This window comes from Duffyella sp. Ts4, from assembly GCF_051851875.1.
Taxonomy (GTDB): Bacteria; Pseudomonadota; Gammaproteobacteria; order Enterobacterales; family Enterobacteriaceae; genus Duffyella; species Duffyella gerundensis.
In genome coordinates, this window is the sequence record NZ_JBLYPN010000021.1 from 1 (window position 1) to 49,599 (window position 49,599).

45 protein-coding genes, 4 tRNA genes and 1 riboswitch are annotated in these 49,599 nt (G+C 51.1%); of the genes, 22 read left to right on the forward strand and 27 right to left on the reverse strand.

All coding sequences use genetic code 11. The features are described from left to right. Positions 1–532: 532 nt before the first annotated feature. The 20 genes from ACJY2L_RS18855 to ACJY2L_RS18950 form a co-directional block, all read right to left on the reverse strand. Complete coding sequence (locus ACJY2L_RS18855; RefSeq protein WP_439214670.1) at positions 533–1,042, reverse strand: hypothetical protein; 510 nt, start codon at positions 1,040–1,042, stop codon at positions 533–535. A gap of 6 nt (positions 1,043–1,048) precedes the next feature. Further along, positions 1,049–1,936 (reverse strand): hypothetical protein, encoded by an 888-nt coding sequence (locus tag ACJY2L_RS18860; RefSeq protein ID WP_439214668.1) that lies wholly within the window; start codon positions 1,934–1,936, stop codon positions 1,049–1,051. A 4-nt stretch (positions 1,937–1,940) separates the two neighbouring features. Next, the gene (locus ACJY2L_RS18865; protein WP_439214666.1) at positions 1,941–2,642 is read right to left on the reverse strand and encodes a hypothetical protein; all 702 of its coding nucleotides are present in this window, start codon (positions 2,640–2,642) and stop codon (positions 1,941–1,943) included. Beyond that, a complete protein-coding gene (locus ACJY2L_RS18870; protein ID WP_439214664.1) occupies positions 2,629–5,079 on the reverse strand; it encodes a TcfC E-set like domain-containing protein in 2,451 nt (816 codons plus the stop codon). Before ACJY2L_RS18870 ends, ACJY2L_RS18865 begins: the two co-directional genes overlap by 14 nt. Before the next feature lie 103 nt (positions 5,080–5,182). Continuing rightward, positions 5,183–5,695, reverse strand: coding sequence for a hypothetical protein (locus ACJY2L_RS18875; RefSeq protein ID WP_187488808.1), 513 nt, complete (start codon positions 5,693–5,695; stop codon positions 5,183–5,185). Positions 5,696–5,743: 48 nt separating this feature from the next. Further along, positions 5,744–6,280: a hypothetical protein gene (locus ACJY2L_RS18880; RefSeq protein WP_439214663.1), complete on the reverse strand. Its 537-nt coding sequence runs from the start codon at positions 6,278–6,280 to the stop codon at positions 5,744–5,746. A 219-nt stretch (positions 6,281–6,499) separates the two neighbouring features. Continuing rightward, a complete protein-coding gene (locus ACJY2L_RS18885; protein WP_439214662.1) occupies positions 6,500–7,747 on the reverse strand; it encodes a TadE/TadG family type IV pilus assembly protein in 1,248 nt (415 codons plus the stop codon). Between the two features lie 106 nt (positions 7,748–7,853). Beyond that, entirely contained in the window at positions 7,854–8,360 is a 507-nt protein-coding gene (gene tadF / locus ACJY2L_RS18890) for a tight adherence pilus pseudopilin TadF (protein WP_439214660.1), read from the reverse strand. 37 nt (positions 8,361–8,397) lie between these two features. Continuing rightward, on the reverse strand, positions 8,398–8,889 hold the full coding sequence (locus ACJY2L_RS18895; protein WP_439214659.1) for a TadE/TadG family type IV pilus assembly protein: 492 nt from the start codon (positions 8,887–8,889) through the stop codon (positions 8,398–8,400). Then, positions 8,889–9,626 carry a tetratricopeptide repeat protein gene (locus tag ACJY2L_RS18900; protein WP_067434462.1) on the reverse strand — a complete coding sequence of 246 codons (738 nt, stop codon included), beginning with the start codon at positions 9,624–9,626 and terminating at the stop codon, positions 8,889–8,891. Before ACJY2L_RS18900 ends, ACJY2L_RS18895 begins: the two co-directional genes overlap by 1 nt. Next, complete coding sequence (locus tag ACJY2L_RS18905; RefSeq protein ID WP_439214658.1) at positions 9,613–10,455, reverse strand: type II secretion system F family protein; 843 nt, start codon at positions 10,453–10,455, stop codon at positions 9,613–9,615. The genes ACJY2L_RS18900 and ACJY2L_RS18905 overlap by 14 nt, the downstream gene beginning before the upstream one ends. Then, entirely contained in the window at positions 10,452–11,324 is an 873-nt protein-coding gene (locus ACJY2L_RS18910; RefSeq protein WP_439214656.1) for a type II secretion system F family protein, read from the reverse strand. Before ACJY2L_RS18910 ends, ACJY2L_RS18905 begins: the two co-directional genes overlap by 4 nt. 3 nt (positions 11,325–11,327) lie before the next feature. Continuing rightward, a complete protein-coding gene (locus ACJY2L_RS18915) occupies positions 11,328–12,608 on the reverse strand; it encodes a CpaF family protein (RefSeq protein ID WP_209501122.1) in 1,281 nt (426 codons plus the stop codon). Continuing rightward, positions 12,605–13,654 (reverse strand): tight adherance operon protein, encoded by a 1,050-nt coding sequence (locus ACJY2L_RS18920; RefSeq protein WP_187488811.1) that lies wholly within the window; start codon positions 13,652–13,654, stop codon positions 12,605–12,607. Before ACJY2L_RS18920 ends, ACJY2L_RS18915 begins: the two co-directional genes overlap by 4 nt. Positions 13,655–13,714: 60 nt before the next feature. Further along, the gene (locus ACJY2L_RS18925) at positions 13,715–14,191 is read right to left on the reverse strand and encodes a hypothetical protein (protein ID WP_439214654.1); all 477 of its coding nucleotides are present in this window, start codon (positions 14,189–14,191) and stop codon (positions 13,715–13,717) included. After that, on the reverse strand, positions 14,188–15,561 hold the full coding sequence (locus ACJY2L_RS18930) for a type II and III secretion system protein family protein (RefSeq protein ID WP_439214673.1): 1,374 nt from the start codon (positions 15,559–15,561) through the stop codon (positions 14,188–14,190). The genes ACJY2L_RS18925 and ACJY2L_RS18930 overlap by 4 nt, the downstream gene beginning before the upstream one ends. A 14-nt stretch (positions 15,562–15,575) precedes the next feature. Continuing rightward, positions 15,576–16,400, reverse strand: a complete 825-nt coding sequence (locus ACJY2L_RS18935) for a pilus assembly protein CpaB (RefSeq protein ID WP_439214652.1) — start codon at positions 16,398–16,400, stop codon at positions 15,576–15,578. 12 nt (positions 16,401–16,412) lie between these two features. Further along, complete coding sequence (locus tag ACJY2L_RS18940; RefSeq protein ID WP_439214650.1) at positions 16,413–16,850, reverse strand: A24 family peptidase; 438 nt, start codon at positions 16,848–16,850, stop codon at positions 16,413–16,415. 100 nt (positions 16,851–16,950) lie between these two features. After that, positions 16,951–17,181: a Flp family type IVb pilin gene (locus ACJY2L_RS18945; protein ID WP_439214649.1), complete on the reverse strand. Its 231-nt coding sequence runs from the start codon at positions 17,179–17,181 to the stop codon at positions 16,951–16,953. Between the two features lie 146 nt (positions 17,182–17,327). Continuing rightward, positions 17,328–17,897, reverse strand: coding sequence for a winged helix-turn-helix domain-containing protein (locus tag ACJY2L_RS18950; protein WP_439214647.1), 570 nt, complete (start codon positions 17,895–17,897; stop codon positions 17,328–17,330). A 690-nt stretch (positions 17,898–18,587) separates the two neighbouring features. Here ACJY2L_RS18950 and murB point away from each other — a divergent pair. Then, on the forward strand, positions 18,588–19,625 hold the full coding sequence (murB, locus tag ACJY2L_RS18955) for a UDP-N-acetylmuramate dehydrogenase (protein ID WP_187487202.1): 1,038 nt from the start codon (positions 18,588–18,590) through the stop codon (positions 19,623–19,625). Further along, a complete protein-coding gene (gene birA / locus ACJY2L_RS18960; RefSeq protein ID WP_439214645.1) occupies positions 19,622–20,581 on the forward strand; it encodes a bifunctional biotin--[acetyl-CoA-carboxylase] ligase/biotin operon repressor BirA in 960 nt (319 codons plus the stop codon). The genes murB and birA overlap by 4 nt, the downstream gene beginning before the upstream one ends. Before the next feature lie 37 nt (positions 20,582–20,618). On the opposite strand, the gene coaA is transcribed toward birA, so the two are convergent. After that, positions 20,619–21,569 (reverse strand): type I pantothenate kinase, encoded by a 951-nt coding sequence (coaA, locus tag ACJY2L_RS18965; protein WP_067434428.1) that lies wholly within the window; start codon positions 21,567–21,569, stop codon positions 20,619–20,621. Between the two features lie 587 nt (positions 21,570–22,156). Between coaA and ACJY2L_RS18970 the strand changes: the two genes are divergently transcribed. The 13 genes from ACJY2L_RS18970 (at position 22,157) to rpoC (ending at position 36,416) form a co-directional block, all read left to right on the forward strand. Continuing rightward, positions 22,157–22,232, forward strand: a tRNA-Thr gene (locus ACJY2L_RS18970). A gap of 10 nt (positions 22,233–22,242) precedes the next feature. Beyond that, positions 22,243–22,327: transfer RNA gene (locus ACJY2L_RS18975), tRNA-Tyr, on the forward strand. A 195-nt stretch (positions 22,328–22,522) separates the two neighbouring features. Continuing rightward, positions 22,523–22,597: transfer RNA gene (locus ACJY2L_RS18980), tRNA-Gly, on the forward strand. Between the two features lie 5 nt (positions 22,598–22,602). Next, positions 22,603–22,678 (forward strand) — tRNA-Thr (locus ACJY2L_RS18985). Positions 22,679–22,789: 111 nt separating this feature from the next. Then, positions 22,790–23,974 carry an elongation factor Tu gene (gene tuf / locus ACJY2L_RS18990; RefSeq protein WP_439351304.1) on the forward strand — a complete coding sequence of 395 codons (1,185 nt, stop codon included), beginning with the start codon at positions 22,790–22,792 and terminating at the stop codon, positions 23,972–23,974. 226 nt (positions 23,975–24,200) lie between these two features. Continuing rightward, positions 24,201–24,584 (forward strand): preprotein translocase subunit SecE, encoded by a 384-nt coding sequence (gene secE / locus ACJY2L_RS18995; protein ID WP_067434422.1) that lies wholly within the window; start codon positions 24,201–24,203, stop codon positions 24,582–24,584. Position 24,585: 1 nt separating this feature from the next. Next, on the forward strand, positions 24,586–25,131 hold the full coding sequence (gene nusG, locus ACJY2L_RS19000; RefSeq protein WP_067434420.1) for a transcription termination/antitermination protein NusG: 546 nt from the start codon (positions 24,586–24,588) through the stop codon (positions 25,129–25,131). A gap of 152 nt (positions 25,132–25,283) precedes the next feature. Next, positions 25,284–25,712 carry a 50S ribosomal protein L11 gene (gene rplK, locus ACJY2L_RS19005; protein WP_034828899.1) on the forward strand — a complete coding sequence of 143 codons (429 nt, stop codon included), beginning with the start codon at positions 25,284–25,286 and terminating at the stop codon, positions 25,710–25,712. A 3-nt stretch (positions 25,713–25,715) separates the two neighbouring features. Then, a complete protein-coding gene (rplA, locus tag ACJY2L_RS19010; RefSeq protein ID WP_439214609.1) occupies positions 25,716–26,420 on the forward strand; it encodes a 50S ribosomal protein L1 in 705 nt (234 codons plus the stop codon). Between the two features lie 386 nt (positions 26,421–26,806). Next, positions 26,807–27,310 carry a 50S ribosomal protein L10 gene (rplJ, locus tag ACJY2L_RS19015; RefSeq protein WP_187487178.1) on the forward strand — a complete coding sequence of 168 codons (504 nt, stop codon included), beginning with the start codon at positions 26,807–26,809 and terminating at the stop codon, positions 27,308–27,310. A 62-nt stretch (positions 27,311–27,372) separates the two neighbouring features. Further along, entirely contained in the window at positions 27,373–27,741 is a 369-nt protein-coding gene (rplL, locus tag ACJY2L_RS19020; RefSeq protein WP_439214608.1) for a 50S ribosomal protein L7/L12, read from the forward strand. A gap of 328 nt (positions 27,742–28,069) precedes the next feature. Continuing rightward, positions 28,070–32,098 (forward strand): DNA-directed RNA polymerase subunit beta, encoded by a 4,029-nt coding sequence (gene rpoB / locus ACJY2L_RS19025; RefSeq protein ID WP_439214607.1) that lies wholly within the window; start codon positions 28,070–28,072, stop codon positions 32,096–32,098. A gap of 97 nt (positions 32,099–32,195) precedes the next feature. Then, positions 32,196–36,416, forward strand: coding sequence for a DNA-directed RNA polymerase subunit beta' (gene rpoC / locus ACJY2L_RS19030; RefSeq protein ID WP_187487179.1), 4,221 nt, complete (start codon positions 32,196–32,198; stop codon positions 36,414–36,416). A 68-nt stretch (positions 36,417–36,484) separates the two neighbouring features. Here rpoC and ACJY2L_RS19035 read toward each other — a convergent pair whose 3' ends face one another. Continuing rightward, positions 36,485–36,673, reverse strand: a complete 189-nt coding sequence (locus ACJY2L_RS19035; protein WP_439214606.1) for a DUF1127 domain-containing protein — start codon at positions 36,671–36,673, stop codon at positions 36,485–36,487. A 166-nt stretch (positions 36,674–36,839) separates the two neighbouring features. Between ACJY2L_RS19035 and ACJY2L_RS19040 the strand changes: the two genes are divergently transcribed. After that, the gene (locus ACJY2L_RS19040; RefSeq protein WP_439214604.1) at positions 36,840–38,291 is read left to right on the forward strand and encodes a PLP-dependent aminotransferase family protein; all 1,452 of its coding nucleotides are present in this window, start codon (positions 36,840–36,842) and stop codon (positions 38,289–38,291) included. 196 nt (positions 38,292–38,487) lie between these two features. On the opposite strand, the gene thiE is transcribed toward ACJY2L_RS19040, so the two are convergent. From thiE to ACJY2L_RS19055, 3 genes are all read right to left on the reverse strand, one after another. Further along, complete coding sequence (gene thiE / locus ACJY2L_RS19045; protein WP_439214610.1) at positions 38,488–39,117, reverse strand: thiamine phosphate synthase; 630 nt, start codon at positions 39,115–39,117, stop codon at positions 38,488–38,490. Further along, the gene (thiC, locus tag ACJY2L_RS19050; RefSeq protein ID WP_439214602.1) at positions 39,117–41,018 is read right to left on the reverse strand and encodes a phosphomethylpyrimidine synthase ThiC; all 1,902 of its coding nucleotides are present in this window, start codon (positions 41,016–41,018) and stop codon (positions 39,117–39,119) included. Before thiC ends, thiE begins: the two co-directional genes overlap by 1 nt. A gap of 92 nt (positions 41,019–41,110) precedes the next feature. Further along, a riboswitch (TPP riboswitch) is annotated at positions 41,111–41,209 on the reverse strand. A 99-nt stretch (positions 41,210–41,308) separates the two neighbouring features. Next, a complete protein-coding gene (locus ACJY2L_RS19055; RefSeq protein ID WP_067434388.1) occupies positions 41,309–41,815 on the reverse strand; it encodes an Rsd/AlgQ family anti-sigma factor in 507 nt (168 codons plus the stop codon). An 88-nt stretch (positions 41,816–41,903) separates the two neighbouring features. Here ACJY2L_RS19055 and nudC point away from each other — a divergent pair, with 88 nt between their 5' ends. The 6 genes from nudC (at position 41,904) to ACJY2L_RS19085 (ending at position 46,315) form a co-directional block, all read left to right on the forward strand. Then, positions 41,904–42,677, forward strand: coding sequence for an NAD(+) diphosphatase (gene nudC, locus ACJY2L_RS19060; RefSeq protein WP_067434385.1), 774 nt, complete (start codon positions 41,904–41,906; stop codon positions 42,675–42,677). Between the two features lie 38 nt (positions 42,678–42,715). Continuing rightward, entirely contained in the window at positions 42,716–43,783 is a 1,068-nt protein-coding gene (gene hemE, locus ACJY2L_RS19065) for a uroporphyrinogen decarboxylase (protein WP_067434382.1), read from the forward strand. 2 nt (positions 43,784–43,785) lie between these two features. Then, the gene (gene nfi, locus ACJY2L_RS19070; RefSeq protein WP_067434379.1) at positions 43,786–44,454 is read left to right on the forward strand and encodes a deoxyribonuclease V; all 669 of its coding nucleotides are present in this window, start codon (positions 43,786–43,788) and stop codon (positions 44,452–44,454) included. Between the two features lie 51 nt (positions 44,455–44,505). Then, positions 44,506–45,096 carry a YjaG family protein gene (locus ACJY2L_RS19075; protein ID WP_067434377.1) on the forward strand — a complete coding sequence of 197 codons (591 nt, stop codon included), beginning with the start codon at positions 44,506–44,508 and terminating at the stop codon, positions 45,094–45,096. Positions 45,097–45,284: 188 nt separating this feature from the next. Next, a complete protein-coding gene (hupA, locus tag ACJY2L_RS19080) occupies positions 45,285–45,557 on the forward strand; it encodes a nucleoid-associated protein HU-alpha (RefSeq protein ID WP_439214600.1) in 273 nt (90 codons plus the stop codon). 110 nt (positions 45,558–45,667) lie between these two features. Next, positions 45,668–46,315, forward strand: a complete 648-nt coding sequence (locus ACJY2L_RS19085) for a DUF1481 domain-containing protein (RefSeq protein WP_439214598.1) — start codon at positions 45,668–45,670, stop codon at positions 46,313–46,315. Between the two features lie 35 nt (positions 46,316–46,350). Here ACJY2L_RS19085 and purD read toward each other — a convergent pair whose 3' ends face one another. Then, on the reverse strand, positions 46,351–47,631 hold the full coding sequence (gene purD / locus ACJY2L_RS19090) for a phosphoribosylamine--glycine ligase (RefSeq protein ID WP_067434367.1): 1,281 nt from the start codon (positions 47,629–47,631) through the stop codon (positions 46,351–46,353). A 19-nt stretch (positions 47,632–47,650) separates the two neighbouring features. Next, positions 47,651–49,240 carry a bifunctional phosphoribosylaminoimidazolecarboxamide formyltransferase/IMP cyclohydrolase gene (gene purH / locus ACJY2L_RS19095; protein ID WP_439214596.1) on the reverse strand — a complete coding sequence of 530 codons (1,590 nt, stop codon included), beginning with the start codon at positions 49,238–49,240 and terminating at the stop codon, positions 47,651–47,653. Positions 49,241–49,599 lie beyond the last annotated feature (359 nt).

Below are 49,599 nucleotides of genomic sequence, written 5' to 3' on the forward strand. Positions count from 1 at the left end.
GGAACTGCCAGGCATCAAACCAGAAGGGCCCCGCGCGAAAGCGCGGGGCCCTTTCCCATGGAAAAAATAAGGCGCTCTCCGGATTGCCGGGGCGACGCCCGCCCGCGGCGGGGTCGGGGGCTTTACCCGCCGGAGCGGCCGGCGATAATGCGGCCGGCCTGCGCGGCCCCGGCGGCGCGATCCCGGGCCCGAACCAGACCCTATCCCCAAATCCACTCTGATATATATAATTTTCCTTCTCCCGCAGCCTGCGATCGGTTTCAGGTTACTTATTGCGCCCATCATACACCCGGATCAGAAGCCCTTCATTCATCTGCAATCTCCTTTACAGGCTGGTTTTAAAGCATCAATTGTAATAATTGTGCTAAATGACGTTGCTGGCATTTAACTGCAAAATGATTTTTATTTGATTATGCAGGCCTATAAAAAAGGGCCCACGCTTTACATAAGGCCCTACTGAACTCTTCACTAAAAAACCTGCACTAAAACGTACGCCAAATATCCTGTAGCAATATTATGATTAGCCATCGCGTTAAACGGATGGCGTAACAAGTACTTCGAACGTGCCGCTATAACGTCCTAAAGGATAGGTTTCGCTGCGTTGTGCAGAAACAAAATTCACCCTTACACCGCGTTGTGGATCCGGTACGTCAGAAAAGTTGGGATAAACTTGCTGATTGTATACGGGAAAGCTGGTCGCTGACTCAGCTCCATCAGGGGTAATCCATGTTGTGTTTATTTTCATACGATCGTTATTTTCTGAGATAAGATCGCTATCATTCAACGCGTTGAACCGCAGGCCAACAGAATTAGCATTACCTATGAAATGAAATGCCGGTGTTCTGGCTGTCATATAACCGCCTTGGTTCTCCAGCACCAGGCTAATTGCACCGTTCGTCACATCTCGCCCATCAACATATATTCTTACGCTGGTACTGATCTCAGCCTGAACATCAATCGATGTTTTCACAGACGTTGCTGCTTGCACCGCGGGCACTGCAGCAAATGCCAGTAAAAATCTTGTAACTATGTTCTTTATCATTTTTTGTTACCCTTCCGGAGTAATGACAGCAGTTAGCCTGTCTGTTAAACGTGTACCGGCAGCCATACCTCGAGTTTGTTTACCTTCAAGTCGAAATTGAATCTCGATCTCTTCACTGGTCACTTCGCCTGCCGGAAGCTGCCCGTAGATCCTGTCGCTGGGCACGATACTCTTACCTGCAATAATAATGTGATAAGGCATACTTTCTTCCCCAGAAGGCGTGCGGAGCTGCCATTGATTATTAGATTGCTGTGTCGATTCAAACCCCAGCCGATAGGGCAATGCATTACTGGTAGCGAGTGCTGTTTTGGTAATGCGCAAACGCGCACTGGCCAGTGCATCACGTGTGTCACCCACTTCACCGAAGCCCAGTGCAGGTTTATCAAAACGTGCAGATAACACTGAAGCATCGGAATCGAGCGCGCTAAGATCCAGATAGATCGGCGACGTTGAAGCAGTATTGCCTACAGTTTGAGCACGAAGATGACCAATTTGCAGTCGTGTTGCTGAAGCCAGCTGCATCAATGCCCGTCTTTCACCTTTAAAGGAAATCTCAGGCTGCAGGTTTATCCAGCGTTGGCGGGAAACACTTTCAAGATGCCATGACGCACCGCACAGCAGTTTTTCGGATGATATTGCATGACGAAATGAGAGCGAAAATGAAGCCACACTAAGCATGCCATTTTCACACTGCGCCGTGCCGTCAGGAAGAAGCTGAATAGCCAGTGGTTTTTCCGCCGCCTGCTGAAATTGCACTATTCCTGCTCCGCCGGTGTTGCCACCCTCCGTCAGCATTTTAAAGCCGCCGCCCGGCTGAACATAAATCACCAGTGCCGTTTCCGCGCTGACATACAGCGGTAACAGCAGCGCACTGCAGAGCAGTAATTTCATCATCTGTTTACTCCCGATGTTGGCATTGCTCATAGACATGCAGTTTGCCATCCATTTCGAATGCCAGGCGTTTGCTGACGCTTAACGTACGTGGGTGCGTGGGATAGATATTGAATGATTTCCGATCTTGTCGACCGTCAATAACCAGGTTGCGCAACTCGCTGCGCACGTTGCCGGTTGCGGTTATTGTCCACGCCTTACCCTTACAATTCAGGCTAATTCCTCTGACATGCTTGCCCTCAGGCAGATACCGTAATAGCACGTCATAACCAACGGCAAAGCGAACCTTGCCTTTATCCAGCTCCTGTTCCGGGTAGCTGGGCCGAATTCGCAGCCGATAAACTGTTTCATGACTCACCGATTTAAGCGGCAGAATCCTGACTTTGCGCTCTTCGCCATAAGGGACAATCAGCTTGCTGGGGCTAAAAAGCAACGTCGGATCCGCTGCACCCAACTCTTTGATACGATTTTCATTGTTGTCACCAGGATTAGTGACTCTGAACAACTCCAGCGTCACAAATTCATAGCGTTCGCTATCAGTGGGCGTGGCGTTATCCTGTGCTCGTAATGCCGAACGTACAGAAATAAAGTTTTCACGAGGCGTATCCTGACGTATCTCTTTCACCACCGGAAAAACCTCAATAGCCTGCACGCTGGTCATCGCTAATACGACACAGAAAGGAAGCGTGTACCATTTATTCAATTTCACAATTCACCTCACGAATTTGCATAACGCCTTGCGTCATTTTGATCTCCTGCTCAATGAGCGGGCACAGGTAAGCCTGGCCATCCTTTTGCACTGAAAGCGCGTTAAGCTGCTGATGACTTTCCAGCTGATAATCACCTACGAACAATCCTTCCTCATCGGTCATGGCATTGGCGCCAACCACGCGGGCATTGGCCAAAGGGTGCCCCGCGAGATAAAGACGGCCGGTGACGGTAAGATTTTGAGTTGCGGCGAGCCTGACGTGATAAACCTGCCCGGGCATAGCCCAGGTGGAAGGACTTGTGGTTTTTAACGTATAAAAGGCATTATTTTTAACGGTGAACAACTGCTCCGCTTTCGGCGCAATCTTTTGATAAGGCGTCATACTCAACGTGGTTTTCTGTCCACCTTTAATGATTACCGGTTCATTACTGCGGTTTCGCACTTCGAATAACTGATCTTTTGGCAGCGTACTGGCATCCACGATTAGCGCCGCAGCATTTTCCATTTTTCCGAAGGCGATCTCGCCGCCACCGACGGCGAATCCGCCGCGTTGTGAAAGATAATGTTGGCGATAATCAGAGGTGCCGAAAGATTGCGAAACACCGACAGACGTCGAACCAAAGCGGTTATCAATGCTTGCACCCGCACCGATGTTGTTGCTGTCATCTGCGCTGCGGTTGACGCTGGCGTTGACAACATACCGGCTGGCGCGATCAAAAGCCGGATTATCCAGATTGAGCGCATAGTCAGCGCCGTAATTATTTTTATGATCGTCGCTCAGACGGGTCCGCACATGTAATGCCTGATAGTGATCAAAACTTCGTTCGCGCATACCGAGCGTTAACTGAGCATAAATACGATCTTCGGTAGTGTTGTTGTAGTTATACCGGCCAACGTATTCATTAATGCCGTGGTGATAGCCCACGTCAACGCGCAGGTTAAGGCTGTCAGCCAGAGAGAAGTCGCGGTTGAGATTAATATCCCAGCTTTTAAACGCTGATTTATTCTCACGTCCATACTGCTGATAAAACGTGTTCAACCCATAGCTCAGGCTCAGGCCGATATTCCCCGGAATAAATGTCGTGGCACCAAATTGCCATGATTCAAAATCCCATGCGGGTACCACGCCAAAACGTCGATAGCCCTCTTCATCACCTTTATACAGATAGTCCCGGTAGCTGAAATTAAGCCCGAGACGGTAGAGATTCTTCATCGCGCCGAGCTGATAGCCGCGGCTTCCCTGGTCGCCGTAAATGCCATCGGCATACAGACGCTCGGCAAACCAGCTGTTTATTGGTATATCCAGACTACTACTGGCAAAAAGACGGTTATCGTCTGTTAACAGGCCGCCGCCGACGGAAAATGCAGTTGGCGACGTCCAGGCAAGTGAAACATTGCTCACCAGATGATTGCTGATGTTATAGCGGCTGTTAATGCCGGCTTTTGTGCGGGCGAGCAGTGCTCCCTGGCGCGGGTCATAGCGGCCAAACTGCAGAATGTATTCAACCTCTCCAGAGTGAAAGGTGCCGTTACGCTTGAAAAATGGCTGGCTCTTCTCCTCTCTGGCACCGTTAATAAGCCTGGATACCAGCAGTACGTCGTAGCCGCCCGCTGGCCAGCTGGCGGTATCAAGATGCTGTAGCCCTGCCGGAAACTGTTGAATATCGATCATTCGCCCCTGGCGATAGACCTCAACGGTTCCCGCCTGGGGCAAATAAATCGTCACTGGTGAAGCCGCACCGGTGCCAGCAGAAAGATAGTTGTCGCCCATGTAACCCAGCGCGATACCATCAAAACTTACGGGGTTAAAAAAACTGTAGGATGCAGAAGGCGTGCCGGTAATAAAGTTGTCGCTAAGGCGCTGCCGGCCCATTTTAAAACGTTGATTCTTATGTTCCAGATAAAGCGCCAATTCCTCAAGACTAAAATCCGTTTCGCGTGCGTAACTCCATGCGCTTCGTAGATAGGTATTTCCGGTAAAATTAAGCATTTCGCTGGCGCTCAGGCTCAGGTTATCGCCATACGAATCAGCGAGATAATTAAGGTTGTGCGCATGGACAAATCCCGGGTTGCTCTGATAAGGAATAAAGCTTTTTTCCTTATCCGGGCGATCGCTACGAAACAAATTTGCTGGCAGAATCACACGTAACGTTGCGTTGCTCTCATCAAGCATGACACCAATATCACTGTCGCCAGCGGCATCTGCAGAAAGCCGCTTCAGAGGTGCCGATAACGCGGACAATAGCGCAGCCTGAGACAGAGTAAGCGAGGTAGCATCGGCCGTAAAAATTTGTTCGGCCACCGCAATCGGTGAGAGCAGCAATACATCCTGACGATCAAAATCAACGCTAAATGTACCCAGAGAAAGATCGCCATACAGCACCTCAAAAATGCCTTGTTGACGAGCATTAAAAATATCTTCAAAACCCTTAGGCACCGGTACCGCAGTTGAGGCGATTAACGATGCCGCGCAGAAAAAACTTATTATTGTAATAAGAGTGTTTTTTATATATGTAAAATTCATTATTTCTGTCTCTTTTTTAAATAACCGGCGTTAATAAAAGAGTGAAAGTATTAGCGTACTGCCCTTTGGTATAATCTCCTGCTAATTTTTCTGATGAAAAATGAATTTTCACACCATTTTGCACATTACTTTGGCCTACGTTGCGAATAACTGGCATTCTTAAATTCTGTAGCGCCTGATAAGATTCGCCACGGAAAATAAAATCGCCGCTGAGATTAATAGAGCTGTTACCGCCAGAAACCTGAGGCAATATGAAATGGGTTTCTGCAAAAACGATATCAGCCTGATCGATATTCCCAACAATATGAAAGAAACCCGATTCCCGTTCAAATTTTTGAGAAATACCATTAACCGGCAGAGTAAAATCAAAATTATCGCCTTCAATGGGTTTGTTCTCATAATAAAGAGAAACTCTGGCTACTGACTCAGCGGAAATATCAAGCAGAAGCTGCGCATCGTTATCCGCTGATGCCGCACTGCCCCACAGTAAAATCGTGGCGGGTAATAAAGTCGCAGAAAAAAAATTCATAGTTTACAGACAGGGGCGGCCAGGCCGACCCTGTTCCTTTAACAGTAATTAAGGTTTAGCTACGACGTTGGCGTAGACGGTACCGCTATAAGAGCCCTGACCAAGCTGGTCATAGTTTCTGTCAGAAACAAAACGGAAAACGACGGGTAATTCACCATGACTGCCATTAGGCAGCAGCGTGTAATCTTTGGTATCGCCTGAGTTGGCAAACTCCTGATTACCATTGGCGCTAATGGTCGTGATATTGTAAGTCAGATCATTCAGTACGTCGCCCTGTGTACTGGTCAGGTTAAAAGCGCCACCGGTAGCAGCATTGCCATCATCAAGCGTTAACGACATCTCCAGCTTGCTGACGTCATTATTCCACAGCCTCAGAGCAGTGGTTTGCGCTTCCATTTTTCCAGATGCCGCCGGCGTTAGTTCTACCAGCATATCGGTGACAGGACGGCCGCCCGGATCGGTAATCATTGCACTGTCAGGCACGTTGGCCGTTACGTTAAACTTGGTGTCATATTTACCGGGTGTTGCTGCTGTTACAGCTAGCGGTAATAAGAGTGTGGCGATTGCAGCTAATTTAAATCTCATTTTGATTATCCTTTATCAAATAATATTTGGCCTTTTGATATCTCTGCATATCTTTTAAAAGGCATGCTTATAATGCTATGCAGCCGTTTTATTAAAAATTGCGGCACAGATTACGCTTTTATAATGCAGTGAGAGAAGGGGTTTAATCTTTATCGCTTTTTTATTTACTCTTAAAATTCACCACCCTGGTGTTGTTTATTTCTTATGGAATCTTATATTTTATTGATCCTTTAAAATGTTATGGCCAACTTCCTCAAATACGGCGCGATGCAGACTTTCTTCAAGTTCTTTAACCGTGCCCGGCAGGTAAAAGTTTTTATCTCCGACGCACTTTTTCCAGTCGGCGGTAGGACGATAATTGATCCCAATAAAAGCAATTTTTCCGGTCGACTGGGTAGTGGAAATGGCCTGGCGAATACGATTGCACATACCCGCGTTGATTAACGCTGGCGTCAGGGTGATATCTTTGGGGTCGTCAGTACCATCGGAGACAATGATCAACACCTTGCGGGAAGCCGTGCCAGTGGCAAGGGCAGACGTACCGCGTAAGACACCACTGCTCACCAGCGTGCCTCCGTAGGCTGTCATACTCTGAAGTTGATTGATTCGGGTATAATCGGTCGTCAACGGCACTTTCCAGCTCGAGCTGCTTTTCAGGCAGTTACTTGGTAACACCGCAGAAAGTGGAATATTGATACTGTTCACAGGAGTAGGAATGGCAGCTACCGTGGCGGCGACATTGATGTTGTTTTGAAATTGCAGGGTTGGATTTTTGGCCAGTATGTCCGGCGGCATCGGCCTGTAGGGAACAAAAGGAAAGTCGCAGCGACTGCCCTCTTTTGTTCCCCAGCCAAATGGCACCAGGCCCACCTTATTGCCGACATCATATTGGTATAGCTCGCGTGCCAACTGCAACACAATGCGTTTTAATTCGCTGAGTTTGGTGCCGCGGGTACCAAAAGGCTCATTCATTGACCCTGAAAAATCGACCACAAACATCACATCCACGCTGGAGCGAAACTTACGCGCAGCGCCATTGCCACCTATCAACACATCTTTGTCAAAAGTGGGGAAAAAAGTTGAGGAGAACCAGGAGGTCTGTTGAGTTTGGCCACTTACCCGGTATTCGACATAGGAAAGGTTGCCGGGGCTAACGCCATTTCTCACCACCACGGTTGGACGCAGCACTGCTTTTTCCCGCGGCATGTACGCAGCGAAATAGGCCTGTGCCAGCGTGTAGTTACGTTGGGCGCCAGCGCCATTATTTTCAGCGGTAAGCGCCAGCGCAGCCTGTTCCATCGCATCAGACAAGCGGGCGCGCTCGGCAATATAGCGCGATCCCTCAAGACCTAATATTGAAATACTAAACAGGAAGCCGGACAGTATGACAAAACCAATGGCAAAGGCGCCTCGCCGATCGTCCCGGAAATCACGCAATAATCGTAATGGCGTATTAAGCATGTTCATGATGGTTCCTTGTGATATCAGAAGAACGGCCCGTCCTTCTTTTTCCTGTGATGCGCACATCAAGCAGGCTGCAGTCAGTACGACATCGACGCGATGTGAACCCTTTTCAGCGCGCCATGACAATAGCGAAAGAGGACAGCACCGGATGCTCCTCTTCTGACGTTAACCGTGTGTACATGCTCTGCGTCGGCAAACAGACCGTGACCTGGTAAAGCGGTACCCAGCGGCCATAGCTGCCTCGCGGTGACAAATCGATCAACTTATCCAGCGGCACCTTTGGCATACAAGCTTCACCCGCAGGCCATTTGCGATAGAGTCGAACGGTTTTACGATTATCATTTTGCCCGGTGGGATCGACGAAATGTACTTCCTCGACATACAGCGATAACCGGGAGAGGTCCGCTGACGTTTGCATATCCAACAGCATGCGTCGCGCCAGCGCCTTAATTTTAATCACGTCGTTCTGCTGTAGTTCTTCTCTTCCTGCAAAGAGTTGAATGCGTTCTCGCAGAACGCCAGCAACGGAATAAGAGGTGCGGTCAAGTTTGCCGGTCATTGCCTGGCGCACCATTAAATCGGCAAAAAACACCAGAAAAACGATCAGGAACAGCATGATAAAAACAAACTCAACGGCTATCGCACCGCGTCGATCAGTGCATAAACTGGGAGCGTTCATATTCTTGTACAAAGATCACCTCACGATTCAATAAGCTGTCGGCCCAAAACCCCGGGAAAAGGAAAAACATCGGTTCATAGCGATATTTAACCTGATAGCGTGCAATGGGTTGGTTACGGTAATTGCCGCTACTGCCGCCGCTGTTATTCATCTCATCAATGCTGCTGGCATAACCCATGGAGATATCCACCGCGTCCGAATTGGTCAGAAAGCGCCAGAGCGCGCCCGTTTGACGAAGCATGCGATCTTCAAAGCGCGTACGGTAATCACCGCTGGTGCTTGAGGGCACATTCTTGGCATCTTTGGCCGCTTCTGAAACCGCCAGATCGATAACCGACGAGACATAGGCCAGACGGCCTACTTCAGCGATAAAGAAGACGGTAAAAACAAAAAAGATAATCGTAAGGGCGAATTCAATCGATGCGGTTGCCGTGCGATCTTTAATAAATGAATAAACGCTTCGCATTAGCCAAATCCTCTGCCGGAAGGGGGAGATATTTGTGCCAGAGCGTTAATTAATGCCTCTGGCTGCGGCGAAAGATTCTCGTCGCGAATAATTTCTCGTGCATAACGTCTGTCACCGACTTTGACCAGCGCCAGCACCAGGTTGCGCATCAGCCGATCGTGTTTGCGCCCACGTAAATATTGCGGCAATAGCAGGTTGACGGCATCCTGGTAGCGACCATCGATCATGGCGAGCATGGCCAAATTATTCAGCGCAATATCATCAGCGATAAACAGCGAACGCGCCCGCTGCAATGATTTCTGCGCTTCTGTCAGCTGGCCATTTAATGCCAGCGCGACGCCACGAAGATTCCAGGCTTCAGCATGTTGTGGCTCACGCTGCATTATTTTTTCCGTTGCACGTACCGCTCGCGGGTATTCGCCCAGGGCGATCAGGTTTTGCGCCTGCAGCAGGTAACGCGGAATATCCGGATTATTCAGCAGCGGCTGCAGCGTCTGCAGTGAGCTTTTATAATCGCCAGACAAGTAATAATTACGTGCCAGCTTCATTCTGATTGCGGGATCGTCTTTTTCTCTCAGCCAGCTGCGATAAAGCGTAATCAAACCGTTGTAGTTATTAACCTTGAGCAGGATCTCTTCCTGGCTCTTTGCCTCCTGGCTATCAAATGTTTCGGGGCGTGCGCATCCAGCCAGCAGCAGGGCACAGAACAGCAGGCTTATTTTTTTAAAACAGTGCATTTTTCATAATCCTCAAAACACCAGGCGCGGCAATTAAAATGGTAATGGGAAACATGATGAACAGGATCAGCGGAATGCTCATGCGCGCTGAGAGCTTGCCGACTTTTTCCTCAGCGCTCAGCAGTTGCAGTTCACGCATATCGCGAGAGAGTTCAATCAGGTTGTCGTAGAGTGACGTGCCGTAATGCACGCTTTGTTGCAGGGTGGCGCAAAACATACGCATTTCGGTTTTATCTACCATGCGATAGAGTTCGCCCAGCGCTTCTTCCATACCGCTGACGTCTGCCCGTTTGGTTAACAGGCGCATCAGGCTGGAAAGATTGGCATCAATTTCTTCGCCGTTACGGGTAATGAACTTAATGGCATTTTCTACCGTCATACCGGCCTGAATGCAGACCGCCAGCAGGTCAACAAAATAGGGCAGTGCGTCCATCATTAGCTTATAACGCTGCGTAATTGCAGGCTTTTGTAACAGCCCTGGAATCACAATAATCAACACTAATAACAGCAGCATCACCATTACCAAATCCTGCGCACTCAGCGTAAACAGGCCGCTTTGCTCTGTGAGCGAAATAACTGCCATTACACACACCAGCGTGCCCATTTTTAGACTGAGTTGAGTATCAAGCTGCTTTAACAGGCTTAGCCAGCTGCTGTTATCGATAAGGATATTGTCCACATCGATAGTGCTTTGACGGACGTGTTGTCGATCTTTCTCCACGCCAGCAATGATGCGCTGCTGCTGGCGCAGCCGATAATGATGGCGGCAGGCCATGAAGGCGATAACAAAACCTGAAAGCAGCATCAGCAGATAAAAGAACATCGTCATACTGCTCTCCTGAGCAACAGCCAAATGATCAGCATGCCGATACATTCACTGGCAATAACGTAATAGAGGATGAGCTGACCGGTTGGGTCATTAATAATAAAATCGAAATTCTCCGGGCTGAGATACTTCATGCCGCAGAAAAAAAGCAGCGGTATAGCCGCCACAATTTTTGCTGAGGCGCGCGCTTCTGAGGTCATCGCCAGTTTACGCCGAGACATATTGCGGCTGTTGGTGACAATGCGATTCAGCCGCGCAATCAGCATACGCAGCTGTCCACCGTGTTGCAGGCTAATCAGCATTACGGCGACAAAGAAATAAAATTCCCGATAACGGTATTCGCGGCAGGCGTCATTGAGCACACGCTCAGGCTCTTCGCCGAGATTCAGGCGGCGATCGATACGGCGAAAGCTGTTGCCCAGCGGGCCTTCAATACTTTCGCCACAGCGATGCAATGCCTGATGAATACTGTTGCCAGCAGAAATAGAGGCATTGATCACCGACAAAACCTCTGGAAAGGCATTTTCAAAATAGCGGCGTTCAAGCGTGCGGCCAATGCTGATTTGCGCCATAAACAGCAGCGGCAGGATCATGGGAATGAACAGCCACAGCCGAAACTGCAGCCAGTTGGCGTTGAGAAACAGCAGTGCACACAGGGTGGCAATCGCCGCCAGCGCGCCTTTGCTCTCTTTTAAGGTGCGATTACCCAGCGCATAACTTTGCCATTCCAGCCAGCGCGCCTGCATATAGCGTAAGGGAGGAAAGACCGTGCTGCTGGTATGACGGGGGATAATGGCGTGGCGTAATTTGTTCCAGCTGCGGTAATTGAGCAGCAGCAGCACGATTCCCGCCAGCAGAATAAAATAAGCCATGACTTACTCCATTCCAAAGAGCTGCTTCAGCTCGTCGGACAGGCTGAACATGGCTGCATTGCGCATGACTACCGAGCGCAGCAGCAAGCCGTGATTTAAGAATTCACCCTGGATGCGGCCTTCAGGTGTGCGCTCGGCGTGCGTCGCGAAGGTGAAAATATCCTGCAGAATGACCCGTTCACCTTCGATGCCCATGACTTCACTGATGTGCATGATTTTTCGTGAACCGTCGTTGAGGCGCGAGACCTGAATAACCAGGTTAATAGCGGAAACAATGTTGCGACGCACCGATTCCATGGGAATGTGCATGCCTGCCATCATCACCATATTTTCCAGACGTGAAATGGCGTCGCGTGGGCTATTGGCATGCAGGGTGGACATTGAGCCGTCATGACCGGTATTCATCGCCTGCAACATCTCAAAGGTTTCTTCACCACGGCATTCGCCGACGATGATGCGATCCGGTCGCATCCTCAACGCATTAACCAGCAGAGCACGCATGGTGATTTGACCGGTGTTTTCCAGTCCGGCCAGGCGCGTTTCCATGCGCAGTACATGAGGCTGCATCAGGCGCAACTCCGCAGCATCTTCCATCGTGATGATGCGCTCGCTGGAGTCGATATATTTCGACAGCGCGTTCAATAGCGTGGTTTTACCGGAGCCGGTGCCGCCCGAGATAATGATGTTGGCGCGGCAGCGGGTAGCAATAATAAGAAAGTTAGCCATCTGGCTGTTGAGCGCGCCGAAGCGCATCAAATCCGTCAGCTCAATGTTATTTTTACCAAACTTACGGATTGAAATTGAGGTGCCGTCGAGCGCAATCGGCTGAATGGCGACGTTAAGGCGGCTGCCATCCGGCAGGCGAGCATCGACCAGCGGACGACTCTCATCCAGGCGTCTTCCTACCCGCTGCACCAGCCGTTTGGCAATATCCGTCAGCTGTTGATTATTGATAAATCGAGCGCTGGAAAGCTCAAGTTTGCCGGCACGTTCAATGTAAATCTGGCCGGGACCGTTTACCAGAATATCGCTGATCTCATCATCTTCCAGCAGCGTGCGCAGAGGTCCAAAGCCGGTGATCTCATCCGCCATGACCTCCGCCATCGCATGCTGTGCCTGACTGTTGAGATAAAGGTTTTGGCTAAGGATAACCTGCTCGAGAATGCGGTTCATCTCTGCCAGCAGCAGCGTGCGATCCTGGACCAGCTGCTCAATTTTATTGACGTCGATGTTCTCCATGACGCCTTCGCGTAAGGTTTCCTGTAGCTCCAGGCTTATGTTCATTTACGGATCCTTGTCATCGGTAGGAGACGTTTCAACAGGGAAGAGGAGGTTGCTGGCGATTCGCCAAGGATCTGCCGCACCAGCATATCGATCTGTGGGATCGTGTGTGCAGCAGCGATCGCCTGTTTACGCTGATAGGGGATCAGCATGTCGATATGGCGCCCCAGCAGCGATACAATATCTTCCTGACTCAGCATGTCTGCTGTGTACGGACGCACGTCGTTAAGGCAAAGCAGCAGACGGCGTGATTTCTGCCTGGCGCGATTAATGGTCTCAACCAGTTCCATAACCTGCCGCACCACCCGCACCGAGGTCATTGAGCGATCCAGCACCAAAACCAGGCAGGCGGAATGTTCAGCAGTGTGGCGCTGTACCTCTTTGGTCAACGTGTGAATAGCCTGTTCAAAAATCACGAAGTTAAAATTGAAAAAGCTTTCGCTGGTTAAATCAGGTAACTGAGTCTGCCGGGCGAACATCACCTGCAGGTGTTTGCCTACTGAGGTCACTTCCTGGGCGAGCTTTTTACCGGCCAGTAAATCGAGATCCTGAGAAGCCGCGGCGCCTTGAATCATCAGCGTCGGTACCTGACGCAGCTGGGCAATGCGGTTAGCTATCTGCCAGGCCAGATAGGAGCCCCCGGTACCGCCTTTGCAACCCAGGATGCTGATGCTGATAGCATTGCGTCGAACGCTGAGGGTAAGTCCATTGACGGCGGCTTCAGTAATGGCATCACGCTGCGCAAAAAGGTTGAAGTAGCGCATGCCATGATCGGCGAAGCGCTGTGCCAGCGTGATCGAATCACTGTCGCCTACCACTCCGCACCAGACACTGCGTGGCACCAACGCCAGCAGAGCGGTAATAATCTGCTCCGGCAAGCGGTCCTGCTCAATGTCCACCAGCAGACCATAGGTTCCCGCAGGGATATCCAGATGCGTGATAGCGGTTATGTGGCGCGTTATGATCTCTATATGCGGAAAACCGGCCAGGCGAAGCAGACTGGCCAGATCCTGGCTTCTTTCTGGCTGCGCAGAAATGACATAAAACACTCTTTCAGCCTGGGAGGATCGCTCCTCCTTTTGGGGAAATAACAGCATCTGACTCGCACCTCAGAAGAAATATTTTTCGGGATTCACCAGCGATGAGCTCAGCGCATTATTGAGTGCACAGCCGGGGTCATCACTGGCATCAAAACGCCAGTTCTGGGTGGCATAGGTGCATTCGGGCAGGCGAAGCTGAATACGTTCAATTTGTATTTCAATACCGGCAAGCGGCTGAGAGCGAAAGATGCCGCGTTCCAGTTGCAACCTGATGCGCTCGGGCGACAGGTCGCGCGCAATCAGGCGCTGGCGTAAGATTTCTGCTTCCTGAGTGAATGCCGGATCTGACCAGAGCAGGCGAATTTGTCCGTTGAAGTTGTCGCCGGTTATGTCCAGTACGTTGTTCAGTGCGGCTTCGCGCGCGGTTTCACTGCTCTCAAATACGCTAACAAACTGTTCGCTGATGTGCGGCAGATCGCTGGCGGCATGGGGGCTGGTGGCTGTTATCCAGAGTGGAAATAACAGGCAGACGTAAGCGCATCTCATTTTATAAACCCTCCTTGTTCGACAAATTGCTCAGCCAGCTGGCGGTTACGGCGATCGCTAATGCCGTCGACGTTCAGAAAACGAGCAAGCGTTGAAGTACGCTGGAAATCGGGCAGGGTGATTTGTCGGGCCGTCACGGGCTTGACCAGGTTGACCGTAGCGACGACGATCAGCTCGCTGTGTGAACGCTCGGTTTGAGCATGACGAAACAGTGCACCAAGTAGTGGAATATCACCGATGAATGGCAGGCGAGAAAGCGCTTCACGTTCGTTTTGGCTCAGCAAACCGCCCAGTAAAAAGCTTTCGCCGTCAGCCAGCTCAACGGTGGTTTTGGCTCGTCGCGTTTGAAACGCGGGAAAAGACTGTGCGGCATCTATGTTGTAAGCGCCATCAACGCTGCTCACTTCATGTCCAAGCGTCACGCGGATACGCTGGCTGTCGCTTACCCGCGCACCCACATTGAGTTTTATGCCGAATTCTTTGTACTGCACTGATGTACCGCTGACCGAGCTGAAAACGATCGGCACCTCGCCACCCACTAAAAACTCAGCCGTTTCGCCGGAAATCACCGACAGATTAGGCTCAGCCAGCACACGAGCTACGGTGTCGTTGCGAATTGCCTGCACCATGCTGCTAAGCGTGTCGGCGCTGAATTTTACAAAGCGAAAGGTGCCCGGCGTGAGGCTGCCGTTAGCGCTACCAATGGTGCCCCAGTCAATTCCGACGTTGTCGGTAAAGCTTTTAGTGACCTCAACCACGGAAAGCTTCACGTTGATTTGGTTGGTTACCGGCAGTTTCAGCTTATTGATGACGTCCTGATACACCACCTCATCCAGCCAGCTTGAGCTGTCGTTACCGCCGCCGCCAGCGTCTGCGGCTACATCAGTTACCTGCTTTTTATTCACGATACGTTGCGCGCCAACGCCTTCTCCGACAATTTGATAAATTTTGTCGCGATCGTCCTCCGTGGCTGCTGTACCGCTTAATACATAAGTTTTGCCTAACTTTTGAATCGTGACCCGACTGTCGGGCGCCACCTCACCAATACGTTTTTGTACCGCTCCGAGCATCGGATCTACCACTAAGGTGACGCGCAACAGTTGCTCACTGGCCTGATCAAGCACGTTCAAATCGGTACGGCCATTTTCCTGGGCGTAGACAAGCAAGCTTTTTTCACCAATGACTTCGTAATCAGCAACGCGTGGAGAGGTGATAAACACCGTGGCTATACGTTCTGCAGTCTGAAACATATGGGAATCGCCAGGTTCCATATAAAGCTCCTGCGCAATAGCCGTTTGAGAAAGCAGTATGCTGGTGGCCAGAAAAAAAATACGACCTGATACAGAAAGCAATTCTGCGAATGGTGCCATGACACAATGTCGTTTCACTTATTACCCCTTAATTCCCGAACCGCATGAAACTGCGGTAAGACTTCGGACAGCGTTATCTTTTTATTCAAATTCTCATCATTACCCTGTGAAGGAAAAATAAGCAGTTCACCTGATTTCTCCACTACCTTGAGTTTGGTTAATTGTGGTAACGACAAGCGAAGCAGCACCTCACCGATAGGTGCATTATCATTGAGTGATGTGTTTTCTGAACGCTTATACTGTTTAATATTGATAACATCGACGGAGTCCATCAGCTTACTGATAACGTAACGTTTATTCTCTTTTGTGGTACTGCTGTCTTCGTTACCCAATTTAAAGTTAATGGTCTTAGCCGTATTGTCCTCTTCTATTCTTAAAAATAAAGAAACTTTCTCACCAATATTAAGCGTTGAGAGTAGATAAGAATCATCTGTGCTGAGATGGACAGCGTAAGGGAATTCACTTTGCTTCAGACTATTCTGTATAAAGGTTTTACTTTCTGGTGATTCTATCATTTCAGGAATGATAGCACTGCCTTTAGCTATATTATTACGCACCAGAGAACCATTAAGTCTTCCGCTGTTATTTAAGGATAGTTCACGAATATCTTGCGCATCTTTATCGATCTCAATCTCTCGCAGGCGATATCCGGATGCGTTTAATATCTCATAATGATTCAAATCGCGCGTAGCCTCAGCAATAAATATTGAACGTTTATCACTTGAGGTGTTCAATTTTTCAGCAGGAGGCAGTAAGCTTTCTTTTTTCTGTAAGAAGATACCAGTTATTCCAACGGCAATAACAATCAGTGAGGTAAAAAAAAGCATTCTGTGATTCATGACCGATCCTCGTTACTGTACTGCAATCGTGGTTGGATAAATTAAAATAAAGGCCAGCGACATAGCGACAGCATAAGGCACGCCGTGATCCAGCGTACTTCTGCGAAATGCAATCAGTCCGACAATGGCAATAACACCGCCAAATAAAAGTGTAGTTATCAAAAATGTGAGCAAAAAAGAATTGAAAAAGGCTAAAGACAATATCGTTAGCAGTTTTACATCGCCACCGCCCATGGTATGAAACATAAAAAGAATAAAGCACAGGATAAAAACAATAAAAGCCGCGGCGATGTTAGGCATTTTCTCCTGCATGATAAAAAGTGGAATAAACAATAAAATCAACATCAACAGGCTGAAATGGCTGATGATGCGTGTTGTGATATCTTTCCATGCTATATACAGCAGTAAGAGCGAAACGAAGAAAAAATCCAGCTTAATCCACCAGTCCATGTTACTGCTCTTAAAAAAATTTATAAAAGCTGTAAAAACCCAAAGGATGAGCTTTTACAGCAGAGTGCTCGTAATGATTTTCTAAGCAGCGCAGCCCAGCTTATGGTGCCTTTTGACTTATATCTCTAATGGCACTGCCGATTGTATCAAATGCTTTCTTCAGTTCGCCCAGTAACCCCGTACTTTGAGAACCTAATACCAGACTTAGCAGAGTAGCAATTGCAACACCGATAAGTGCATATTCAATTGCTGTTACGCCACGTTTATCACGTGTCAATGCACGTAAGTTCATCAGAGTAAAAATATAACCACGGTTAATAATATCTTGCATTTTCTTTCTCCTTAATTTTCCGCCTGTCCTTTTGTTGGACATCATAGTGCCGACTGCCTTCACCTGTTAGCAGAGGACATGAGCATTTAACGAAATATTGTCTACGCTGTCCCTGGAGAGATTATATTATTTTTTATTTTTCATTGTTATTTATCAACCGGCATGATGTATTTCACAACCAATACTGTAAGTGTCGTTAGCCAACAGACGGCTAATATCGCCATGATTGAAATAAAATGATCAAAGCGACTTTTAGCCGGTTTTTTGGGTACTGCTTTGATGCTTGCCATTGACGTAGCTTCATGTTCCGCGGGTAGCGATACGTCCTCATGTTCAACAGCTATTGCCGGATGTTGTTTTTCCTTCACTGCAAGCGGCTTAACGGTGACCTTTCCGGTATATTTCACTCCCCGACGAGGAATCGTTTTAATCAACGCGCCTGACAAACCTACCAACTCAAATGCTTTACGTAAGGCATATATTTGTCCGTAATAACTGCTGTCACTGACGACACCACGTTGCTCGTGCCAAATCTGGTTGATGATTTTTTGTTTGTCATTCTCTCCATCCAACAGAAGGATTAGAAACCGGTAACTGTTTTCCGACAGGTTGACCACGTGCCCTGACAGGCTGATCAAAAACCGTTTCTCCGGGAGAAACTGTACGCCGTTATCAAGAAAGAAGATTAATTCATTGTGTTCGGATCCATTTGCCATAACGTTTCCTTAATAATTACTGATACGTTGCACGTTTTAGTCCTGTTTTGATTTAGTGATCATAGCAAGACGTATCGAGTAGCTATGTGCACATTATAATTATGCTGTTTTTCATTGCATCTCATTAAACCTCATTAAAGCTCTTTAGCTTACCAACGCAAAATTTTGAGCAAGATGAGAACAGTGATAGAAAGCCAATAATAGATAATTAAGAAATAATAATATATTTTATTAATGAATTTTAGTATGCCAATTTTGTATATTACTCATTAGATGATTACGTGTCTTTCCGATTTTTATCCTGGGCAGGTTTATGGAGGAATATACGTTATGATTTCGTCGAAAGATATCTCATTAGTTCGATGTTGATTAAAAAAATCAGCAAGTTAAAGAATTTGATGCGCTGTTATCGACTTAATCGTCATTATATGAAATGAATTCATTGTGTTTGATATTTTTTAATTATTACTTGCTATCATTTCACTAAGAACGTTCTTGAATATTATTTGAGACCTGTCTTTTAATCATCAGCGCAGTGTCTTTATTGCCTGGTTTTTCCTCACGATGAGCGACAAGAATTGTACCCGGATGACGCATTGACCGCGGAACGCAGCGGCAAAATCTCCTGCCCGCTATGACAGGGATCGGGTACACTACGAGGCAGATAATTCAGTCAGTCAGGGCGTTATGATGTCTCTTTCTCCTACCTCTTTAGTATCCTGGAATACCTTTCATATTGATGTAAATGCAGCATCAGTTAACGTTGCCGACAATAGCGAAACGCTGGCGCATCTGTGGCAGGCGAGTCAGCGCCGACAGGAGCCTGTATTGCTGTTGGGCGAGGGCAGTAATGTGCTTTTTCTGGAGGACTTTGCCGGACAAGTCATTATCAATCGTATTAAGGGTATTGAGATAACAGAAAAGGAACATGCCTGGCATCTGCATGTTGGTGCAGGTGAAAACTGGCATCAGTTGGTTGAGTACGCGCTGAAAAAAGGGATTCCAGGACTGGAAAATCTTGCCATGATTCCTGGCTGCGTTGGATCCGCGCCGATTCAAAATATTGGTGCTTACGGCGTTGAGCTTCGGCAGATTTGTGAGTATGTCGATGTACTGCATCTGGCATCGGGAACGCAAGAGCGTTTGTCTGCCGAAGGTTGTCAATTTGGCTATCGTGACAGCATCTTCAAGCACCATTATCAACAGGGCTACGCCATCGTTGCAGTAGGCTTTGTGCTGTCGAAAGCCTGGACGCCGGTAATGACCTATGGCGATTTGACCCGCCTGGATGCTGACAACGTTACGCCGCAGCAAATCTTCGATAGCGTATGCCAGATGCGGAGCAGTAAATTGCCCGATCCCAATGTAACCGGTAATGCAGGAAGCTTTTTTAAAAATCCTGTTGTCACGGCCGAGCAGGCAGCAGAGATCCAGCGAGCCTATCCTCATGCGCCTGTTTATCCACAGCCGGAAGGGACAATGAAACTGGCCGCGGGCTGGCTGATTGAACAGTGCGAACTGAAAGGGTTTCAGATTGGCGGTGCCGCAGTGCATCGCCAGCAGGCGCTGGTATTGATTAATCAGCATCAGGCAACGGCTCAGGATATCGTGGCGCTGGCGAAAACCGTACGCGAACGTGTCGGGGAAAAATTTTCTGTCTGGCTGGAGCCTGAAGTCCGATTTATCGGTGCCGGCGGCGAACGTAATGCAGTTGAGGTAATTTCATGAAGGACCACACTATCCCTTTAAAGCTGGTTGCTGCGCTTGCTGACGGTGAGTTTCATTCTGGTGAGCAATTGGGCGAAGCCTTGGGCATGAGCCGTGCAGCGATCAACAAGCATATGCAAACGTTGAAAAGCTGGGGGCTGGATGTTTACACGGTAACCGGCAAGGGTTATAGCCTGCCAGGTCCAATCCAGCTATTAGATGAAGCGGCCATTCTTGCCCGTCTTCATCAGCCTAACCTGGCAATCATTCCTGTTATTGATTCAACGAATCAATATTTGCTGGATCGTCTGAGTGAGTTGCAGTCGGGTGATGCCTGTATTGCTGAATATCAACAGGCCGGACGCGGAAGGCGCGGGCGGCAGTGGTTCTCACCTTTTGGCGCCAACTTATATATGTCGATGTACTGGCGATTAGAGCAGGGCCCGGCGGCGGCGATGGGACTGAGTTTAGTCATCGGCATTATCATGGCTGAAGTATTACAGGCGTTGGGTGCGCCGGATGTCAGAGTTAAATGGCCCAACGATCTCTATCTTAAGGACCGGAAGCTGGCGGGCATCCTGGTTGAGCTTACGGGTAAAACTGGCGATGCCGCACAGATTGTTATGGGTGCTGGCATCAATCTGGCGATGCGCTCTGCTGATGCGGCACAAATTAATCAGGGATGGATTAATCTGCAGGAAGCTGGCATTGCGATTAATCGCAATGAACTGGCGGCAAAGCTCATCAACAGTCTGCGTGAAGCATTAGCGCTCTTCGAGCAGGAGGGGCTGGTGCCCTTTATCGGTCGATGGGCTGCGCTGGATAACTTTATCGATCGGCCGGTGAAATTGATCATGGGCGATCGGGAAGTCTATGGGATAGCTCGGGGTGTTGATAAACAGGGTGGGTTGTTGCTGGAGCAGGAGGGAGAAATCAAATCCTGGATGGGCGGCGAAATCTCATTGCGACCTCAATAATAAAAAAGCCTGCTTCTCGCAGGCTTTTTTTATGCGGCTACTTTCGTAGCCTGACCAAATCCACCGCATGATTAGCGCTTTTGGTCATGATCAAGCTGGCGCGTTCGCGAGTGGGCAGAATATTTTCACGCAGGTTAAGCCAGTTAATCTCTTTCCACAGGCTGGTTGCCACATCAATCGCCTGCTCCTCTGACAACTGAGCATAGTGATGAAAGTAGGAGTCGGGATCGGTAAACGCGCCCTGACGGAATTTGAGAAAGCGGTTGATGTACCACTTTTCCAGCATCGCCTCCGGCGCATCGACATAGATAGAGAAGTCGACGAAGTCAGAGACAAAGACATGATGCGGATCGTGCGGGTAATCCATGCCGCTCTGCAGCACGTTCAGCCCTTCCAGAATCAAAATATCAGGCTGAACTACCACTTTGTCGCCATCGGGAATGACATCATAAGTCAGGTGAGAATAAACAGGAGCGGTGACCTGAGGAGCACCCGATTTAAGGTCGGAAACAAAATTGACCAGACGATGCATGTCATAAGAGAGCGGAAAGCCCTTTTTCTTCATCAGACCGCGTTCTTTTAACACCGCGTTAGGGTGCAGAAAGCCATCGGTGGTAATCAATTCAACGCGGCGATGCTCAGGCCAACGGCTCAACAGTGCCTGTAAAACACGTGCAGTGGTGCTTTTGCCGACGGCGACGCTGCCAGCGATACTGATGATATAGGGGATCTTTTGGCCATCGGTACCAAGAAACTGCTCCAGCGCCCGCTGGCGACGCAGGTTGGAACTAATATAGAAATTGAGCAGGCGCGATAACGGCAGATAAATTTCCGCTACTTCTTCCAGCGACAAATCTTCATTAATCCCTTTAAGACGAGCAATTTCATCTTCTGTTAACGTCATTGGAACGGAGTTGCGCAGCGCTGCCCACTGCTTTCTGTCGAACAGCAGGTAAGGAGTGGTAAGCGAATTATTAATTTGGCTCATAAGCACGCTTCTGCCAGCAAATATTGATTGGCTCATCTGCTACGTTCGGAAATTGTACGCAGAAGAACACGTATTTCCAGGCGATTTGAGATAAACGAAAAAAACAATGGGCAGGAGGTTAACACCACTGTAACGAGAAAAAGAAGGAAAATGATCAAACTCCAGCAGCATTGCCCGCGGTTATTCGGTTTCAATATCTTTAAGGCGATGAACGGCTCTTGTGTACTGCTCAGTGGCTTTTGCCCTTCCTATATAGATACACAGCGCAACAGCGGAAAACAAAATCCATGTGTGGATAAATGGAGGTTGCGGCCACAGATACGAGGCAAAAATGGCAGTCTGCTCGTGTGAAAAAGAAGATAAAAGCTTTGTTTATCTGCTTGCAAACGAAAAACGAGTCTGACGGGCACTAAACTTATTGCTTATGAAGCGAAGAGAAATGACAAATTCGTTGGATTTTTGCCCAATAAAATAGCGTTCGCAGGTCGTTTTGCGGATAAATGCACAAAAAACAGGCGAAAGAACATTTTTCGCGATTTTTTTGTTGCATCGAACCGCCGGTCTTCCTAGAATGCGCGTCACTTGATGCCGGCTTAGCTCAGTTGGTAGAGCAACTGACTTGTAATCAGTAGGTCACCAGTTCGATTCCGGTAGCCGGCACCATCAAGTACCCGGTGGGGTTCCCGAGCGGCCAAAGGGAGCAGACTGTAAATCTGCCGTCACAGACTTCGAAGGTTCGAATCCTTCTCCCACCACCATTTCATTCCTCAGGGAGTGAAGCAGATAGGCACCATGTTTATCTGCACCGGTGAGGTTAATATAACCCACCAACGAATTCAGACTGCGCTAAGGTGCAGTCAACGCATGTCAATAAACTGGCATGTAAGAATAATAAGAGCGCTTCTCTTACTATTCGCAAGCTCCAGAAAGAACAGGTAGCCGAGTTCCAGGATGCGGGCATCGTATAATGGCTATTACCTCAGCCTTCCAAGCTGATGATGCGGGTTCGATTCCCGCTGCCCGCTCCAGATGTGCTGATATGGCTCAGTTGGTAGAGCGCACCCTTGGTAAGGGTGAGGTCCCCAGTTCGACTCTGGGTATCAGCACCACTTCTTTATCTCCTTCCCTGATTCTTCTCTGTATCAATAATTCAACATTCAGGCTTATCCTGGTTGATGTGGTGATATCACCGATTTATCCGTGTCTTAGAGGGACAATCGATGTCTAAAGAAAAATTTGAACGTAAAAAACCGCACGTCAACGTCGGTACTATCGGCCACGTTGACCACGGTAAAACTACCCTGACTGCCGCTATCACCACCGTTCTGGCGAAAACCTACGGTGGTTCTGCTCGTGCATTCGATCAGATTGATAACGCACCGGAAGAAAAAGCACGTGGTATCACCATCAACACGTCTCACGTTGAGTATGACACCCCGACTCGCCACTACGCGCACGTTGACTGCCCGGGCCACGCCGACTATGTGAAAAACATGATCACCGGTGCTGCCCAGATGGACGGCGCAATTCTGGTTGTTGCTGCGACTGACGGCCCAATGCCGCAGACCCGTGAGCACATCCTGCTGGGTCGCCAGGTTGGCGTTCCTTACATCATCGTGTTCATGAACAAGTGCGACATGGTTGATGATGAAGAGCTGCTGGAACTGGTTGAGATGGAAGTACGTGACCTGCTGTCACAGTACGACTTCCCGGGCGACGACACGCCAATCGTTCACGGTTCAGCGCTGAAAGCACTGGAAGGTGACGCTGAGTGGGAAGCGAAAATCATCGAGCTGGCCGGTCACCTGGATAACTACATCCCGGAACCAGAGCGCGCAATCGACAAGCCGTTCCTGCTGCCAATCGAAGACGTGTTCTCTATCTCAGGTCGCGGTACCGTTGTGACCGGTCGTGTAGAGCGCGGCATCGTTAAAGTCGGCGAAGAAGTTGAAATCGTGGGTATCAAGGATACCGTGAAATCAACCTGTACCGGCGTTGAGATGTTCCGTAAGCTGCTGGACGAAGGCCGTGCGGGCGAAAACTGCGGTATCCTGCTGCGCGGTATCAAGCGCGAAGATATCCAGCGTGGACAGGTACTGGCCAAGCCAAACACCATCAAGCCACACACCCAGTTCGAATCAGAAGTGTACATCCTGTCGAAAGACGAAGGCGGCCGTCATACTCCGTTCTTCAAAGGCTACCGTCCACAGTTCTACTTCCGTACAACTGACGTGACCGGAACCATCGAGCTGCCGGAAGGCGTTGAGATGGTAATGCCAGGCGACAACATCAAAATGGTTGTTACCCTGATCCACCCAATCGCCATGGACGATGGTCTGCGCTTCGCAATTCGCGAAGGCGGCCGTACCGTTGGCGCGGGCGTTGTTGCTAAAGTTATCGCTTAATCGCTGATAATATTTGACGCAACACAGTCAGAGAGGGCATCATTTGATGCCCTTTTTGTACGCTGTAACATAGAACCTGGCTCATCAGTGATTTTCAATCATAATCATTGTTGAGACAGGCTCTGTCGCACGGCGTCGGATACCGGTAAATGTTGCACGAAAACCGGTTTGGATGCCTCGCAGTGCGGGGTTATTGAGTTTCTGATTTATTGTGGCAGGTTGGTTTATGAGTGCTAATACCGAAGCTCAAGGGAGCGGGCGCGGCCTGGAAGCGATAAAGTGGGCAGGCGTTGCAGTCTTGCTCATCGTGGCCATTGTAGGCAACTACTATTATCGCGAAGTCACATTGCCCTTACGCGCACTGGCCGTTGTCGTTCTGATTGCCGCTGCGGGTGGCATTGCATTGCTGACAACTAAAGGTAAAGCCACAGTGGCTTTTACGCGTGAAGCAAGAACCGAAATGCGTAAGGTTATCTGGCCAACTCGTCAGGAAACGCTGCATACCACGTTAATCGTTGCCGCGGTTACCGCCGTGATGTCACTGATTTTGTGGGGGCTGGATGGTATTCTGGTCCGTCTGGTATCGTTTATCACTGGCCTGAGGTTCTAAGATGTCTGAAGCTCCAAAGAAGCGCTGGTACGTCGTTCAGGCGTTCTCCGGTTTTGAAGGCCGCGTAGCACAATCGCTGCGTGAGCATATCAAGTTACACAACATGGAAGAGCTGTTTGGTGACGTCATGGTTCCCACTGAAGAAGTGGTTGAGATCCGTGGTGGCCAACGCCGTAAAAGCGAGCGTAAATTCTTCCCGGGCTATGTCTTAGTCCAGATGGTAATGAATGACGCAAGCTGGCACCTGGTGCGCAGCGTTCCGCGTGTAATGGGATTCATCGGCGGCACATCTGACCGTCCTGCTCCTATTAGCGACAAAGAAGTCGACGCAATCATGAATCGCCTGCAGCAGGTTGGCGATAAGCCACGTCCTAAAACCCTGTTTGAACCGGGTGAGATGGTGCGCGTAAGCGATGGCCCATTTGCCGACTTCAACGGCGTGGTTGAAGAAGTCGACTACGAAAAAAGCCGCCTGAAAGTTTCTGTTTCTATTTTTGGTCGTGCAACGCCGGTAGAGCTGGACTTCGGTCAGGTAGAAAAAGCTTAAGCATCTGCATCGATTTTTGACGTCGGGTAGCTTGCGAGAGGCGCGAAATCAACCTATAATTTCGCGCCTTTTGTATTTATGCGCTGTCATAGCGCGTAAACCATTATCACGGGGAGCCTTCCGAGGCGCTAAAACCCAACAGAGGAATTATCATGGCTAAGAAAGTACAAGCCTACGTTAAGCTGCAGGTAGCAGCTGGTATGGCAAATCCAAGTCCACCGGTTGGTCCAGCACTGGGTCAGCAGGGTGTTAACATCATGGAATTCTGTAAAGCGTTTAACGCCAAAACAGAGAGCCTGGAAAAAGGCCTGCCAACGCCGGTTGTTATCACTGTCTATTCAGACCGTTCTTTCACCTTCGTTACCAAAACGCCTCCGGCTGCCGTTCTGCTGAAAAAAGCAGCGGGCATCAAGTCTGGTTCTGGTAAGCCGAACAAAGACAAAGTCGGTAAAGTAAGCCGTGCTCAGGTACGTGAAATCGCAGAAACCAAAGCTGCGGACATGACTGGTGCTGATGTTGAAGCGATGACTCGCTCAATTGAAGGTACTGCTCGTTCCATGGGCCTGGTAGTGGAGGATTAAGAAATGGCTAAGCTGACTAAGCGTATGCAGGTTATCCGTGACAAAGTTGATGTGACTAAGCAGTACGACATCAATGAAGCTGTTGCTCTGCTGAAAGAACTGGCTACTGCCAAATTCGTTGAAAGCGTTGATGTTGCTGTCAACCTCGGCATTGATGCACGTAAGTCCGATCAGAACGTACGTGGTGCAACTGTACTGCCACACGGTACTGGTCGTTCCGTACGTGTTGCCGTATTTGCTCAGGGCGCGAACGCTGAAGCTGCTAAAGCTGCGGGCGCTGAACTGGTAGGTATGGAAGATCTGGCTGACCAGATCAAGAAAGGCGAAATGAACTTTGACGTTGTTATTGCTTCTCCAGATGCAATGCGCGTTGTTGGCCAGCTGGGCCAGGTTCTGGGCCCACGTGGTCTGATGCCTAACCCGAAAGTAGGTACCGTAACGCCAAACGTTGCTGAAGCAGTTAAGAATGCTAAAGCAGGTCAGGTTCGTTACCGTAACGACAAGAACGGCATCATCCATACCACTATCGGTAAAGTTGATTTCGATTCTGAAAAACTGAAAGAAAACCTTGAGTCACTGCTGGTTGCGCTGAAAAAAGCCAAACCTTCACAGGCTAAAGGCGTGTTCATCAAGAAAGTTAGCCTTTCTACCACCATGGGCGCTGGCGTTGCCATCGATCAGGCTGGTCTGAACGCGGCAGCAAACTAATTGCTGTTGAAACGGGCGAAATTTTCGACTAGAATCTTACGCCCGTTGTTCTGCTAATGATTTTTTAGCTGAACCCGAATTTTTTACTGACAGGTTATCTCGCGTAAGCGGTAACGTGTTAGCAGGTTTTAGGTTGGAGCCAGGCCTTATCCTGGCCTCCGTCCAAGACCGCAGGGGCTGACTGGGGAGCGCGCTTTTTAAGTAAGGCGTTGTGAACCAAAACGCTTAATCACCTGCGTAGACGGTGACAGAGCCGAAAAGAATATTTTGAATAGTCTTTACTGGATTCTGCTCACCGTGATTTAGCGCTTATTCACCTTCGGGCAAATAAGTGAAGTGAGTTCCGGGGAAATCCTTCTCCGGCTAAAATCCAGGAGCAAAAGCTAATGGCATTAAATCTTCAAGACAAACAAGCGATTGTTGCTGAAGTCAGCGAAGTGGCCAAAGGCGCGCTGTCTGCGGTTGTTGCGGATTCTCGCGGCGTTACCGTAGACAAAATGACCGAACTGCGTAAAGCAGGTCGTGAAGCTGGCGTTTACATGCGTGTTGTTCGCAACACCCTGCTGCGCCGCGTCGTTGAAGGGACTCAGTTTGAGTGCCTGAAAGACACGTTTGTTGGTCCAACCTTGATTGCATATTCTATGGAACACCCGGGCGCTGCTGCTCGTTTGTTCAAAGAATTCGCGAAAGCGAATGCAAAATTTGAGGTTAAAGCTGCGGCCTTTGAAGGTGAGTTAATCAGCGCTGATCAGATCGATCGCCTGGCAACTCTGCCTACTTACGATGAAGCAATCGCACGCCTGATGGCAACCATGAAAGAAGCCGCTGCCGGCAAACTGGTTCGCACTCTGGCTGCAGTCCGTGATCAGAAAGAAGCTGAAGCAGCTTAATCTTTCTCATTACGTACTTTTGCTAACGTATATCCCTAATCTGAATTCCAGGAACATTTGACATGTCAATCACTAAAGAACAAATTATCGAAGGCGTTGCAGCCCTGTCTGTAATGGAAATCGTTGAACTGATCTCCGCTATGGAAGAAAAATTCGGCGTTTCTGCTGCTGCTGCTGTAGCTGCAGGTCCTGCTGCTGCCGCTGAAGCTGCTGAAGAGAAAACTGAATTTGACGTTATCCTGAAAGCTGCTGGCGCGAACAAAGTTGCAGTAATCAAAGCTGTACGTAGCGCAACTGGTCTGGGCCTGAAAGAAGCTAAAGACCTGGTTGAAGCTGCTCCAGCTGCAATCAAAGAAGGCATCAGCAAAGACGACGCAGCTGCACTTGAAACTGCTCTGAAAGACGCTGGCGCTGAAGTTGAAGTTAAGTAAGACAGCCTTAGGGTTGCAGTCTGAATAAAATCAGGCTGATGGCTGGTGACTTTTGGGTCACCAGCCTTTTTGCGCTAAGGGACCTCAATGGGGTTTCGCACAGTTTGTCCATTGAATGTCTCTATAATATCTTTTTCTATCGACGACTTAATATACTGCTGTCCTGCAAGGTTCCCTGCCGTCGCAACAGTGATGAAATGATTTAAGAGTGATAGAAAGATGTATTGCAGCAGGTGTCATGCCTTTGCTGAAAATCATAATCGTGTTGCATGAACTGTCCTTCAAATCGGACAGCGCGGGTCGACTTGTCAGCTAGCTGAGGAACCCTATGGTTTACTCCTATACCGAGAAAAAACGCATTCGTAAGGATTTTGGAAAACGTCCACAAGTTTTGGATATTCCTTATCTCCTTTCTATCCAGCTTGACTCGTTCCAGAAGTTCATCGAGCAAGATCCCGAAGGCCAATATGGTCTGGAAGCGGCGTTCCGTTCCGTATTCCCGATTCAAAGCTACAGCGGTAATTCTGAACTGCAATACGTCAGCTACCGTCTGGGTGAGCCGGTCTTCGACGTGAAAGAGTGTCAGATTCGTGGCGTGACCTATTCGGCACCGCTGCGCGTCAAACTGCGTCTGGTGATCTACGAACGTGAAGCGCCTGAAGGCACCGTAAAAGACATCAAAGAACAAGAAGTGTACATGGGCGAAATTCCGCTCATGACCGATAACGGTACCTTTGTTATCAATGGTACCGAGCGCGTTATTGTTTCTCAGCTGCATCGTAGCCCGGGCGTCTTCTTTGACAGCGATAAGGGTAAAACCCACTCATCGGGTAAAGTGCTCTATAACGCACGTATTATTCCTTACCGTGGTTCATGGCTCGACTTTGAGTTTGACCCGAAAGACAACCTGTTTGTTCGTATTGACCGTCGTCGCAAGCTGCCGGCCACTATCATTCTGCGCGCGCTGCAATTTACCACTGAACAGATTCTTGACCTGTTCTTTGACAAAGTTGTCTATGAAATTCGCGACAACAAGCTGCAGATGGAACTGGTGCCAGAGCGCCTGCGTGGCGAGACTGCTTCTTTTGATATCGAAGCGAATGGCAGCGTTTACGTTGAGAAAGGCCGCCGTATTACCGCGCGCCACATTCGTCAGCTTGAAAAAGATGGCATTCAGCATATCGAAGTGCCGGTTGAGTACATCGCAGGTAAAGTCGTTGGTAAAGATTACATCGACGAAAATACCGGTGAGCTGATCATTGCTGCCAACATGGAGCTGTCGCTGGATCTGCTGGCGAAGATGAGCCAGGCGGGTCACAAGCGCATCGAAACGCTGTTCACCAACGACCTCGACCACGGTCCTTATATTTCTGAAACGCTGCGTGTTGATCCAACCAGCGATCGTCTGAGCGCATTGGTAGAAATCTACCGTATGATGCGTCCTGGCGAGCCGCCAACGCGTGAAGCTGCAGAAAATCTGTTTGAGAACCTGTTCTTCTCCGAAGATCGCTATGACCTTTCTGCGGTTGGCCGCATGAAGTTCAACCGTTCTCTGCTGCGTGACGAGATTGAAGGTTCCGGTATCCTGAGCAAAGACGACATCATTCAGGTGATGAGAAAGCTCATTGGTATCCGTAACGGTATTGGCGAAGTGGATGATATTGACCACCTCGGCAACCGTCGTATCCGTTCCGTTGGCGAAATGGCCGAAAACCAGTTCCGCGTCGGTCTGGTCCGTGTAGAGCGTGCTGTTAAAGAGCGTCTCTCACTGGGCGATCTCGATACGCTGATGCCGCAGGATATGATCAACGCTAAACCGATCTCTGCTGCTGTTAAAGAGTTCTTCGGCTCAAGCCAGCTTTCACAGTTTATGGACCAGAACAACCCGTTATCAGAGATCACGCATAAGCGTCGTATTTCTGCTCTCGGCCCGGGCGGTCTGACGCGTGAGCGTGCAGGCTTTGAAGTTCGAGACGTTCACCCGACGCATTACGGTCGTGTGTGTCCAATCGAAACACCGGAAGGTCCAAACATCGGTCTGATCAACTCCTTGTCTGTGTATGCACAGACCAACGAGTATGGTTTCCTTGAAACCCCATACCGTCGCGTACGCGAAGGTCTGGTTACCGATGAAATTCATTACCTCTCTGCAATTGAAGAGGGTAACTACGTTATCGCTCAGGCCAACACCAACCTCGATGAAGAGGGTGCGTTTGTTGATGACCTGGTGACCTGCCGTAGTAAAGGCGAATCGAGCTTGTTCAGCCGCGATCAGGTTGACTACATGGACGTTTCTACCCAGCAGGTAGTTTCCGTCGGTGCATCCCTGATCCCGTTCCTGGAGCATGATGACGCCAACCGCGCATTGATGGGTGCAAACATGCAACGTCAGGCGGTTCCAACTCTGCGTGCTGATAAGCCGCTGGTTGGTACCGGTATGGAGCGCGCGGTAGCGGTAGACTCCGGCGTAACTGCCGTAGCGAAACGTGGTGGTACCATTCAGTACGTTGATGCCTCTCGTATCGTGATTAAAGTCAACGAAGATGAGATGCACGCGGGTGAAGCGGGTATCGATATCTACAACCTGACCAAGTACACGCGCTCCAACCAGAACACCTGCATCAATCAGATGCCATGTGTTTCTCTGGGCGAGCCGATTGAACGTGGTGATGTGCTGGCTGATGGCCCGTCCACCGATCTCGGTGAGCTGGCGCTGGGTCAGAACATGCGCGTGGCGTTCATGCCGTGGAACGGCTACAACTTCGAAGACTCCATTTTGGTCTCTGAACGCGTAGTACAGGAAGATCGCTTTACCACCATTCACATCCAGGAACTGGCTTGCGTGTCGCGTGACACCAAACTGGGGCCAGAAGAGATTACCGCTGATATCCCGAACGTGGGCGAAGCAGCGCTTTCTAAACTGGATGAGTCCGGCATCGTTTATATCGGTGCGGAAGTGACCGGCGGTGACATTCTGGTTGGTAAGGTAACGCCGAAAGGTGAAACCCAGCTGACGCCAGAAGAGAAACTGTTGCGCGCTATCTTCGGTGAGAAAGCGTCAGACGTTAAAGATTCCTCTCTGCGTGTGCCGAACGGTGTTTCCGGTACGGTTATCGACGTTCAGGTCTTTACCCGCGATGGCGTGGAAAAAGATAAGCGTGCGCTGGAGATCGAAGAGATGCAGCTGAAGCAGGTTAAGAAAGACCTGACTGAAGAGCTGCAGATTTTCGAAGCAGGCCTGTTTGCCCGTATCAACTACGTGCTGGTTTCCGGCGGTGTTGAAGCGGAAAAACTGGACAAGCTGCCGCGCGAGCGCTGGCTTGAACTGAGCCTGACTGACGAAGAAAAGCAAAATCAGCTGGAACAGCTGGCAGAGCAGTATGACGAGCTGAAGCACGAGTTTGAGAAAAAACTCGAAGCCAAGCGCCGTAAAATCACCCAAGGCGACGATCTGGCACCAGGCGTGCTGAAAATCGTTAAGGTGTATCTGGCCGTTAAACGTCAGATTCAACCGGGTGACAAAATGGCGGGTCGTCACGGGAACAAGGGTGTTATCTCCAAGATCAACCCGATCGAAGATATGCCTTACGATGAAAACGGTACGCCGGTTGACATCGTTCTGAACCCATTGGGCGTTCCATCGCGTATGAACATCGGTCAGATCCTCGAAACCCACTTGGGTATGGCGGCGAAAGGCATCGGTGAGAAAATTAACGCGATGTTGAAAAAGCAGGAAGAAGTCAGCAAGTTACGTGACTTTATCCAGCGCGCTTACGATCTGGGCGCTGATGTGCGTCAGAAAGTTGATCTGGCGACCTTCACGGATGACGAAGTATTGCGTCTGGCAGAGAACCTGAAAAAAGGTATGCCAATCGCAACGCCAGTATTCGATGGTGCAAAAGAAAGCGAAATCAAAGAGCTGCTGCAACTGGCCGATCTGCCAACTTCTGGTCAGATTACCCTGTTTGATGGCCGTACCGGAGAGCAGTTTGAGCGTCCGGTTACCGTTGGCTACATGTACATGCTGAAACTCAACCACCTGGTTGATGACAAGATGCATGCACGTTCTACCGGCTCCTACAGCCTTGTTACTCAGCAGCCGCTGGGTGGTAAAGCACAGTTCGGTGGTCAGCGCTTTGGTGAGATGGAAGTATGGGCACTGGAAGCATACGGTGCCGCTTATACGCTGCAGGAAATGCTCACCGTTAAGTCTGATGACGTTAATGGCCGTACCAAGATGTATAAAAACATCGTTGACGGTAACCATCAGATGGAACCGGGCATGCCAGAATCGTTCAACGTACTGTTGAAAGAGATTCGCTCGCTGGGTATTAACATCGAGCTTGAAGACGAATAACTCCGTAATTGGAAAGTGCTCGCATTTGTACTGGTTACAGGGCGTCCGGCGCAGGCTGGACGTCCCTGAGAAGTCTCACTCCGACGGGAGCTAATCCGTGAAAGACTTACTTAAGTTTCTAAAAGCGCAAACTAAAACTGAAGAGTTTGATGCGATCAAAATTGCTCTGGCTTCGCCAGATATGATCCGTTCATGGTCTTTCGGTGAAGTTAAAAAGCCAGAAACCATCAACTACCGTACGTTCAAACCTGAGCGTGACGGTCTGTTCTGCGCCCGTATTTTTGGGCCAGTCAAAGACTATGAGTGCCTGTGCGGTAAGTACAAGCGCCTGAAGCACCGTGGCGTGATTTGTGAGAAGTGTGGCGTTGAAGTTACGCAGACTAAAGTGCGCCGTGAGCGCATGGGTCATATCGAACTGGCATCACCAACGGCTCACATTTGGTTCCTGAAATCACTGCCATCACGTATCGGCCTGCTGTTAGACATGCCGCTGCGCGATATCGAGCGCGTGCTCTATTTTGAATCTTATGTCGTGATCGAAGGCGGCATGACCAACCTCGAAAAGCGCCAGATCCTGACTGAAGAGCAGTATCTGGACGCGCTAGAAGAGTTTGGCGACGAATTCGATGCGAAAATGGGTGCGGAAGCGATCCAGGCCCTGTTGAAAAACATGGATCTGGAGCAAGAGTGCGAGCAGCTGCGCGAAGAGCTGAACGAAACTAACTCCGAAACCAAACGTAAAAAGCTGACCAAGCGTATCAAGCTGCTGGAAGCGTTCGTTCAGTCTGGTAACAAGCCAGAGTGGATGATCCTGACCGTGCTGCCGGTACTGCCACCGGATCTGCGTCCGTTGGTACCGCTGGACGGCGGCCGTTTTGCGACTTCCGATCTTAACGACCTTTATCGTCGTGTGATCAACCGTAACAACCGCCTGAAGCGCCTGCTGGATCTGGCTGCACCAGATATCATCGTGCGCAACGAAAAGCGTATGTTGCAGGAAGCTGTGGATGCATTGCTGGATAACGGCCGTCGCGGTCGTGCGATCACCGGTTCCAACAAGCGTCCGCTGAAGTCACTGGCTGACATGATCAAAGGTAAGCAGGGTCGTTTCCGTCAGAACCTGCTGGGTAAACGTGTTGACTACTCCGGTCGTTCGGTTATCACCGTTGGTCCATACCTGCGTCTGCATCAGTGCGGTCTGCCGAAAAAAATGGCACTCGAACTGTTCAAACCGTTCATTTACGGCAAGCTGGAACTGCGTGGCCTCGCCACTACCATCAAAGCCGCGAAGAAAATGGTTGAGCGCGAGGAAGCGGTTGTCTGGGATATCCTTGACGAAGTGATCCGCGAGCACCCGGTTCTGCTGAACCGTGCGCCAACGCTGCACCGTCTGGGTATTCAGGCTTTTGAACCGGTTCTGATCGAAGGTAAAGCGATCCAGCTGCATCCGCTGGTTTGTGCGGCATACAACGCCGACTTCGATGGTGACCAGATGGCTGTTCACGTACCGCTGACGCTGGAAGCCCAGCTGGAAGCACGTGCGCTGATGATGTCTACCAACAACATTCTGTCACCTGCGAACGGCGAGCCAATCATCGTTCCTTCTCAGGACGTTGTACTGGGTCTGTATTACATGACCCGTGACTGTGTTAACGCCAAAGGCGAAGGCATGGTGCTGACCGGCCCGAAAGAAGCTGAGCGTGTTTACCGCGCTGGCCTGGCTTCTCTGCACGCTCGCGTTAAGGTGCGTATCACCGAACACGAGAAGAACGAGCAGGAAGAGTGGGTTGCTAAAACCAGCATCATCGATACCACGATTGGCCGTGCCATTCTGTGGATGATCGTGCCTAAAGGTCTGCCTTACTCCATCGTCAATCAGGCGCTGGGTAAGAAAGCGATCTCCAAAATGCTGAACACCTGTTACCGCATTCTGGGCCTGAAGCCGACCGTTATTTTTGCTGACCAGACCATGTACACCGGTTTCGCTTATGCGGCCCGTTCAGGTGCGTCTGTTGGTATCGATGACATGGTTATCCCGGCCAAGAAAGTAGAAATCATCAGCGAAGCGGAAGCGGAAGTTGCTGAGATTCAGGAACAGTTCCAGTCGGGTCTGGTTACCGCTGGCGAACGCTATAACAAAGTTATCGATATCTGGGCTGCTGCTAACGAACGCGTAGCGAAAGCGATGATGGAAAACCTCTCTACTGAACTGGTCATCAACCGTGACGGTGTAGAAGAGCGCCAGGTTTCCTTCAACAGTATCTTTATGATGGCCGACTCCGGTGCGCGTGGTTCTGCTGCGCAGATTCGTCAGCTGGCCGGTATGCGTGGTCTGATGGCGAAACCAGATGGTTCCATCATCGAGACGCCAATTACCGCAAACTTCCGTGAAGGTTTGAACGTACTTCAGTACTTCATCTCGACGCACGGTGCGCGTAAAGGCCTTGCGGATACCGCATTAAAAACGGCGAACTCCGGTTATCTGACGCGTCGTCTGGTTGACGTTGCACAGGATCTGGTTGTTACCGAAGACGACTGTGGTACCCACGAAGGTATCCTGATGACGCCGGTAATCGAAGGGGGTGACGTTAAAGAACCACTGCGCGAGCGCGTACTGGGTCGTGTTACCGCTGAAGATGTGCTGAAACCAGGCACCGCTGACATTCTGGTTCCACGCAACACGCTGCTGCATGAGCACATGTGTGACCTGTTGGAAGAGAACTCAGTGGACAGCGTGAAAGTACGCTCCGTGGTAGGTTGTGAAACCGACTTTGGTGTGTGTGCTCACTGCTATGGTCGCGATCTGGCACGTGGTCACATCATCAACAAAGGTGAGGCCATCGGCGTTATCGCTGCACAGTCCATCGGTGAGCCGGGTACGCAGCTGACCATGCGTACGTTCCACATTGGTGGTGCGGCATCGCGTGCGGCTGCTGAATCCAGCATCCAGGTGAAAAACAAAGGTACCATCAAGCTGACCAACGCCAAGTCGGTAACGAACTCGGCCGGTAAGCTGGTGATCACCTCGCGTAACGTCGAACTGAAAATGATCGATGAATTTGGCCGTACTAAAGAGAGCTATAAAGTTCCTTACGGTGCAGCCATGGCGAAAGGTGATGGTGAGCAAGTTGCCGCGGGCGAAACCGTTGCAAACTGGGATCCGCATACCATGCCGGTTATCACCGAAGTGAGCGGTTTCATCCGTTTCACTGACATGATCGACGGTCAAACCATTACGCGTCAGACTGATGAATTAACCGGTCTGTCATCGCTGGTGGTGCTGGACAGTGCTGAACGTACCGCAGGTGGTAAAGATCTGCGTCCTGCACTGAAAATCGTTGATGCCAACGGTAACGATGTATTGATCCCAGGCAGCGATATGCCTGCTCAATACTTCCTGCCAGGTAAAGCGATTGTTCAGCTGGAAGATGGTGTGAAAATCAGCTCCGGTGATACGCTGGCGCGTGTGCCACAGGAATCTGGCGGTACCAAAGATATTACCGGTGGTCTGCCACGCGTTGCCGATCTGTTCGAAGCGCGTCGTCCGAAAGAGCCTGCTATCCTTGCTGAAATCAGCGGGATCATCTCGTTCGGTAAAGAGACCAAAGGGAAACGTCGTTTGGTTATCACCCCGATCGATGGCAGCGAACCTTACGAAGAGATGATTCCAAAATGGCGTCAGCTCAACGTGTTTGAAGGTGAGCGCGTGGAACGCGGTGACGTGGTTTCCGACGGTCCGGAATCTCCGCATGACATTCTGCGTCTGCGTGGCGTCCATGCTGTGACCCGTTACATCACTAACGAAGTGCAGGAAGTTTACCGTCTGCAAGGCGTTAAGATTAACGATAAACACATCGAAGTCATCGTACGTCAGATGCTGCGTAAAGCGACCATCGTGAGCTCAGGCAGCACCGAGTTCCTCGACGGTGAGCAGGCGGAGTTCTCTCGCATCAAGATTGCTAACCGCGATCTGGAAGCGAACGGCAAAGTCGGCGCGACCTTTGCACGCGATCTGCTTGGTATTACCAAAGCGTCGCTGGCAACCGAATCGTTCATCTCTGCAGCATCGTTCCAGGAGACCACGCGTGTCCTGACCGAAGCTGCAGTAGCAGGCAAGCGCGATGAACTGCGCGGCCTGAAAGAGAACGTTATCGTGGGTCGTCTGATCCCGGCCGGTACCGGTTATGCTTACCATCAGGAGCGCATGCGTCGTCGTCTGCATGGCGAAGCACCTGCTGCGCCGCAGGTTACTGCTGACGAAGCATCTGCCAGCCTGGCAGAGCTGCTGAACGCAGGTCTTGGCGGTAAAGACGATTAATCATCGTTGATACGCTGATAAATAAAAACCGCTCTTCGGAGCGGTTTTTTTATGCCAGAAAAACAGCATCAATATTTTCTGAGATCCTCGCGCGTGACGCCGATATCTTTTAGCGCACTGTCAGTCAGACGACTGAGAATTCGCCGCGTCTGATAACGTAAAATTCTGCTGCGTATACCGTTAACGATGACCTTTCCCAAGGTAACCACGCTACACAAGCTCATCAGTTTGCCACATCTGTTTTCGCCCGCTTCCATTATTGCCTCCTCAGTAAGTTACTGAGCACATTGTCATCCCGACACCGCTGGCAATACAGATGCAAAAAACACCTTTTATTAACATACAGATTGGGCCAAATTAGATCTGAATGATAAAAACGGGCGCCATCTGTACTGGTTTGGCAAAAGAACGGAGAAATCTATCGTGACACGTTATCAAACGCTGGCAGCGTTGTTGGCCCGGCGCATCGAGCAGGGCCTGTATCGTAGCGGTGAGCGCTTACCGTCCGTACGGATATTAAGCGCTGAACATGGCGTCAGTATCAGCACCGTACAGCAGGCTTATCATCTGCTGGAGGAGAAGCAGATGATTACGCCACAACCGCGCTCGGGTTACTTTGTCAGCCTGCACAAAGCTACGCCGCCGCTGCCAGCGATGACCCGGCCCGCTCAGCGCCCGGTAGAAATTACGCAATGGGATGCCGTGCTGGATCTTCTGAACAGCCGGCAGGAAGAAGATATTTTGCAGATGGGCAGTGGCATGCCGGATGTTACCCAGCCGACATTGAAGCCGCTGTGGAAAATCATGGCACGGCTGGCCCAAAAGCAGGATCCGCGTCTGCTTAACTACGATACGTTACAGGGCCTGCCTGCGCTGCGCGAACAGGTTGCGCGCCTCGCTATTGACAGTGGCTGTCAGCTCAGCGCAGACGACATTGTTATCACCACCGGCTGTCATGAAGCCCTCTCGGTATCGGTACGGGCGGTTTGCCAGCCAGGCGATATTATCGCCGTTGAATCACCTGCATTTCACGGTACGCTGCAAACGCTGCGCGGCTTTGGCATTCGGGTTATCGAAATCCCAACGGATTCCGCCACCGGTATTAGCCTCGAAGCGCTGGAACTCGCTTTTGAGCAGTGGCCGGTGAAGGCGATTATTGCGGTGCCCAATATCAATAATCCGCTGGGTTTTATCATGCCGGAGCATCGTAAGAAAGCGCTGCTGTCGCTGGCGCAACGCTACGATGCTGCCATCATCGAAGACGATGTTTATGGCGAACTGACCTGGGAGTATCCGCGGCCACGGAGCCTGAAATCCTGGGATCTTGATGGCCGCGTGCTGCTTTGCAGTTCGATTTCCAAAACCCTGGCGCCGGGACTGCGGGTAGGCTGGGTGGCGCCGGGGCGCTATCGCGATCGCGTTATCCATATGAAATACATCGCCACCGGCTCTACTGCCACGCAGACGCAAATGGCGGTGGCTGAGTTTATTCGCCAGGGACACTATTTACCGCATCTACGCCGTATGCGTCAGATCTACCAGCGCAATTACGAGACGCTAAATTGTTGGGTACGCCACTACTTTCCCTGCGGCATCTGTGTTTCGCGTCCCGCTGGTGGCTTCCTGATGTGGATTGAATTACCGGAGCCGTTTGATGCTGTACGGTTGAACCGGACGCTTAGCGAATCAAGATTGCAGGTAGCAGTGGGCTCGCTATTTTCCGCCTCCGGAAAATACCGTAACTGCCTGCGCCTTAATTTTGCGTTACCGATGGATCATCGAGCCGAGCAGGCGCTGGCTGTTCTGGGCGCCGCCGCGGAGCATGCGATGGCTGACTGTGCCGTAGATGCATTGCCGACATTATCGACAGAATAGCGGTGGAAAGGCAGGGCCAGAGAGGAGAAACAACTGGCCCTGGTCAAACAGGCTTGTTCGACAGGCGCACTGTAATCGTCAGAGATACGGCGTTCGAGCAGTAAACCTTGCTGCTACGAGACGTGTCGAAAAATACCGCGCCTGGTGACAGCTGCTAACAGGCAGAGCACGAGGCGCGTTCCATTCTTGCTATATCTCAGCGTTGATCCGGTTCCGCCAGTGCCAGCAGTTCGGCGGTGGCCAGACGCCAGTCAGCGGCATGTGTGATGGCACTGACGACCGCAATGCTGCCCACCCCGGTCGCCAATACCTCCGGCGCGCGCGCCAGTGATATTCCGCCGATCGCCACCGTTGAGATCTCTCCCAGCCGAGCCAGATGGCGCTGCAGCTCGCTAATGCCTTGCGGCGCTGAGGGCATCGCTTTAGTTTGGGTAGGAAAAATATGCCCTAACGCAATGTAAGACGGACGCAGCGCCAGCGCACGATCCAGCTCAGCATCATCATGCGTGGAGATCCCGAGCCGCAAACCAGCCTGCTGAATGGCTTGCAGGTCGGCAACCTCAAGATCCTCCTGACCAAGATGAACGCCATAAGCCTGATGCTCGATCGCCAGCTGCCAGTAATCATTGATGAACAGGCGGGCTGCATATTTTTTGCCCAGGGTAATAGCGGCAACGATCGCAGGCTCAACGTCGATCGACGAACGATCCTTGATACGTAGCTGGATCGTTCGTACGCCAGCTGAAAGCAGGCGCTCGATCCACTCAACGCTATCCACAACCGGATAGAGGCCGAGGCGCGGCGCGGTAGCAGGGAAGGGTAGCATCACAGTTTCTCCTCGTTAATCGCGCCCACTGGCGGGTGAATGTCATCACCGCGCGGCATTATGCCAACATCAATCGGCTGGGCGGCTGCCTGTTTCGCCGCATAGTCACGCACTTCCTGCGTAATTTTCATTGAGCAGAATTTGGGGCCGCACATAGAACAGAAGTGCGCGACTTTGTTCGATTCCTGCGGCAGCGTTTCATCGTGATAAGCACGCGCGGTATGCGGATCAAGCGCAAGATTGAACTGATCTTCCCAACGGAATTCAAAGCGTGCCTTCGACATCGCATTGTCGCGGATCTGCGCGCCGGGATGCCCTTTAGCCAGATCGGCAGCGTGCGCGGCGATCTTGTAAGTAATCAAACCCTGTTTCACATCTTCTTTGTTGGGCAGGCCGAGGTGCTCTTTTGGCGTCACGTAGCAGAGCATCGCGCAGCCGAACCAGCCAATCATCGCCGCGCCAATGCCTGAGGTGAAGTGATCATAGCCGGGCGCAATATCCGTGGTCAGCGGGCCCAGCGTATAAAAGGGGGCCTCGTGGCAATGTTCCAGCTGCTCGGTCATATTACGACGGATCATGTGCATTGGAATATGTCCCGGACCTTCAATCATCACCTGCACATCATATTCCCAGGCGATACGGGTTAGCTCGCCCAGCGTCCGCAACTCGGCAAACTGCGCTTCATCATTGGCATCCTGAATCGAGCCGGGGCGCAATCCGTCGCCGAGCGAAAGCGAGATATCGTATGCGGCACAGATTTCACAGATGTCGCGAAAATGTTGATAAAGAAAACTTTCCTGATGATGAGACAGGCACCATTTCGCCATGATTGAGCCGCCACGCGAAACGATACCGGTAAGCCGTTTTGCGGTCATCGGCACATAGCGCAGCAGCACGCCAGCGTGAATAGTGAAATAGTCGACGCCTTGTTCAGCCTGTTCCAGTAGCGTATCGCGAAAAATCTCCCAGTTAAGGTTCTCCGCTATGCCATGCACTTTCTCCAGCGCCTGATAAATCGGCACGGTACCGATCGGCACCGGGCTGTTGCGTAAAATCCATTCGCGCGTTTCATGAATATAACGGCCGGTGGAGAGATCCATCACCGTATCGGCCCCCCAGCGCGTTGACCAGACCAGCTTCTCCACCTCCTCTTCAATGGAAGAGGTCACCGCAGAGTTACCGATGTTGGCGTTGATTTTCACCAGAAAATGACGGCCAATGATCATCGGCTCTGATTCCGGATGGTTAATGTTGGCCGGAATAATCGCCCGCCCGGCGGCAACTTCCTCACGTACAAATTCGGCGGTAATATTTTCCGGCAATTCGGCGCCAAAGGCGTTGCCTGCATGCTGCTGCCGCAGCACATCACCGCGAATACGTTCGCGGCCCATGTTTTCGCGCAGGGCGATAAACTCCATTTCCGGGGTGATGATGCCCTGGCGCGCATAGTGAAGCTGGGTAACACACTTGCCTGCTTTGGCTCTGCGTGGCTGCGGCAGATGCTCAAAGCGCAGATGATCGAGCCCTTCATCGGCCAGACGTTGCTGCGTGTAACCTGAGCTGAGCTGGCTAATGGTTTCACTGTCGCCACGTTGAGCTATCCAACCGTCACGTATGCGCGGCAGACCGCGGCGCACATCAATCTCCGCCAGTGGATCGCCATAGGGTCCGGCAGTATCGTAAACAGGAATGGCTTCGTTGGCTTCATAGCGCGGCGTCGCGCTGTCGCCGCTGATTAAGGTAGGACTGACCTGAATTTCGCGCAAAGGTACGCGAATATCGGGTTGGCTACCGATCAGCCAGATGCGGCGTGAATTAGGAAAAGCGGTGCCCTGCAGGGAGTCAATAAACTGCTGAGCATGCGCGCGTTGTTCACGGCGATTGGATGGTGTAACAGACATAGCAAGGTTCCATTTCAGATGAGGAATTTGCTTGTCCGGAGTTCGGAAGGAGTAACAGACGATGTCTGTACAGACGGCACTATGCCGTTCTGAGTAGATTTACTCTTGTTCCCTTCGCAGGTTCTAACCTGATCAGGTTCCGCGGATCCCGAATAAACGGTCTCAGCCCTAAGGCACTCCGACAAGAAGAAGCAATGGCGATGCTCAGCCATCACGGCGCAACAACAGTTGCGTGGTACAAAAAAGCCCCATTAGCATAATGAGGCCATTTTCAAACTACAAGATCAACCTTATGCCGGGCGCGCGATAACTTCGTCGTTAGCCACAGGCGCATGAACAAGATTGGTCTCAGACGCTAACTGAATCAGCGTATCTTCCAGCGTAAAACGAGCTTCGAGGATTTCGCCAACTTCAGACAATGCCTGTTGGAAAGCGATGTAGTTATCATCATCGATGGCATTTTCAAGATGCGTATCGTAAATCGCCATCAGACGTTCAGTATTCAGCTGCAGCGCCGGGTAGATTTGCGCGGCGGCGTTAAGAGGGCTGGTGCCTTCAACGTCATCAATAATGCGCTCATATACGCTGAAATGGCCGGTCGACAGATAATCGACTAAATTTTGGCAAAAATTATCCAGCGCTTTTTCATCCAGTACGGTCAGCGGCGATTTGCCAGGCTTGATCCCTACCGTTTGGTAATACGTAACGAGGAGCTGGCGGCGAGCATTCAGCCAAAAATCTACCAGTTCGTTACTTCCACCTACGCGCTCTGTCAGGAGATTTAACTGGTTGAGCATAATTGACTCCGTGTGAGTTATAGTTTCAATGCATTTGGTCCTGCAACTTCTTCAGAGTGCCAGTAAAAGCGAAGGATAACCATTATTTATGCAACATGAGATCTCAAGCGTAGACGCAGGCTGGTGGATTGTCAGCCATGAAAACAAACTTTGGTTACCTGATGGCGAATTACCGTACGGATCGGCGGAAAAATTTGCGCTGGTCGGCGCACAGGCGATGCCAGTAGGCGAATGGCAGGGCGAAACGGTGTGGCTAATTCGTGAAAACCGCGACGAGCACATGATGTCGGTCAGGCAGCTAATCGATTTGGATGTGGGACTGTTCCAGCTGGCCGGGCGCGGAGTGCAGCTGGCGGAGTTTTATCGCTCACATCGCTGGTGTGGTTACTGCGGTCATGAAATGAATCTCAGCACCCGCGAGTTTGCGGCACTCTGTCCGCATTGCCGCCAGCGCTACTATCCGCAGATTGCGCCCTGCATTATCGTGGCGATCCGCCGCGGCGATCGCATTCTGCTGGCGCATCACGCCCGCCATCGCAGCAATATTTATACCGTGCTTGCCGGATTTGTCGAAGTCGGGGAGACCCTCGAGCAGACGGTGGCGCGCGAAGTGATGGAAGAGAGCAACGTGAAGGTGAAAAACGTACGTTATGTCACGTCACAACCCTGGCCTTTCCCGCAGTCATTGATGGTGGCCTTTATGGCGGACTACGACAGCGGCGATCTGCAGCCCGATAAAAAAGAGTTACTGGATGCCGACTGGTTCCGTTATGACCAGCTGCCGTTGTTGCCGCCAGCAGGCACCGTCGCGCGTCGGCTCATTGAAGATACCGTTGCCCTGTGCCGCGCAGAAGCAGAATGAATGCTACACTGCGCGCCTGTTTTTAAGAGATTTTAGCCATGAGTGAATTGAAGAACGATCGTTATCTGCGCGCCTTGTTGCGCCAGCCTGTAGACGTCACGCCGGTCTGGATGATGCGCCAGGCAGGCCGCTATTTGCCGGAGTATAAAGCGACGCGCGCCATCGCAGGCGATTTTATGTCGCTGTGTAAAAATGCCGAACTCGCCTGTGAGGTGACGCTGCAGCCGCTGCGGCGTTATCCGCTGGACGCCGCGATTCTGTTCTCCGATATCCTGACGATTCCGGATGCCATGGGATTAGGGCTCTATTTTGAGGCAGGTGAAGGCCCGCGTTTCTCCTCTCCGATTACCTGTCGTGCCGACGTTGATAAACTGCCGATTCCCGATCCTGAACAGGAACTGGGCTACGTCATGAATGCCGTGCGCACCATTCGCAAAAATCTGCAGGGCGAGGTGCCGCTGATTGGCTTTTCCGGCAGCCCGTGGACGTTGGCTACCTATATGGTGGAAGGCGGGAGCAGCAAGGCGTTTACCAAACTCAAGAAAATGATGTATGCCGAGCCGACCACGCTGCACGCGATGCTCGATAAGCTGGCTGACAGCGTCACCCTTTATCTCAACGCGCAGATCCGCGCTGGCGCCCAGTCGGTGATGATTTTCGATACCTGGGGCGGCGTGCTCACCGGCCGCGACTACCTTGAGTTCTCACTGCATTACATGCACAAAATTGTCGATGGTCTGCAACGCGAAAATGAGGGGCGCCGTGTGCCCGTCACGCTGTTCACCAAAGGTGGGAATCAATGGCTGGAAGCGATGGCAGCCACCGGCTGTGATGCGCTGGGGCTGGACTGGACCATGGATATTGCTGATGCGCGCCGCCGCGTAGGCGACAAGGTTGCGCTGCAGGGCAATATGGATCCTTCTATGCTTTATGCACCGCCTGCACGGATTGAGCAGGAAGTGGAAACTATTTTGCAGGGATTTGGCAACGGCAACGGGCATGTCTTTAACCTGGGCCATGGTATTCATCAGGATGTACCACCAGAACATGCCGGCGTTTTTGTCGAGGCAGTGCATAAGCTGTCGCGAAAATATCATCAGGAGTAACCGTGGATATACAGGCTTTACGCGCCGAACAAATTGAACGAGCTGCGCAGGTTGTGCGGCATGATGACTTTGAGGTTATGCCACCCCGTTTAATCGGCGGTGCTGACGTTGGTTTTGAAGAGGGAGGCGACGTCACGCGTGCCGCGCTGGTGCTGCTGGAGTATCCCTCGATGAAGCTGGTGGCGCACACGGTGGCGCGCGTAGCCACAACGATGCCCTACATTCCTGGCTTCCTCTCGTTCCGCGAATATCCGGCCTTACTGGCGGCATGGCAGCAGCTCGATCAGCATCCGGATCTGCTGTTTGTTGATGGTCATGGCATTTCCCATCCGCGTCGACTCGGGGTTGCCAGCCATTTTGGTCTGATGGTGGATGTCCCGACCATTGGCGTGGCGAAGCGCCGGTTATGCGGTAAGTTTGCTGACCTGTCGGAAGAGCCTGGCGCTCGCCAGCCGCTGATGGACAAAGGTGAGCAGCTGGCCTGGGTATGGCGCAGCAAAAAGCGCTGCAATCCACTGTTTGTCTCGACCGGCCATCGCGTTAGCACCGATACCGCGCTGGAGTGGGTTGAACGCTGCATGGGCGGATATCGCCTGCCCGAACCGACGCGCTGGGCAGATGCGGTGGCGTCACGTCGACCGGCCTTTGTTCGCTGGCAACAGCAGCCTTAATGCCGCTTTTGCTGTACACTGCCGGCAGAAAAATCACCAAGAGATTGCCCCATGTTACGTAACCCAATTCATCTGCGGCTGGAGAAGTTAGAAAGCTGGCAGCATATGACGTTTATGGCCTGTTTGTGTGAACGTATGTATCCCAACTACTGGGCGTTTCATCAGCAGACCGGTTTTGCCGATGCTCAGCTTTATCGTCGTCTGCTCGATCTGGTGTGGGAGTCATTGACGGTAAAAGATGCCAAAATCAATTTCGACAGCCAGCTGGAGAAATTCGAAGAGGCGATCCCCAACGGCGATGATTTCGATGTGTATGGCGTTTATCCCGCTATCGATGCCTGTGTTGCTCTGAGTGAAACGGTGCATGCGCTGCTGAGTGGCGACACGCTGGATCGGGCGATCGAAGTCAGCGAGACCTCAATCACTACCGTGGCGATGCTGGAAATGACCCAATCCGGACAGGAAATGTCCGATGATGAGTTAAAAGATAATCAAGGCGTCATCGACGAATGGGACGCGCAATGGGAGATATTTCGCCTGCTTGCCGCCTGTGAAGAACGTGACGTGGAATTGATAAAAGGATTACGTTCAGACCTGCGGGAAGACGGATTCAGCAACATCGGTATAAAAATTCAGCAGTAAGGCGATAAAACGTGACTCCAGGCCTGATTTGTCGCGCCTAAAGGCTTCACATTCGCCCCCCGTCTGGTCTACATTTGGGGGGCTGAAAAATGTGGCTATCGGTGCGCGCAGGCTGAAGAGTGCCAGCCGTTGGCTTTTCCCTCGCACTTGATGCTTAGCAAGCGATAAATACACTGTAAGGATAACTTATGAACAAGACTCAACTGATCGATGTAATTGCAGACAAAGCGGATCTGTCAAAAGCCCAGGCTAAAGCAGCTCTGGAATCCACTTTGGCAGCGATTACTGAGTCTCTTAAAGATGGTGATGCTGTACAACTGGTTGGTTTTGGTACTTTTAAGGTTAACCATCGTGCTGAGCGTACTGGCCGCAACCCGCAGACTGGCAAGGAAATCAAAATTGCTGCTGCAAACGTACCAGCGTTCGTATCTGGTAAAGCACTGAAAGACGCTGTTAAGTAAGTTTTGTAGTAGTAAAAGGTTTAAACAGAGGGGCTTAAAAGCCCTTTTGTTTTCTCCTCGTGATAAACCTGATTCCTTATATCCAGCATCGCTCTCGTCCGCGGGACCCTATGAAAATCCTCACCCTCATATTGAGCGTTCTGCTTGTTGGCTGCAGCTCTCACTCTTCTCTTCCCGATTTTACGGCCAGCGGCTATCTTGCCGATCGCGGTGTTGTCCGCATCTGGCGCAAAAACAGCGATCGTGACAGCGTACACATGATGACTGTCTTTACCCCATTTAGCGGTGGAACGGCAGATGTGACGCATTACAACTGGGTGGACGGAAAGCTGATGAGCATTGCGCGCCAGGTAAAAGGCGATCGGCCGGATGATGTGACGTTGCGCTTTAACGCCGAGGGTAAGCTGAGCTTTATGCAGCGCCAGCTAGCGGGGCAGCGGCAAGCGGTCAGTGACGAAACGGTGGCACTCTATCAGTTCGATGCTGGTCGGATGCGCGATATCAGTGACGCACTGCTGGCAGGCCGGATTATGTTGCATCAGGGTCACTGGCTGGGCGATGGCCGTGTACAAAGCTGTGAAGGGACTATTTTAACGCCGGACTTCGATGCCGCAACGCGCCAGCGTATCAGCCAGATGTGGATGCGTGACAAACAGGCGACGATGCTAGCGTGGCTGGAAGGACCAGATGGCAATGAATTGTTGTTGCAGGGGCAGGCCGATGATTGCCAGTGGCAACCGCGAGAGGCAACCTTTTAACAGCAGGGACATCGTGTGCCCCTGCCGAATACAAGCTACTTGCGATCGATTGCGCGCCAGCCGATATCGCTGCGGCTGAAGCTGCCGGTCCATGAAATGTCTTTCACCAGTTCGCGAGCACGCTGCTGCGCATCAGCAACATCGTCACCTAACGCCGTGACGCATAAGACGCGCCCGCCATTGGTAACCACCACATCGCCCTGCATTTTGGTGCCGGCATGAAACACTTTGCGGTCGTCTGGCTGCTCCAGAGGCAGGCCATGAATCTGCAGGCCAGTCTGATAATCGCCGGGATAGCCGCCTGCGGCCAGCACGATGCCCAATGCCGGACGCGGATCCCATTGTGAATCCTGCTGATCCAGCGTGCCTTCGCAGCCCGCCAGGCATAGCTCAACCAGATCCGACTGCATACGCAACATAATGGGCTGCGTTTCCGGATCGCCAAAGCGGCAGTTAAACTCAATGACTTTGGGTTGCCCCTCATCATCGATCATCAGGCCCGCATAGAGAAAGCCGGTATAGACGTTGCCTTCGGCTGCCATGCCGCGCACCGTTGGCCAGATAACCTGATCCATTACGCGTTGATGAATCTCATCAGTGACGACCGGAGCAGGTGAATAGGCGCCCATGCCGCCGGTATTAGGACCGGTATCACCATCGCCTACGCGTTTATGATCCTGGCTGGTGGCCATGGGCAGAACGTTTTCGCCATCCACCATAACGATAAAGCTGGCTTCTTCGCCGGTCAGAAACTCTTCAATCACGATGCGATGGCCCGCATTGCCAAAAGCATTGCCCGCCAGCATATCTTCTACGGCAGCTTCCGCTTCCTCCAGCGTCATCGCCACAATCACGCCTTTGCCCGCCGCGAGACCATCGGCCTTTATCACAATTGGCGCGCCTTTTTCCCGCAGATAAGCCAGGGCAGGTTCAACCGCAGTGAAGTTCTGGTATTCCGCGCTGGGAATGTGATGGCGTGCCAGAAAGTCTTTGGTAAAGGCTTTCGATCCCTCCAGCTGTGCAGCGGCCTGCGTGGGGCCAAAAATTTTCAGACCGGCAGTGCGAAAGGCGTCAACTACGCCAATCACCAGCGGTGCTTCCGGACCCACAATCGTTAAGTCGATATTTTCGCTCTGTGCGAATCGCAGCAGGCCATGAATATCGGTTGGGCTGATATCCACATTTTGCAGCGCCGGTTCCAGCGCCGTACCGGCATTACCGGGCGCGACATAAACGGTTGTCGCCAGCGGCGACTGAGCCGCCTTCCATGCCAGCGCGTGTTCACGTCCGCCGTTGCCAATGACCAGAATTTTCATCGTTCGGTTCTCCTGCTGATTAATGACGGAAGTGACGCATATCGGTGAAGATCATCGCGATGCCGTGTTCGTTGGCAGCGGTAATGATCTCTTCATCGCGGATTGAACCGCCAGGCTGGATCACACAGGTGATACCTACGGCGGCAGCGGCATCAATACCATCGCGGAACGGGAAGAAGGCGTCAGATGCCATCGCCGAACCTTTTACCTCCAGCCCCTCATCGCCGGCTTTGATACCGGCAATTTTAGCCGAGTACACGCGGCTCATCTGACCGGCACCAATGCCGATGGTCATCTTATCGCGCGCGTAAACAATCGCGTTGGATTTAACGAATTTGGCCACTTTCCAGCAGAACAGCGCATCACGCAGTTCCTGCTCGCTGGGCTGACGCTGGCTAACCACGCGCAGCTGGCTCTCATCCACCATGCCAAGATCGCGATCCTGAACCAGCAGACCGCCGTTGACGCGTTTGAAATCGAGGCCATGCTGGCGCGCCTGCCACTGACCGCAAATCAGAACGCGAACGTTCTGCTTGGTGGCGGTAATGGCTAAAGCAGCTTCACTGGCCGCTGGCACAATGATCACTTCAACGAACTGACGGCTGACAATTGCCTGGGCTGTTGCTTCATCCAGCTCGCGGTTGAACGCGATAATGCCGCCAAAGGCTGAAGTAGGATCGGTTTTCCATGCACGCTCATAGGCATTGAGCAGACTATCGCCGATGGCTACGCCGCAGGGGTTAGCGTGTTTAACGATAACGCAGGCGGGCTCATCAAATTCTTTCACACATTCAAGAGCAGCATCGGTGTCAGCAATGTTGTTATAAGAGAGCGCCTTGCCCTGAACCTGACGTGCGGTAGCCACTGAGGCTTCCGTGACGTTCTCTTCTATATAGAAGGCCGCGTCCTGATGGCTGTTCTCACCGTAACGCATATCCTGCTTTTTGATGAAGTTGAGGTTAAGCGTGCGCGGGAAGCGACCCGCAGGTTCCGCGGAGTCGCCGTGATAGGCAGGCACCATGCTGCCAAAGTAGTTAGCGATCATGCTGTCGTAAGCGGCGGTGTGCTCAAAAGCTTTGATCGCCAAATCAAAACGCGTCACCAGCTGTAGCGAGTTATTGTTGGTATCCATCTCTGCGATGATGGCTTCGTAATCACTGCTCTTCACTACGATCGCCACATCTTTGTGATTCTTGGCGGCAGAGCGCACCATGGTTGGCCCGCCAATATCGATATTCTCAACGGCGTCTTCCAGCGAGCAACCTTCGCGTGCAACGGTTTCTGCAAAAGGGTAGAGATTGACGACAACCATATCAATTGGCTCAATCTGATGCTCTGCCATGATGGCATCATCCTGGCCGCGACGGCCCAAAATGCCACCATGCACTTTCGGATGCAGCGTTTTCACCCGGCCATCCATCATTTCTGGAAAACCGGTGTAGTCAGAAACTTCAGTAACCGGAAGGCCAGCATCAGCCAACAAGCGAGCAGTGCCGCCGGTAGAGAGAAGTTCAACACCGCGGCTGGAAAGTGCCTGAGCGAATTCGAGGATACCGGCTTTATCAGAGACGCTGAGTAGCGCACGGCGGACAGGACGAGGTTGTTGCATGGTGGTTTTATCCCTTGGCTTTGGTTCGCAAGTAAAGAGCGTTACATCAAGCCTGCATTTCTTCTCTCTATAAAGAAACAAAAGCTTCAGGTAACGCCCCAATAGGGGCGGCCAATTTGCGCGGGCATTGTAGCGAAAACGTTTGCGCGATGCTCGTCAAAATTACTCTGCGTCGGGCATTGTGGATAAATTTGTGCATAACTGCGTATAAGGCGGCCTTTTGCTGTGGAATGCAGCAAACGATCGATTTTATGCAAATTAGCGGTTGCCGCGCGGCGCGAACTCCCTATAATGCGCATCCAACGACACGGCACAACGGCTTACACAGCACGGTGTGCAGGATGAGGAAACTCTCCAGC

Bases quoted from the DNA above. Each gene is read 5' to 3' on its own strand.
- ACJY2L_RS19085 (WP_439214598.1), top strand. From the start codon at position 45,668: ATGAAAATCCTCACCCTCATATTGAGCGTTCTGCTTGTTGGCTGCAGC.
- secE (WP_067434422.1), top strand. From the start codon at position 24,201: ATGAGTGCTAATACCGAAGCTCAAGGGAGCGGGCGCGGCCTGGAAGCG.
- tadF (WP_439214660.1), bottom strand. From the start codon at position 8,360: ATGCTGTTCCTGATCGTTTTTCTGGTGTTTTTTGCCGATTTAATGGTG.
- hupA (WP_439214600.1), top strand. From the start codon at position 45,285: ATGAACAAGACTCAACTGATCGATGTAATTGCAGACAAAGCGGATCTG.
- ACJY2L_RS18950 (WP_439214647.1), bottom strand. From the start codon at position 17,897: ATGGCAAATGGATCCGAACACAATGAATTAATCTTCTTTCTTGATAAC.
- birA (WP_439214645.1), top strand. From the start codon at position 19,622: ATGAAGGACCACACTATCCCTTTAAAGCTGGTTGCTGCGCTTGCTGAC.
- coaA (WP_067434428.1), bottom strand. From the start codon at position 21,569: ATGAGCCAAATTAATAATTCGCTTACCACTCCTTACCTGCTGTTCGAC.
- thiC (WP_439214602.1), bottom strand. From the start codon at position 41,018: ATGTCTGTTACACCATCCAATCGCCGTGAACAACGCGCGCATGCTCAG.
- tuf (WP_439351304.1), top strand. From the start codon at position 22,790: ATGTCTAAAGAAAAATTTGAACGTAAAAAACCGCACGTCAACGTCGGT.
- hemE (WP_067434382.1), top strand. From the start codon at position 42,716: ATGAGTGAATTGAAGAACGATCGTTATCTGCGCGCCTTGTTGCGCCAG.
- rpoB (WP_439214607.1), top strand. From the start codon at position 28,070: ATGGTTTACTCCTATACCGAGAAAAAACGCATTCGTAAGGATTTTGGA.
- ACJY2L_RS18910 (WP_439214656.1), bottom strand. From the start codon at position 11,324: ATGGCTTATTTTATTCTGCTGGCGGGAATCGTGCTGCTGCTGCTCAAT.
- ACJY2L_RS18900 (WP_067434462.1), bottom strand. From the start codon at position 9,626: ATGCACTGTTTTAAAAAAATAAGCCTGCTGTTCTGTGCCCTGCTGCTG.
- ACJY2L_RS18930 (WP_439214673.1), bottom strand. From the start codon at position 15,561: ATGGCACCATTCGCAGAATTGCTTTCTGTATCAGGTCGTATTTTTTTT.
- purH (WP_439214596.1), bottom strand. From the start codon at position 49,240: ATGCAACAACCTCGTCCTGTCCGCCGTGCGCTACTCAGCGTCTCTGAT.
- rplK (WP_034828899.1), top strand. From the start codon at position 25,284: ATGGCTAAGAAAGTACAAGCCTACGTTAAGCTGCAGGTAGCAGCTGGT.
- nudC (WP_067434385.1), top strand. From the start codon at position 41,904: ATGCAACATGAGATCTCAAGCGTAGACGCAGGCTGGTGGATTGTCAGC.
- ACJY2L_RS18940 (WP_439214650.1), bottom strand. From the start codon at position 16,850: ATGGACTGGTGGATTAAGCTGGATTTTTTCTTCGTTTCGCTCTTACTG.
- ACJY2L_RS19075 (WP_067434377.1), top strand. From the start codon at position 44,506: ATGTTACGTAACCCAATTCATCTGCGGCTGGAGAAGTTAGAAAGCTGG.
- rplA (WP_439214609.1), top strand. From the start codon at position 25,716: ATGGCTAAGCTGACTAAGCGTATGCAGGTTATCCGTGACAAAGTTGAT.
- ACJY2L_RS19055 (WP_067434388.1), bottom strand. From the start codon at position 41,815: ATGCTCAACCAGTTAAATCTCCTGACAGAGCGCGTAGGTGGAAGTAAC.
- nusG (WP_067434420.1), top strand. From the start codon at position 24,586: ATGTCTGAAGCTCCAAAGAAGCGCTGGTACGTCGTTCAGGCGTTCTCC.
- ACJY2L_RS18925 (WP_439214654.1), bottom strand. From the start codon at position 14,191: ATGAGATGCGCTTACGTCTGCCTGTTATTTCCACTCTGGATAACAGCC.
- rplL (WP_439214608.1), top strand. From the start codon at position 27,373: ATGTCAATCACTAAAGAACAAATTATCGAAGGCGTTGCAGCCCTGTCT.
- purD (WP_067434367.1), bottom strand. From the start codon at position 47,631: ATGAAAATTCTGGTCATTGGCAACGGCGGACGTGAACACGCGCTGGCA.
- ACJY2L_RS18935 (WP_439214652.1), bottom strand. From the start codon at position 16,400: ATGAATCACAGAATGCTTTTTTTTACCTCACTGATTGTTATTGCCGTT.
- ACJY2L_RS18885 (WP_439214662.1), bottom strand. From the start codon at position 7,747: ATGAACATGCTTAATACGCCATTACGATTATTGCGTGATTTCCGGGAC.
- ACJY2L_RS18915 (WP_209501122.1), bottom strand. From the start codon at position 12,608: ATGAACATAAGCCTGGAGCTACAGGAAACCTTACGCGAAGGCGTCATG.
- ACJY2L_RS18895 (WP_439214659.1), bottom strand. From the start codon at position 8,889: ATGCGAAGCGTTTATTCATTTATTAAAGATCGCACGGCAACCGCATCG.
- ACJY2L_RS18860 (WP_439214668.1), bottom strand. From the start codon at position 1,936: ATGATGAAATTACTGCTCTGCAGTGCGCTGCTGTTACCGCTGTATGTC.
- ACJY2L_RS18880 (WP_439214663.1), bottom strand. From the start codon at position 6,280: ATGAGATTTAAATTAGCTGCAATCGCCACACTCTTATTACCGCTAGCT.
- ACJY2L_RS18855 (WP_439214670.1), bottom strand. From the start codon at position 1,042: ATGATAAAGAACATAGTTACAAGATTTTTACTGGCATTTGCTGCAGTG.
- ACJY2L_RS18875 (WP_187488808.1), bottom strand. From the start codon at position 5,695: ATGAATTTTTTTTCTGCGACTTTATTACCCGCCACGATTTTACTGTGG.
- murB (WP_187487202.1), top strand. From the start codon at position 18,588: ATGTCTCTTTCTCCTACCTCTTTAGTATCCTGGAATACCTTTCATATT.
- ACJY2L_RS18945 (WP_439214649.1), bottom strand. From the start codon at position 17,181: ATGCAAGATATTATTAACCGTGGTTATATTTTTACTCTGATGAACTTA.
- rplJ (WP_187487178.1), top strand. From the start codon at position 26,807: ATGGCATTAAATCTTCAAGACAAACAAGCGATTGTTGCTGAAGTCAGC.
- ACJY2L_RS18905 (WP_439214658.1), bottom strand. From the start codon at position 10,455: ATGACGATGTTCTTTTATCTGCTGATGCTGCTTTCAGGTTTTGTTATC.
- thiE (WP_439214610.1), bottom strand. From the start codon at position 39,117: ATGCTACCCTTCCCTGCTACCGCGCCGCGCCTCGGCCTCTATCCGGTT.
- ACJY2L_RS19035 (WP_439214606.1), bottom strand. From the start codon at position 36,673: ATGGAAGCGGGCGAAAACAGATGTGGCAAACTGATGAGCTTGTGTAGC.